Source organism: Nonomuraea sediminis (assembly GCF_018531495.1).
Lineage (GTDB): Bacteria > Actinomycetota > Actinomycetes > Streptosporangiales > Streptosporangiaceae > Nonomuraea > Nonomuraea sediminis.
In genome coordinates, this window is the sequence record NZ_JAHDTI010000001.1 from 225918 (window position 1) to 283588 (window position 57671).

General features: G+C 70.9%; 46 protein-coding genes and 1 pseudogene (2 of these 47 cut by a window edge). 18 read left to right on the plus strand and 29 right to left on the minus strand.

The window, feature by feature from the left end; translation table 11 throughout:
* Positions 1-178 carry the 3' end of a DUF4396 domain-containing protein gene (locus tag KIK09_RS01030; protein WP_250572477.1) on the plus strand. 242 nt of this gene lie to the left of the window's left edge, so 178 of the gene's 420 nt are visible here — the last part of the coding sequence; the start codon falls outside the window, past its left edge; its stop codon occupies positions 176-178.
* Between the two features lie 3 nt (positions 179-181).
* On the opposite strand, the gene KIK09_RS01035 is transcribed toward KIK09_RS01030, so the two are convergent.
* The 6 genes from KIK09_RS01035 to KIK09_RS01060 all read right to left on the minus strand — a co-directional run bounded on the left by KIK09_RS01035 (position 182) and on the right by KIK09_RS01060 (position 12197).
* Positions 182-1237: an NAD(P)-binding domain-containing protein gene (locus tag KIK09_RS01035; RefSeq protein ID WP_214316697.1), complete on the minus strand. Its 1056-nt coding sequence runs from the start codon at positions 1235-1237 to the stop codon at positions 182-184.
* A 75-nt stretch (positions 1238-1312) separates the two neighbouring features.
* Positions 1313-3400, minus strand: a complete 2088-nt coding sequence (locus tag KIK09_RS01040; protein WP_214316698.1) for a carbohydrate-binding protein — start codon at positions 3398-3400, stop codon at positions 1313-1315.
* Between the two features lie 8 nt (positions 3401-3408).
* Positions 3409-5919, minus strand: a complete 2511-nt coding sequence (locus tag KIK09_RS01045) for a carbohydrate-binding protein (RefSeq protein WP_214316699.1) — start codon at positions 5917-5919, stop codon at positions 3409-3411.
* On the minus strand, positions 5916-7073 hold the full coding sequence (locus KIK09_RS57255; protein ID WP_250572478.1) for a carbohydrate-binding protein: 1158 nt from the start codon (positions 7071-7073) through the stop codon (positions 5916-5918). The genes KIK09_RS01045 and KIK09_RS57255 overlap by 4 nt, the downstream gene beginning before the upstream one ends.
* Before the next feature lie 6 nt (positions 7074-7079).
* The gene (locus KIK09_RS57260) at positions 7080-9701 is read right to left on the minus strand and encodes a glycosyl hydrolase family 95 catalytic domain-containing protein (protein ID WP_250572479.1); all 2622 of its coding nucleotides are present in this window, start codon (positions 9699-9701) and stop codon (positions 7080-7082) included.
* Positions 9702-9791: 90 nt separating this feature from the next.
* Positions 9792-12197 (minus strand): PQQ-dependent sugar dehydrogenase, encoded by a 2406-nt coding sequence (locus tag KIK09_RS01060; protein ID WP_214316700.1) that lies wholly within the window; start codon positions 12195-12197, stop codon positions 9792-9794.
* 259 nt (positions 12198-12456) lie between these two features.
* Between KIK09_RS01060 and KIK09_RS01065 the strand changes: the two genes are divergently transcribed.
* Positions 12457-14019: a glycoside hydrolase family 88 protein gene (locus tag KIK09_RS01065; RefSeq protein WP_214316701.1), complete on the plus strand. Its 1563-nt coding sequence runs from the start codon at positions 12457-12459 to the stop codon at positions 14017-14019.
* Positions 14020-14220: 201 nt separating this feature from the next.
* On the opposite strand, the gene KIK09_RS01070 is transcribed toward KIK09_RS01065, so the two are convergent.
* The gene (locus KIK09_RS01070; RefSeq protein ID WP_214316702.1) at positions 14221-14916 is read right to left on the minus strand and encodes a hypothetical protein; all 696 of its coding nucleotides are present in this window, start codon (positions 14914-14916) and stop codon (positions 14221-14223) included.
* A gap of 2 nt (positions 14917-14918) precedes the next feature.
* On the minus strand, positions 14919-15686 hold the full coding sequence (locus KIK09_RS01075) for a bestrophin-like domain (protein ID WP_214316703.1): 768 nt from the start codon (positions 15684-15686) through the stop codon (positions 14919-14921).
* 197 nt (positions 15687-15883) lie between these two features.
* Between KIK09_RS01075 and KIK09_RS01080 the strand changes: the two genes are divergently transcribed.
* On the plus strand, positions 15884-16222 hold the full coding sequence (locus tag KIK09_RS01080; RefSeq protein WP_308163872.1) for an avidin-fold protein: 339 nt from the start codon (positions 15884-15886) through the stop codon (positions 16220-16222).
* On the opposite strand, the gene KIK09_RS01085 is transcribed toward KIK09_RS01080, so the two are convergent.
* Positions 16219-16854, minus strand: a complete 636-nt coding sequence (locus KIK09_RS01085; RefSeq protein ID WP_308163873.1) for an Lrp/AsnC family transcriptional regulator — start codon at positions 16852-16854, stop codon at positions 16219-16221. The genes KIK09_RS01080 and KIK09_RS01085 overlap by 4 nt on opposite strands.
* A 105-nt stretch (positions 16855-16959) precedes the next feature.
* On the opposite strand from KIK09_RS01085, the gene KIK09_RS01090 reads away from it, so the two are divergent.
* From KIK09_RS01090 to KIK09_RS01120, 7 genes are all read left to right on the plus strand, one after another.
* Positions 16960-18540 carry an ABC transporter substrate-binding protein gene (locus KIK09_RS01090; protein WP_214316705.1) on the plus strand — a complete coding sequence of 527 codons (1581 nt, stop codon included), beginning with the start codon at positions 16960-16962 and terminating at the stop codon, positions 18538-18540.
* The gene (locus tag KIK09_RS01095) at positions 18540-19565 is read left to right on the plus strand and encodes an ABC transporter permease (protein WP_308163874.1); all 1026 of its coding nucleotides are present in this window, start codon (positions 18540-18542) and stop codon (positions 19563-19565) included. The genes KIK09_RS01090 and KIK09_RS01095 overlap by 1 nt, the downstream gene beginning before the upstream one ends.
* Positions 19562-20437, plus strand: a complete 876-nt coding sequence (locus tag KIK09_RS01100; RefSeq protein ID WP_214316706.1) for an ABC transporter permease — start codon at positions 19562-19564, stop codon at positions 20435-20437. The genes KIK09_RS01095 and KIK09_RS01100 overlap by 4 nt, the downstream gene beginning before the upstream one ends.
* A complete protein-coding gene (locus KIK09_RS01105) occupies positions 20437-21219 on the plus strand; it encodes an ABC transporter ATP-binding protein (RefSeq protein ID WP_214316707.1) in 783 nt (260 codons plus the stop codon). Before KIK09_RS01100 ends, KIK09_RS01105 begins: the two co-directional genes overlap by 1 nt.
* A 73-nt stretch (positions 21220-21292) precedes the next feature.
* On the plus strand, positions 21293-22198 hold the full coding sequence (locus tag KIK09_RS01110; protein ID WP_214316708.1) for an ABC transporter ATP-binding protein: 906 nt from the start codon (positions 21293-21295) through the stop codon (positions 22196-22198).
* The gene (locus tag KIK09_RS01115; protein WP_214317982.1) at positions 22198-23175 is read left to right on the plus strand and encodes a M24 family metallopeptidase; all 978 of its coding nucleotides are present in this window, start codon (positions 22198-22200) and stop codon (positions 23173-23175) included. Before KIK09_RS01110 ends, KIK09_RS01115 begins: the two co-directional genes overlap by 1 nt.
* Before the next feature lie 86 nt (positions 23176-23261).
* Positions 23262-24848, plus strand: a complete 1587-nt coding sequence (locus KIK09_RS01120; protein WP_308163875.1) for a Na+/H+ antiporter — start codon at positions 23262-23264, stop codon at positions 24846-24848.
* Here the strand turns inward: KIK09_RS01120 and KIK09_RS01125 are convergent.
* Complete coding sequence (locus KIK09_RS01125) at positions 24845-26260, minus strand: MFS transporter (protein ID WP_214316709.1); 1416 nt, start codon at positions 26258-26260, stop codon at positions 24845-24847. The genes KIK09_RS01120 and KIK09_RS01125 overlap by 4 nt on opposite strands.
* 171 nt (positions 26261-26431) lie before the next feature.
* On the opposite strand from KIK09_RS01125, the gene KIK09_RS01130 reads away from it, so the two are divergent.
* Together KIK09_RS01130 and menC are read left to right on the plus strand one after the other, a co-directional pair.
* Positions 26432-27139 carry a GNAT family N-acetyltransferase gene (locus tag KIK09_RS01130; protein WP_308163876.1) on the plus strand — a complete coding sequence of 236 codons (708 nt, stop codon included), beginning with the start codon at positions 26432-26434 and terminating at the stop codon, positions 27137-27139.
* Positions 27136-28239 (plus strand): o-succinylbenzoate synthase, encoded by a 1104-nt coding sequence (menC, locus tag KIK09_RS01135; protein WP_214316711.1) that lies wholly within the window; start codon positions 27136-27138, stop codon positions 28237-28239. Before KIK09_RS01130 ends, menC begins: the two co-directional genes overlap by 4 nt.
* A gap of 6 nt (positions 28240-28245) precedes the next feature.
* Here menC and KIK09_RS01140 read toward each other — a convergent pair whose 3' ends face one another.
* From KIK09_RS01140 to KIK09_RS01185, 10 genes are all read right to left on the minus strand, one after another.
* A complete protein-coding gene (locus KIK09_RS01140) occupies positions 28246-29688 on the minus strand; it encodes an alpha-amylase family protein (protein ID WP_214316712.1) in 1443 nt (480 codons plus the stop codon).
* 150 nt (positions 29689-29838) lie between these two features.
* Positions 29839-30534 carry an ABC transporter ATP-binding protein gene (locus KIK09_RS01145; protein ID WP_214316713.1) on the minus strand — a complete coding sequence of 232 codons (696 nt, stop codon included), beginning with the start codon at positions 30532-30534 and terminating at the stop codon, positions 29839-29841.
* Positions 30535-32406: a dipeptide/oligopeptide/nickel ABC transporter permease/ATP-binding protein gene (locus tag KIK09_RS01150; protein WP_214316714.1), complete on the minus strand. Its 1872-nt coding sequence runs from the start codon at positions 32404-32406 to the stop codon at positions 30535-30537.
* Positions 32406-33329, minus strand: a complete 924-nt coding sequence (locus KIK09_RS01155) for an ABC transporter permease (RefSeq protein ID WP_308163877.1) — start codon at positions 33327-33329, stop codon at positions 32406-32408. Before KIK09_RS01155 ends, KIK09_RS01150 begins: the two co-directional genes overlap by 1 nt.
* Entirely contained in the window at positions 33330-34901 is a 1572-nt protein-coding gene (locus tag KIK09_RS01160; RefSeq protein WP_214316715.1) for an ABC transporter substrate-binding protein, read from the minus strand.
* A gap of 100 nt (positions 34902-35001) precedes the next feature.
* On the minus strand, positions 35002-36585 hold the full coding sequence (locus KIK09_RS01165) for a PucR family transcriptional regulator (RefSeq protein ID WP_250572481.1): 1584 nt from the start codon (positions 36583-36585) through the stop codon (positions 35002-35004).
* 29 nt (positions 36586-36614) lie between these two features.
* Positions 36615-37502: a serine hydrolase gene (locus tag KIK09_RS01170; protein ID WP_214316717.1), complete on the minus strand. Its 888-nt coding sequence runs from the start codon at positions 37500-37502 to the stop codon at positions 36615-36617.
* Complete coding sequence (locus KIK09_RS01175; protein ID WP_214316718.1) at positions 37495-38811, minus strand: serine hydrolase domain-containing protein; 1317 nt, start codon at positions 38809-38811, stop codon at positions 37495-37497. The genes KIK09_RS01170 and KIK09_RS01175 overlap by 8 nt, the downstream gene beginning before the upstream one ends.
* A 1-nt stretch (position 38812) precedes the next feature.
* A complete protein-coding gene (locus tag KIK09_RS01180) occupies positions 38813-40126 on the minus strand; it encodes a serine hydrolase domain-containing protein (protein WP_308163878.1) in 1314 nt (437 codons plus the stop codon).
* Positions 40090-41940 carry a S9 family peptidase gene (locus KIK09_RS01185; RefSeq protein WP_214316719.1) on the minus strand — a complete coding sequence of 617 codons (1851 nt, stop codon included), beginning with the start codon at positions 41938-41940 and terminating at the stop codon, positions 40090-40092. The genes KIK09_RS01180 and KIK09_RS01185 overlap by 37 nt, the downstream gene beginning before the upstream one ends.
* A gap of 308 nt (positions 41941-42248) precedes the next feature.
* On the opposite strand from KIK09_RS01185, the gene tuf reads away from it, so the two are divergent.
* Positions 42249-43409, plus strand: coding sequence for an elongation factor Tu (gene tuf / locus KIK09_RS01190; RefSeq protein ID WP_214316720.1), 1161 nt, complete (start codon positions 42249-42251; stop codon positions 43407-43409).
* A 16-nt stretch (positions 43410-43425) separates the two neighbouring features.
* Here tuf and KIK09_RS01195 read toward each other — a convergent pair whose 3' ends face one another.
* The 3 genes from KIK09_RS01195 to KIK09_RS01205 are packed head-to-tail and all read right to left on the minus strand — an operon-like array spanning position 43426 to position 45853.
* Positions 43426-44352 (minus strand): nitroreductase family protein, encoded by a 927-nt coding sequence (locus KIK09_RS01195; protein ID WP_214316721.1) that lies wholly within the window; start codon positions 44350-44352, stop codon positions 43426-43428.
* Complete coding sequence (locus KIK09_RS01200) at positions 44349-45410, minus strand: hypothetical protein (protein ID WP_214316722.1); 1062 nt, start codon at positions 45408-45410, stop codon at positions 44349-44351. Before KIK09_RS01200 ends, KIK09_RS01195 begins: the two co-directional genes overlap by 4 nt.
* Positions 45407-45853 carry a DUF4188 domain-containing protein gene (locus tag KIK09_RS01205; protein ID WP_214316723.1) on the minus strand — a complete coding sequence of 149 codons (447 nt, stop codon included), beginning with the start codon at positions 45851-45853 and terminating at the stop codon, positions 45407-45409. Before KIK09_RS01205 ends, KIK09_RS01200 begins: the two co-directional genes overlap by 4 nt.
* 533 nt (positions 45854-46386) lie before the next feature.
* Between KIK09_RS01205 and KIK09_RS01210 the strand changes: the two genes are divergently transcribed.
* Entirely contained in the window at positions 46387-46779 is a 393-nt protein-coding gene (locus KIK09_RS01210; RefSeq protein WP_308163879.1) for a BP74-related protein, read from the plus strand.
* Positions 46780-46987: 208 nt separating this feature from the next.
* On the opposite strand, the gene KIK09_RS01215 is transcribed toward KIK09_RS01210, so the two are convergent.
* Positions 46988-47437: a carboxymuconolactone decarboxylase family protein gene (locus KIK09_RS01215; RefSeq protein WP_214316724.1), complete on the minus strand. Its 450-nt coding sequence runs from the start codon at positions 47435-47437 to the stop codon at positions 46988-46990.
* 83 nt (positions 47438-47520) lie between these two features.
* On the opposite strand from KIK09_RS01215, the gene KIK09_RS01220 reads away from it, so the two are divergent.
* Complete coding sequence (locus KIK09_RS01220) at positions 47521-48405, plus strand: sigma-70 family RNA polymerase sigma factor (RefSeq protein WP_214316725.1); 885 nt, start codon at positions 47521-47523, stop codon at positions 48403-48405.
* A 710-nt stretch (positions 48406-49115) separates the two neighbouring features.
* Here the strand turns inward: KIK09_RS01220 and KIK09_RS01225 are convergent.
* Positions 49116-49411 (minus strand): annotated as a pseudogene (locus KIK09_RS01225) (MTH1187 family thiamine-binding protein).
* Positions 49402-49824, minus strand: coding sequence for a MarR family winged helix-turn-helix transcriptional regulator (locus KIK09_RS01230; RefSeq protein WP_214316726.1), 423 nt, complete (start codon positions 49822-49824; stop codon positions 49402-49404). Before KIK09_RS01230 ends, KIK09_RS01225 begins: the two are co-directional and overlap by 10 nt.
* A gap of 58 nt (positions 49825-49882) precedes the next feature.
* On the opposite strand from KIK09_RS01230, the gene KIK09_RS01235 reads away from it, so the two are divergent.
* Positions 49883-50659 (plus strand): NmrA/HSCARG family protein, encoded by a 777-nt coding sequence (locus tag KIK09_RS01235; protein WP_214316727.1) that lies wholly within the window; start codon positions 49883-49885, stop codon positions 50657-50659.
* A 251-nt stretch (positions 50660-50910) separates the two neighbouring features.
* On the opposite strand, the gene KIK09_RS01240 is transcribed toward KIK09_RS01235, so the two are convergent.
* Genes KIK09_RS01240 through KIK09_RS01250 form a run of 3 tightly spaced genes read right to left on the minus strand, consistent with a single transcriptional unit; the run spans position 50911 to position 54622 of the window.
* Positions 50911-52443, minus strand: a complete 1533-nt coding sequence (locus KIK09_RS01240; protein ID WP_214316728.1) for a phenylacetate--CoA ligase family protein — start codon at positions 52441-52443, stop codon at positions 50911-50913.
* 37 nt (positions 52444-52480) lie between these two features.
* Positions 52481-54022 (minus strand): amidohydrolase family protein, encoded by a 1542-nt coding sequence (locus KIK09_RS01245; protein WP_214316729.1) that lies wholly within the window; start codon positions 54020-54022, stop codon positions 52481-52483.
* Positions 54023-54034: 12 nt separating this feature from the next.
* On the minus strand, positions 54035-54622 hold the full coding sequence (locus tag KIK09_RS01250) for a TetR/AcrR family transcriptional regulator (protein WP_214316730.1): 588 nt from the start codon (positions 54620-54622) through the stop codon (positions 54035-54037).
* Between the two features lie 92 nt (positions 54623-54714).
* Between KIK09_RS01250 and KIK09_RS01255 the strand changes: the two genes are divergently transcribed.
* Both KIK09_RS01255 and KIK09_RS01260 read left to right on the plus strand, forming a co-directional pair.
* Entirely contained in the window at positions 54715-56421 is a 1707-nt protein-coding gene (locus KIK09_RS01255) for a hydroxysqualene dehydroxylase (protein ID WP_214316731.1), read from the plus strand.
* Positions 56418-57671, plus strand: partial view of an NAD(P)/FAD-dependent oxidoreductase gene (locus tag KIK09_RS01260; protein WP_214316732.1) — the 5' portion only. Its footprint extends 66 nt past the window's final position; only the first 1254 of its 1320 coding nucleotides appear in the window; it begins with the start codon at positions 56418-56420; its stop codon lies beyond the right edge, outside the window. The genes KIK09_RS01255 and KIK09_RS01260 overlap by 4 nt, the downstream gene beginning before the upstream one ends.

Below are 57671 nucleotides of genomic sequence, written 5' to 3' on the forward strand. Positions count from 1 at the left end.
CGTGGACAACGGCGTCATGGTGGTCGTCCCCGGCGCCATGGACGCGGGCCTCGGCCAGGCGCTCTTCTGGCTGGCGCTGGCCCTGTCCCTGGTGATCGCCTTCCTGGTGACCACCCCCATCAACAAGTGGATCATCGGCAAGGGCAAGGGCCACGCCGTCGTCCACGCCTACCACTAGGAGTCAGGCGGCGAGCAGGCGCCTGACGGACCGGGCGGCGGTACGGCCGGCGCGGTTGGCGCCGATGGTGCTGGCCGAAGGGCCGTAGCCGACCAGGTGGAGGCGGGGCTCGGCGACCACCCGGGTGCCGTCGACCTTGATGCCGCCGCCCGGCTCCCGCAGGTGGAGCGGGGCGAGGTGGTCCAGGGCCGAGCGGAACCCGGTGGCCCAGACGAGCGTGTCGGCCCCCAGGTGGCGGCCGTCGGGCCAGGTCACGCCGTCCGGGGTGACGCGGGAGAACATGGGCAGGCGTTCGAGCGCCCCCTTCTCCATGGCCTCGCGGACGACGGGCGTGTAGCCGAGGCCCGTGACGCTGACCACGCTCTGCGGCGGGAGCCCGGCCCTGACGCGCGCCTCGACGAGGGCCACGGCCTGCCTGCGGGCGTCCTCACCGAAGTCGTCGTCGCGCCAGACGGGCGGGCGGCGAGTCACCCAGGTGGTGCTCGCGGCCACGCCCGCCAGCTCGGACAGCACGTGCATGGCCGACGCGCCGCCGCCGACGATCACCACGTGGCGCCCGGCGAACTCCCCAGGGCCGCGGTAGCTCGCGTAGTGGAGCTGCCTGCCCTGGAAGTCCGCGGCGCCCGGGTAGTACGGCCAGTACGGCCGCGTCCAGGTGCCGGTGGCGTTGACCACGGCCCGCGCGGCCCACTCCCCCACGTCGGCCGTGACGATCAGGCGGTCGTCCTGGCCCCGGGTGACGGCGGTGACCTTGACGGGCCGTAGGACGGGCAGGGCGACGCGGCGCTCGTAGTCGCCGTAGTACTCGGGCACCACGCTGGCCGCCGGACGCCGCCCGTCGACCTCGGCCTCGCGGTGGACGCCCGGCAGGTCGAAGATGCCGTGCACCTTGTCCATGGTCAGCGACGGCGACCGGTGCCGCCACGCCCCGCCGGGACCCTCGGCGGCGTCGAGCACGCGCAGGTCGAAGCCGAAGCGCTGCAGGAAGTAGGCGCTGGACAGGCCCGCCTGCCCAGCGCCGATGACGACGACCTCGATCTCCTCCACGGATCGTGTCAACCACCGGGGAACCCGAACTCATCCCGGCGGGGGCCGCCTCCCCGCCCGAGTGGTGCCCAGGGCGGGGAGGCGGGGTCAGGAGAGGGTGACGCGGTCGAGGTTGGGCCCGCCGTTCGCCGTGGTGGCGGTGGCGCGGATCGTGTTGGCGCCCGCGTTCAGCGGTACGGTCACCGTCTGCGTGGCCCAGGTGTCCCAGTTGGCGGTGGGCGGGAAGGCCAGCGTGGACGACACCACGGTCCCGTTCACGGTCACGGACATCGGCCGGTCCACCGTGGTGCCGTTGGCGAAGCGCAGCGTCAGCGTCGCATCCCCGGCGGAGGCGGCGTTCACGGAGAACTCCACATAGGAGCCGAGCACGTTGTCGTAGTTCACGAACCCCGTGCCGGTGAACCCGGCGTGGTTGGACTCCACCACGCCCTGCGAGATCGTGGCGTTCTCCGCCTGGTAGTCCGTCCCGACCGGCGTGATCGCCCCCAGGTCCAGGTAGTCCACGTTCGGGCCGCCGTTGGCCGTGGTGGCCGTCAGCTTGATCGTGTTGGCCCCGGCGCTGACCGGCACGCTGAACGTGTCGCTCACCCAGGTGTCCCAGTTGGCCGTGCCGGGGTAGTCCCGGGTGGCGACCACCGAGCCGTTGACGACCACCGACATCGGCCGGTTCACCGTCGTCCCGTTGGCGTACCGCACGGTAACGGCGGCGTTGCCCGCGGAGGCGGCGTTCACGGCGAACTCCACGGACGAGCCGACCACGTTGTCGTAGTTCACGAACCCGGACCCGGAGTACCCGAGGTGGTTGGACTCCACCACACCCTGCGAGATCGTGGCGTTCTCCGCCTCGGAGTGGGGCGTGGCGGCGCTGGGGTGCGCCCTGATCAGCCGGGTCTCACCGGGCCTGAGCGTGGCGCTGTAGGAGGAGTCGACCGTGCCCTCCGAGGCTCCCGACCACAGGTTCGTCACCGCGGCGGAACCCGAGAACCCCACCTGGGACCAGGTGACACTGACCGCGGAGTTGCCCGACGTGCCGGTGTTGAACAGGGCCACCACGTAGTCGCCATTCGCCTCCCGTTTACGCCACACCTGGTTGACACCAGAGTTCACCACCCGCTGGGCGGCCACGCCGTCCTGGTCGACGGCGATGATCCGGTCGTTGGTGAGCATCGCCAGGTCGGTCGCGTTCAGGTTCGTCAGGTCGGTGCCGAGCAGCAGCGGCGCGGCCGCCATCGCCCACAGCGTCAGGTGCGAGCGCCGCTGGTCGGCGGTGAGCCCGGCCTGGTCGCCGTTGCCGATCTCGATCGAGTCCAGGTCGTTCCACCCGCCGGGCCCCGCGTACTGCTGCCAGTTGGCCGCGGAGGTGAACCGGGAGGAGACGTGCGACCAGTCGGTGAGCGGGAAGCCGCTGCCGTTGGGACCAGGGCCGCAGTAGCACTCGACGTCGCCCTGGGTGCGCCAGCTGTTGGCCAGCCGCTTCCAGGTGGTGGCCTGCGCGATGGGCAGGTTGTTCGACAGCGCGAAGTTGATCGGCCTGCCGGTCTGCCGCAGCGCCTTGTCCCAGGCCTCGACGTCGGCCACGGTGGTGGCGTCCACGCCGTCGATCTTGAGGTAGTCGACGCCGTAGGAGGCCATGAGGTTGGCCCAGGAGTTGATGAAGGCCTGCGCGCCCGGCGAGGAGTACTTCAGCCGGTACATGTTCTTGCAGTTGTAGTTCTTGTGCGTCTGCGTGGTGTCGGCGATGTCGGCCGCGTGGTACGACGTCCCCTCGACGGGCGTGTTCTTCAGCACGGCGTTCTTGGCGATGCCCGGCGTGACGTAGAAGCCGAACTTCAGCCCCTTGGCGTGCACGTAGTCGGCCAGCGCCTTGATCCCGCCGGGGAACTTGGCCGTGTCGACCGCCCACCGGCCGAAGGAGTCCACGACGAAGCCGTTGGAGTCGCACTTCTGGTAGAAGTCGTCCAGGTTGACGTAGACGTAGCCGTGGTCGACCAGGCCGCTGCTGACCAGCGCGTCGGCCTGCGCCTTCATCTTGGTCTCGTCGGGCCAGCGGCGCACGAAGCTCCAGCTGCTCCACCCCATGGCGGGCCTGATCGACTGCCCGTTGTCGGACGCGCGCGCCGGTGCGGGCAGCACCAGCAGCGCCACAGCGGCCAGGGCCGCGCATAACTTCCTCAATGTCGCTCCTAGCCGACCGTGATCTTGTCGAGGTTGGGGCCGCCATTGGCGGTGGTGCCGGTCGCCCTGATCGTGTTGGCGCCCGCGTTCAGCGGTACGGTCACCGTCTGCGTGGCCCACGTGTCCCAGTTGGCGGTCGGCCCGAAGGACAGCCCGGAGGAGACGGCGGTGCCGTTGACGGCGACGTCCATCGGCCGGTCCACCGTGGTGCCGTTGGAGTAGCGCAGGGTCAGCGCGGCGTTCCCGGCGGAGGCGGCGTTCACCGTGAACTCCACGTACGAGCCGGCCACGTTGTCGTAGTTCACGAACCCCGTGCCGGTGAACCCGGTGTGGTTGGACTCGACCACGCCCTGCGAGATCGTGGCGTCCTCGGCCTGGTAGTCGGTGCCCGCCGAGGTGGGCGGGTCCACCTCCACGTAGTCCAGGTTCGGGTTGCCGTTAGCGGTGGTGGCGCTGACGCGCAGCGTGTTGGCCCCGGCGGTGACGGGCACGGTGAACGTGTCGGTCGCCCACGTGTCCCACGTGCCCGTGGTGGTGTAACTGCGCGAGCCGTACACCGTGGTGCCGTTGACCGCGATGGCGGCGGGGCGGTCGGTGGTGGTGCCGTTGGAGTAGCGGAGCCTGACCGTGGAGGTGCCGGCCGCGGGCGAGGTGAACGACCACTGCGTGTACGAGCCGGCCACGTTGTCGCCGTTGACGTAGCCGGTGCCCGAGAAGCCGGTGTGGGTGTTCTCGAAGACGCCCTGCGAGATCGTGGCGTCCTCCGCCTCGTAGCGTCCCGGCGGCGGGGTCGTGCCGCCGCCGACGTAGGCGCCGGTCCAGGCCTCGTCGACGCGCCAGCGGGAGATGCCGTGGTGGCCGGTCTTGGTCAGGCGGACGTAGCGCGTGTTGGCGGTCGGGATGTCGATGAACTGGACGCCGCGGGCGTTCGGCACGGTGCCCGTCTTGACGGCGCTCCCCCAGTTCGTCCCGTCGTTGCTGACGAAGACCTGATAGGTCGAGATCCGGGCGGATCCGGACGAGGGGTAGACCGTCGAGTCCTCGCGCTGGTTGAACCCGACGTACTGCACCTTCTTCGAAGATCCCAGGTCGAAGGTCAGCGAGGCGGGCTCGGCGGCGTTGCTGTCCCAGTAGGTGAGGTAGTCGCCGTCACCGGCCGCCGCGGCGGCGTGCCCACTGGTGGAGGACGAGGCCGACATCGTGGCGGTGTAGATGCCCTGGCGGCCCGAGGAGGTCACCTTGAACACCGTGTCGTACTGGTCCCACGAGGAGATCCCGCTGAGCGTCAGCACGCCGTTGGCCTGGGTGAAGGTGACCGGCGCGCCGGTGCGCAGGTTGGTCACGGCGGTGACGGCGTAGCCGTTGTCGCGCAGCGAGAGCGTGCTGCCCGACGGCGGTGTGATCACGTGGACGTAGTGCCGGTTCGGGTCGGTCTTGCTGATGGTGGTCACGCCGTGGGCGCCGTTGTTCCAGAAGCCCGGCTTGAGCCCGCCGTACATGTAGCCGCCGCCCTCGGTGCCGCCGAGGGACTCCCAGATCGTGTCCAGGTAGCCGTTGGCGAAGTTGTTGAAGTTGACCTGCTGGGTGGGGAACTTGCCGTTGACCATGGCGGTCTCGGCCATCAGCGCTTTCACCGACGACCCGGCGTTGGTGATCAGCCGGCCGAGCGTGAGCTTGTAGTCCACGGTGGAGTCGCTGCCGCCGTACCACCAGGGGCCGGAGGAGGGCAGCTTGAAGTCGGCCTCGATGAGCCGCGGCGCGGCCGTGTAGACCGCCTGCGGGTAGTCGTAGGACGGCGTCATGCCGGTCTTCTGCTCGTTGCTGATCATGTCCATGATCGGCGTGTCTTCGTTGTTGTTCGACAGCGTCATGTCCGGCCGCTGCTGGTAGATCTGCGAGTAGAGGTTGTGGCTCTCCCAGTAGGCGTTGTCGTTGTCGATCCAGAAGCCGGCCAGCTTCGGGTAGCGCTGCATCTGCTCGAAGAACTGCAGGTAGCTGAACTCGCCGAACCCGTCGCGAGTGGTCAGGTCCACGCTGTGGCCCACGTAGCTGGAGAAGGCCGAGGAGTTGAGCCAGTCGCCGGAGCTGAGGCCCTCGTTGTGCCACTGCGGGTCGTCGGTCATGTAGTTGATGACCTTCAGCCCCTGCGCGTCCGCGGCGTCGATGAGCTCGCCGAGGAAGTCGCGCTTGGTGGCGCAGCTGCCGGGGATCTTCGACGGGTACGGCCGGGCGTAGCCGAGCCGTGAGTGGAACGTCGCCAGCACGATGTACTGGGTGTGCAGCTTCTTGGCCTCGTTCACCCAGTAGGAGGCGCTCCACCCGCCGTTGGTGACGTCGTTCTCCCACTGGGTGCAGCTGGTGTGCTGCGGCGAGGTGCGCTCGCCCCAGTGCAGGAACAGCCCGGCGATGGAGTTGCGCAGGAAGGCCTGGCGCGGATGCTGGAGGTCGGCCCTGGCGGGGATGGCGACCAGCAGCCCCGCGACCAACCCGACGAAGGCCAGTAAAGCCCGAAATCTCATTGCACGACCTCCATGTAGTCGAGGTTGGGGCACCCGTTGGAGGTGGTGCCGGTGACCCGGATCGTGTTGGTCCCCGCGACCAGGTTCGCCGTGATGCTCTTGGAGGCCCACGTGTCCCAGGTGCCGGTCGAGGGGAAGGAGAGCCCGGAGGCCACGACCGTCCCGTTGACCGAGACGTCCATGGGCCGGCTGGCCGTGGTGCCGTTGGCGTAACGGATCGTCAGCGTGGCGGGGCCTGCGGCGCCGGAGGCGGCGAACTGCACGTAGCACCCGGCCACGTTGTCGGTGTTGACGTAGCCGCTGCCCGAGAAGCCCGGGTGGGTGTTCTCGAAGACGCCCTTGGAGATGGTCGCCTGCTCCGCCTCGTACCTGGTCGCGGTGGCCTGGACCTGCTTGTAGGCGCGCATGTTCGTCAGCAGCAGGTAGCAGTCCTGCAGCGAGCCCGACGTGTCGCCCAGGGAGCGGTAGATGCCCCACTTCGGGCGGACGCGGTCGTCGATGAACGTGTCACCGGACTTGGTGCCGTCCACCAGCGTCGTGCCGCCGGAGCGCAGAATCCAGCGCACCGAACCCGAGTCGCCGATCTTGATCTGGTACTCGGCGTCGATCCACTTGTTCTGCAGCGGTTCCAGCGGGGTGCTGCCGACCAGGATGTCCTGTTGGAAGATCTTGTGCTCGATGGTCTGCACGCCGTTGACCCTGCGCAGCGAGGTGACGGTGATCGGCAGGGTGCCGGTGCCTGGCATCTTGGTCTGGCTGATGTGGGTGAAGGTCGTGGTGGCCTTCAGCGTGCTCGGGATGTACATCGAGTACGTCACCCGCCACGTCTCACCGTTCAGCCACTGCAGGTATCCGGACGGGGTGCGGTTGCCGGTCACCTCCTGGCGCTGCCGATCGGTCATCGTGTCGCGGTCGACCGTGTGCATGTTGAAGCGGAAGTTGTTCCCCTCGGGGAAGATGTGCGGCTGGCCGGCGGGGTGGGAGTTCGCCCTGTCGTCCTCCACGGTCTCGAAGGCGTTGAGCCCGTCGACGGAGGCCTCCGGCGCCCACATGAGCTTCCACGCGGTGGCCGCCGCGGCCGGGCGGGCAGGCAGGTAGGGGGCCAGCAGTGCGGCGCCGACCAGGGTTCCCAGCTGCCGTCGTGACAGTTCCATGACGTCCTATCCGATAGTGATCTTGTCGAGGTTGGGTCCCCCGCTCGCGGTCGTGCCCGTCGCCCTGATCGTGTTGGCCCCCGCGGCGAGCTGGGCGGTGATGGACAGCGTCTGCCAGGTGTCCCACGAACCGGTGCCGGTGAAGGTGCGGTTGACGGTCGTGCCGTTGACCGCGATGTCCATCGGCCGGTTGGTGGTGGTGCCGTTGGCGTAGCGGAAGGTGATCGTGTACGGCCCTGCCGCCGCGGCCGTCACGCTGAACTCGGCGTAGGACCCGGCGACATTGTCGAAGTTGACGAACCCGGTGCCGGTGTAGCCGAGGTGGTTGGACTCCACGGCGCCCTGCGAGATCCGCGCGTTCTCCGCCTGGTACTCGGTGCCGCCCGGCAGCCCCCAGCCCGGGCCCGGCTTGGTGATCGGCACCGGCGCGATCACCAGCGGCGGCTGCGCGCCGGTGTGCACGAGCACCTCGCGGTCCTTGGCCAGCGCGATCTGGACGACGCCGTCGCCCAGGTCGGTGACGGCCGCCGGGGTGCCGTCGTCGAGCACCGCTGTGACCGTGCCCGTCATCCCGTGCTTGAGCTTGAGCGGAGCCCCGGCCAGCGAGCGGACGCGGACGAAGCGGGTCACGCCGGCCTGCCGTACGGCCGAGACGAGGAAGGCGCCCTGGGTGCGGAAGTCGTGCAGCGCGGCGTCGGGCCAGCTCGTGGGGACGGCGGGGAAGATCCGGACGATGCCGCCCCACGACTGGCAGAGCAGGTCGTGGATGGACTGCGAGGCCGACAGCGGCGTCTCGATGACCGGGCCGGCCTCGGTGTAGTGGGTGTTGGCCCGGCACGGGAACGACGTGGCCGGGTCGAAGAACTTCATCAGGTACGACAGCGCCGTGTCGCCGCGGCCCATCATGGCGTACATCGACGCGGCGCCGGTGTAGCTGTAGCCGCGGTGGGCGCCGGTGAGCGCGTGCCAGCGCACGATCGACTTCTCGATCAGGGGGCGGTTGCCCGGCTGGTCCCAGTTCACGAGATACAGCGGATAGATCATCAGGAGGTGGGAGTAGTGCCGGTGCGACTGCGCGTACGGCGTGCTCGCGCCGATCATGTAGCCGTTGGTGTCGGTCGGGTACGGCGTGAGCGTGCTCAGCACCCGCTGCCAGGTCGGCCTGAGTGGGTCGTCGATCCCCGAGTCGAGCAGCGCCTGGCAGCCCCAGCGGATGAGCGCCAGGTCGTAGTTGGTGTCCTGCGGCGGCACCACCGGGTACTCCGGCGACAGCGTGGAGGGCAGGTGCAGCTTGCCGTCCGAGCCCGTGGCCAGGAAGTGCAGGTAGTAGTTGATCGCCCGTTTCAGCAGCGGGAACAGGACGTCGCGCATGAGCGCCTCGTCCATCGTGTGCCGGTAGGACAGCCAGACGTTGTGCAGCGCCCAGGTCAGGTCGCCGACCTCGGCCCCGCTGCCCGGCGTGCCCACGCTCCTGTTGGCGAACATGTCGGAGCTGCGCCCCACGCCCGAGGAGTCGGCGCGGTAGGCGCTGCCCACGTTCGCGGTCAGCTGCGCCCGGTTGGCGTCCAGCGTGCTGGTGACCGAGTCGAGCTCCAGGTGGTTGGAGCCGTGGATCAGCCAGTACTCCAGCTGCACGTTGAGGTTCCACCACACGCCCGGCCACGGCGTCGGCTCCAGCCACGGCCCGGTGGTGGCCATCACCGGCGCGCCCGCCCGGGTCGCGCAGGCCACCTTGTACAGCTGGATCCAGTGGAAGGACTGCAGCCGCTGGTCGGGGATGGACACGAAGCTCTTGCGGTAGAAGGCGTGCCACCACGTCTGATGGTCGGCCCGCAGGGCGTCGTACGGCTTGGCGTTCTGCACCTTGGCCAGCGAGGTCGCCGCGGCGGCCGTGGTGGAGGGGAAGCTGTGGGCGACGCTCAGCGTGATCACGTCGCCGCTCTGGCGGTAGGCGGTCGCCGTCTGGCCGCCGCCCACCAGGGCCTGCAGGACCTGCTTGACGTCGCCGGTCGTCTTGGTGGTCCAGGCCGGGTTGTGCGTGTAGCCCGACGGCGGGGCCTCGGAGGCCTCGCGCGGGCTGTTGGCCGCCTCCGGGTGGAACGTCCAGCGGACCTGCTCCGAACCGGAGGCGGTCGCCTTGGCCACGAACAGCTCGTCGTGGATGAACGCCGTGAACGTGATCTTCCCGGACGTGGTGGTGATGGTCCCGGCCAGCTCGGCGTCCCACAGGCTCAGCCGCCAGTCGACGCCGACGATGCTGCCCACCGGGTCGAGCGTGAGATGGCCGACGGGCAGGCGGCACGTGCCGAACCCGCTGCCGTACTGCGGCCGGTGGTCCTGGACCCGGCCGTGCTGCGTGGTGAAGCGGACCTGGTTGGCCCCCGGCTCCTGGTAGACCATGCTGCCGAGCAGGCCGTCGCCGAGGAACGGGCCCTCGTGCCAGACCCCGGGCAACACAGTCCACCCTAGATCCTGATTTTTCAGGAACTCGGCCCATTGGTCGTCGGTGGACATCCGGTTGTCCAGCGTCCACCCTGCCTCGGCCCCCGCCCGCTGCGCGGAGCCGAGCGCGGCCACGGCCAGCCCGCCGAAGGCCGAACCCAGGACGACCCTGCGTGACACCGTCATCAGATCACCTTTCCTGCCGTGCATCGAGAAACGCGGATGTGCCCGGCGGCCGCGCTGGAGGAGACGCGGCCGCCGGGAGGGGGCAGGCGGTTACTGGATGTTGGAACGGCGGATCACGTCGGGGTTTCCGTTGCCGTTGTTGTCGGAGTTCGTGGAGCCGAACCAGATGGCGCTGGCTCCCGGCACCTTGGTCACCGCGCGGAGCCGGCCGTACGTGCTGTTGAAGTAGGAGTTGACGGACGAGACGTTCTCGCCGTTGAGCACGATCCGCCACAGGCGCTGGCCGCGCAGCGCGGCCATGAACAGGGCGCCGTTGACGTAGTCGATGCCGCTGGGCGAGGCGACCGAGACGTCCCACTGGTACTTCGGGTTCGTCATGCCGGAGGTCGAGCAGTTGCCCTCGCAGGTGGGCCAGCCGTAGTTCTTGCCCGGCTGGATCAGGTTGAGCTCGTCGAAGGCCGAGTTGCCCAGCTCCGACTCCCACATCCGGCCGGCGGAGTCCCAGGTGATGCCCTGCGGGTTGCGGTGGCCGTAGCTCCACACGCGGGTCCCGAACGGGTTGCCGGGGGCGGCCGCGCCGGTCTTGGTGATGCGCAGGATCTTGCCGTTGAGCGAGCTCAGGTTCGGTGCGTTGCTGCTCTGCTGCGCGTCACCGGTGGTGACGTACAGGTAGTGGTCGGGGCCGAAGCGGATGCGGCCGCCGTTGTGGTAGCGGTTCTTGTTGATCCCGGTCAGGATCGCCGAGTAGCCGCTGAGCGAGGTGCCGTTGTAGTTCATCGTGGCGACGCGGTTGCCCTCGGAGGCGGTGTGCATGAAGAACACCTGCTGGTCCGTGGTGCCGTTCCAGGTGGGCGAGAACTGCACGCCCATCAGGCCGCCCTCGCCGTCGGTGGTGACGACGTTGGGCACGGTGCCGACCTGCGTCTTCGTCCCGGTCGGCGAGACCTTGAAGACCTTGAACGTGTCGCGCTCGGTCACCAGCGCCTGCGAGGCGTCGGGTGCCCACGCGATGTCCCACGGCACGTCCCAGCTGCCGGCCACGGTGGTCGGCGACTGCGGCACGGTCCCGCACGACGGGGTGGTGAAGGAATTCGACGGGTCGCTCGGGGCCGAGTTCTGGCTGATGGTGTCCACCGCCACCACATCGAGGGTGTAGGTGGTGTTGCACTCGAGCGGCACCGACGCGGTCGTGCCGGGCACGCTGGCCAGCACGGTCCCGGTGGCGTGGTTGCGCACCTTGTAGGAGGCCACGCCGTGGTCGTCGGTGGAGGCGGTCCACGTCGCGGTCGCGCCGGTGGCGGTGACGTTGGAGATCGCCGGCGTGCCCGGCTTGGTGGGCGGCGTGTCACCCGTGGGCGCCTTGGTGTGGCAGACGACCTCAGGGCTGCTCAGCGAGACGTTGCCGGCCGCGTCGCGGGCGAACACCGAGATGGTGTACGTGCTGCTCGCGTTCAGCCCCGTGACCGTGTACGGCGGGGCGGGGGCGGTGGCGATCTGCTGGCCCAGGTTGTAGATGTCGTAGGCCACCACGCCCACGTTGTCGGTGGACGGCGGCCAGTCCAGCGGGATCGTGGTGTCGGTGTTGTTGTTGTCGTCGCACGTCGGCTGGCCGGGCGCGGTCGGCTTCTCGGTGTCGGAGCTGGTGCCGGTGGTCACGTCCAGCCGGTCCGCGTTCGGGCCGCCGTTGGCGGTGGTCGCCGTGGCGCGGACGATGTTGTTGCCCACGCTGAGGTTGGCGGTGAGCGAGACCGTGGCCCAGGTGTCCCAGTTCGTGGTGACCGGGAAGGACTTGTTGGTCGTGGCGCCGTTGACCGTGATGTCCATCGGCCTGTCGGCCGTGGTGCCGTTGGCGTAGCGGAAGGCCAGCGTGGCGCTGCCCGCCACGGGGGCGGAGACGTTCCACTCGATGTAGCTGCCGACCGTGTTCACGTAGTCCACGAAGCCCGTGCCGGTGTAGCCGGTGTGGTTGGTGGCCACGACGCCCTGCGAGATCGTGGCGTTCTCGGCCTGGTACTGCGTGGTGACCGTGGAGGAGACCTCGACGTCGACGAAGTCCAGGTTCGGGTTGCCGTTCGCGGTCGTCGCGGTGATGCGGATCTTGTTGCTGCCGGCGTTGACCGGGGCGGTCAGGGTGGAGGTGACCCAGGTGTCCCAGTTCGTGGTGGACGGGAAGCTCCGGGCGGCGGACACCACATTGCCGTTGACCGCGACGTCGCCGGGCCGGTCGACGGTGGTGCCGTTGGAGTAGCGGATGGCGATGGTGGCGGTGCCCGCGGTGGCGGCGTTGACCGTCCACTCCGTGTAGGACCCGGCCACGTTGTCGCCGTTGACGAAGCCGGTGCCGCTGAAGCCCGTGTGGTTGGACTCCACGACACCCTGGGAGATCGTCGCGTTCTCGGCCTCGTAGCGCGTGGGCGCGGCCGACGCGGGGCCGGTCAGGACGGTTAACATCCCGGCCGCTAGCGCGAGAACGCCGATGAGGGCGCGTAACTTCATGGGTGCTCCTGGCTGGGGGGTATCACTCGGCGAGAGATTGGAGCTTTCCACCGTGTTCCCACAAATTGACACATCCGTCAACGCTTGGAACGCTCCAATTCTTAGGAAGGTTTCCTAACCTCACTTTCTAAATACATCCGATGTAAGTGGGATCTGGACTCCCGACGGCGAAGGATGCAACCCTAGGCGAGGCGAAAGGTTGGATCTGTCCTCCTGTCCGGAGGCATCACTTACGGTCAAGTCCTAAGAGGAGAAGCCCGTGTCCCCCAGATTCCGACATGTCGCCGCCTTGGCGGTGGGAGTGCTGCTCGTCCAGCCGGTGCCCGCCTCGGCCGCCACCACCCTGTACGAGGCGGAGAACGCCACGATCGCCCAGGGTGTCGTGGAGTCCAACCACGCGGGCTTCACCGGCACCGGCTTCGTCAACTACGACAACGTGACCGGCTCGTCGGTGACGTGGAGCATTCCGTCGTCGCAGGCCCAGTCCGTCACGCTGGTGCTGCGCTACGCCAACGGGACCACGACCGACCGGCCGATGGACATCACGGTCAACGGCACGACCGTCAACCGGTCCTTCCCCGGCACCGGGAACTGGGACACCTGGCGCACCCTGAGCCTGCCGGTCCCGCTGGTGTCCGGATCGAACACCGTCACCGCCACCGCGACCACCGCCAACGGCGGCCCCAACGTCGACTCGCTGACCGTCGACACGGGCGGCAGCGGGGGCACCGACTGGTCCAAGGCCCTGGTCGAGTCGACCATGGCCCGCTACACGCCCGCCACGCTGGGCAGCTGGGGATACCAGCGCGGGCTGTACCTGTGGGGGCAGTACCTGGTCTGGCAACGCACCGGTGACCCGCGCTACCTGCAGTACATCAAGGACTGGGCCGACCGCTTCGTCGACTCCTCGGGCAACATCTCGCAGAGCTTCAACAACCTCGACAGCATGCAGTCGGGCAACGTGCTGCTGGCCCTGTACAAGGAGACGGGACAGGCCAAGTACCGCACGGCCGCCGCGAAGATCCGCACCCGGCTCAACACCTACCCGCGCACCTCCGACGGCGGCTGGTGGCACTCCACCTCCGACTCGCGCCAGGGCCAGCTGTGGGCCGACGGCACCTACATGGCCGACCCGTTCGTGGCCAGGTACGGGGCCTGGGTCCAGGCCGACACCTTCACCAGGACCGAGCCCGCCAAGCAGCTCAAGGTGTACTACAGCCACCTGCACAGGACCTCGGGCACGGCGGCCGGGCTGCTCTACCACGCCTACGACGAGCCGGGCGGGCTGACGGCCTCCTGGGTGAAGCCGTCGCTCGGCAACACCAACGGGATCTCCTGGTGCCGGGCGATCGGCTGGTTCGGCATGGCCACGCTCGACATCCTCGACCTCATCCCGGCCGACCACCCCGACCGGCAGGCGCTGATCGACATGCTGCGCGAGCTCGTCCCCGCCTACGCCCGCTGGCAGGACCCGGCCACGGGCCGCTGGTTCCAGGTGGTGACCGAGCCGACCAACTCCGCCAACTGGACCGAGACCTCGTGCTCGGCGATGTACACCTACACGATCTCCCGCTCGGTGGAGCGCGGCTACGTCGACCCGTCCTACCGCGTCTACGCCGACCGCGGCTACCAGGGGGTGCTCGCCCGGATCTCGCTCGGCTCCGACGGCCGCACCAACATCACCGACATCAGCGAGGGCACCAACGTCGACGACACGCTGAGCTACTACTTCAACCGCGCCCGCAACACCAACGACTTCCACGGCCTGGGCGCGTTCCTCATCATGAACGAGCAGATGATGCGGGTAGGCCCCGGCAACTGACCTCTCCCGTACGGCAGGCCACCCCACCCGCCGCCCGCCGCACTCCGGCTGAGGACCCGCGACCGGCGCTCACGGCGAGTCGCTGACACTGACCCCGCCGCCACGGCGCCCGGAACCCTGGCATCAGGACTCCGGGCGCCGTGGCACGTTCACGACCCCGAACCCTGGCCTCAGGCTCCGGGCGCCGCGTTCGCGGGTCCGTTACTTGGCGCCGAAGGCGATGGCGCCGGTCGTGGCCACCAGCGTGCTGACGACCACCATGATCAGCACGGTCGCCAGCGGCGTGCTCCTCCTGTGCGGCGGCGGGGCCGCGTGCTGGAGCCACACGTGCGAGGGCCGCGGCGTCGGCGACTTCACCGTGGGCGTGGGTGCGGAAGCGATGACCGCCCGCTTGCCCGGCGTCGGCGTCGGCGCGGGGGTCGGCGTGGGTGTCGGCGTAGGCCTGGGCGTCCGGCTGACCGTGGGGGTCGGGGTCGGCGTCGGCGTGGGCGTGGGCTCCGGTTCGGGGGTCGCCACCGCGGGCGGCTCGCCGCAGGCGCCGATCGCGACCACGACCACACCCGACACGTCCACGCAGACCCCCACCCCGGACCCTGCCACGACCATGTCACCCCCCACCTCGGCGCTCACGCCCTCGGGCCCCACCGAGGCGCTCGGCCCACCATGTCCCAGCCCCGCGGAAACGCCCGGATTCCCCTGAACCGCAGCGTCCGGCTTCGCGTGAACCGCTTCCACCGAAGCGCCCGGACTCGGGTGAGGCGCCGCGTCCACGGTGGCGATCTTGCCGGCCGTACCGGACGGCGGGGTGGGGGCCAGGGCGGAGGCCGTGGTGGGGACGGCGACGAGGAGGGTGAGGAACAGGAAGGCGAACAGGAGCGGCGTGCGTGGCCCGGCCACGGTCAGACGCCCCCGGAGATCCGGGCGAACTCCTGCAGCGCCGAGCGGAACGCGTCAGGCCCCACCGCCAGCGGCCCGCCGAAGACGTGCGAGATGTCCCACGTCAGGTAGACCCCGAAGCCCAGCATGGCCGCCATCGCCACCAGCGGCAGGATGGCCAGCCCCCGCGGCCTGGCACCGGCCAGGAACGGGAAGACGATGATGACCAGGCCGGTCAGGATCGTGAGCAGCAGCAGGCCGTCGGGCGGCGTGGTCGCCGCGTCCGCGCCGCGCTGCGCCCTGTCGGCCGACAGCTCGCGCAGGTGGTCGAGCACCTCGCCCTGCGTCTCGCGCTGATCGTCGCTGACGGTCTTGAGCTGGGCCACCTGGCTGCGCATCGCGTCGAGCCGCTCGTTGCCTGCCGGGTCGAGCCGCCCGCGCTCGAGGTAGGGCCACTCGTCGTCGACGACGAACCCGATGTAGTCACGCAGCCCCTGGCGCACCTGCTCCCCTGCCGTGCCGGGCAGGTCGCCGGCGGACCAGTAGGCGTCCACGGCCGCCTGGCTCTCGGCGTGCGTGTTCTGCCTGGCGGCGTCGGCGGTGGTCCACGGCACGATGATGGCGATGGCGAACACCAGCAGGAACAGCGCCGACAGCATCGCCCCCGCGTGGCCCGCCGTCGGGCCCCCGGGATCGCTGTCCTCGCTCCCCCGCTTCAACGTCCTGAACAGGATGGCGGTGACTGCCACCACGCCCACTGCCGCCGCCATCGCGAGGGCGTACGCAACCATGAAGCTCTCCCCAGGCTTGGTTGACTGTGAGTGATTTATGTATCACGCAGAGCAGTCATCTCGCCTGCCGAACAAACAGATGCGCCCGCTGCCCCTGTTGTCCCAGATGTGGACAGATCTTCCTCTCAGGAACGGCCTGCCGCGCGATCCGTCCAGCCGACGAGCCCGATGCCGGAAATATCAGCACCATGGCCGCCGTGAATCTCAATGGCCGCAAATTCGTGATGGTGAGCTCGACGGCGAGCGATGTGGATCCCGACGGTCCCACCGAGTTCCTCTACTGGGAGGAGGACGGTCTCATCTGGGGGAGCTACACCGGCGACACCGTCACCGTCGGCCGCTTCGTCGGCACCAGGGACGACGACCAGATCACGATCTCCTACGTGCACGCCCTCAAGGAAGGCGGGCGGGCAGGCGGCCAGAGCAGCAGCCGCATCGAGAGGGAGGCCGACGGCCGCCTGCGCCTGGTGGAGGAGTTCCAGTTCGACGGGGACGACACGCAGCATGTCAGTGTCTGCGTGGAGGCGCTCGCCTAGTCCTTCTGCAGGGCGCCGCGACCTTCGGCGGCGCCCACGAAACGCATCTTGCCGAGCGGCACCTCGCCCCCGCCGTCCTGGCCTGCCCGCCGTGCCGGGCGCGCGGGGCGCCTGTCGGAGGGCAGCACGTAGGGGCGGTGCAGCACCTCGTCCAGGATGAAGACCGTCTCGGTGGCCTTGACCGCGGGGATGTTGGCCAGGCGGTCGGTGACCATGGTGTGCACCTCGGCCACGTCCGCGACCCTGACCTGGATCATCGCGTCGTGCTGGCCGGTCGTGATCGCGCAGTACTCGACCTCGGGCATCCTGGCCAGTTCGGCCCTGAACTGCTTCCACATCTGCTGCCGCACGGTCACGAAGATCAGTGCGGTGATGCCGAGCCCGGTGCGCCCGTGGTCGATCTCGGCGGTGAAGCGTTTGATCACTCCGTCCGCGCGCAGCGCCTCGAAGCGGGTGTAGGCGTTGGCGCGGGAGATGCCCACCCTTTCGGCCAGCGCGGCGATCGAGATCCTGCCGTTCTCGCGCAGGACCTCGAGGATCTTCATATGGATGGCGTCCAGCTCGAGACCGATGCCGATCCGTCCAGTTTGACCGCCGCCGCCGTTACCATTCCTAGAAATTTCACTCATCATTACCTCCCGCCCCTTTATATCCGTCTTACCGAGTGCACAGGACCTGGACACTCTGCCGGACAATCCCGGACAACCTTTGGCCAATCGTCCATCTGGAGGACAATCATGGCGACCCGCTCGCAGACGGCGGCTGTGCTGCTCGCCGGTGCACTCGCCCTGGCCGCCTGCGGCAGCGGCGGCGGATCCAAGACCCCCGCCTCCGCGGGCGGTGGCGGCAAGACCCTGGTCATCGACACGTCCTTCGACCTGAAGACCGCCGACCCCGGCCGCACCTATGAGCCGACCGGCCTGTTCGTGGACAAGGCCGCCTACGAGACGCTCCTGACCTTCCAGGGCGCCGACGTGACCAAGCCCGTGCCGCAGCTGGCCGAGTCCTACGAACTGTCCGGCGACGGCAAGACGCTGACGCTCAAGCTGAAGAAGGGCGCGACGTTCTCCGACGGCTCGCCGATCACCGCGGACGACGTGGTGTTCTCGCTCACCCGGGTGCGCGACATGAAGGGCACCCCGTCGTTCCTGCTCGACGGCGTTGACGTGGCCAAGACCGACGACTCCACGGTCACCCTGACCTCGAAGACGGCCAACCCGGCCCTGCCGTACATCCTGCCGAACCCCGCGCTGGGGATCGTCAACAGCAAGGTCGTCAAGGAGCACGGCGGCACGACCGACGCGCAGGACAAGGCCGAGCAGTACCTCAACTCCGCCTCGGCGGGCTCGGGCCCGTACACGATCGACTCGTTCAACGTCAGCAGCCAGGTCGTGCTCAAGGCGAACCCCAAGTACTACGGCACCAAGCCGACCTACGAGAAGGTCGTCATCCGCAACGTCGAGGCCGCCACGCAGAAGCTGAACGTCCAGCGCGGCGACAGCCAGGTGGCGCTCAACCTGTCGGGCGACCAGATCAAGGGGATGCCGGCCAACCTGACGGTCAAGAAGACCGCCTCGGCCAACGTCATCTTCCTGCTGGCCAACCAGGACTCGGCCATCAGCAAGACCACGCCGAACGCCAAGTTCGTCGAGGCCGTCCGCAAGGGCGTCGACTACGCGGGCCTGCTCGAGCTGGCCGGTGAGGGCGCGACGCAGTCGCCCGGCGTGATCCCGTCGCAGCTGCTCGGCGCGCTGCCCGCCGACCAGGCGGCCAAGCGCGACGTCGAGGGCGCCAAGAAGGCCCTGGCGGAGAGCGGCGTGTCGAACCCGACGGTCAAGCTGGAGTACCCCAGCGAGCTGACCGTCAACGGCCTGTCGTTCCAGCCGCTGGCCGAGCGGATCCAGGCCAACCTCAAGGAGGTCGGCATCACGGTGGACCTGGCGCCCGCCCCGATCACCACGGCGCTGGACAACTACCGCAACGGCAAGGAGGAGCTGGGCCTGTGGTACTGGGGTCCTGACTACCCGGACCCGAGCGACTACCTGGCCTTCCTGCCCGGCAAGACCGTCGGCAAGCGGGCCGGCTGGAAGGAAGGCGCGGCCAAGGACATCGAGGCCGCCGGTGAGAAGGCCGCGACGGCGATCGGCGACGACGCCCGCAAGCAGGCCTACGCCGACGTGCAGACCAAGCTGAACGCCTCCGGCCCGTTCATCCCGCTGATCCAGCCGAGCCAGAACATCGTGACGGCCTCCTCGGTCACGGGCCTGGAGTACCACCCGGTCTGGACCGTCGACATCGCCTCTCTGGGCGCGCAGTAGTGAAGCACCCCCTGGCACGATTCCTGGTCAGGAGGATCCTCATCGCGATCCTCCTGGCCTGGGGCATCACGCTGGTGACGTTCGTGCTCACCAACCTGGTCCCCGGCGACCCGGTGGCCGCCAACCTGGGCCAGCGCGCCCTGGGCGACCCGGCGATCGTGGCCCAGTGGAGGAGCGAGCACGGCCTGGACAAGCCGCTGTGGCAGCAGTACCTGCTGCACCTGCAGGGGCTGACCCACGGCGACCTGGGCATGAGCCAGCAGAGCCACCGGCCGGTCAGCCAGGACCTGGCCGAGTTCGTCCCGGCCACGCTGGAGCTGGCGGGCGCGGCGATCGTCATCTCGCTGATCCTCGGCGTGGCCTTCGGCGTGATCGCCGCCCTGCGCAGGGACCGCCTGTCGGACCACGCGCTGCGGCTGCTGAGCCTGATCGGGATCTCGGTGCCGACGTTCTGGCTGGCGCTGGTGGCCTTCTACGTCTTCTTCTACCGGCTGCAGATCACGCCGGGCAGCGGCAGGGTGGACCCTGCGCTCGGCGCTCCCCCCACCGTGACCGGGCTGACCACGGTCGACGCGCTGCTTGCCGGGCAGTGGGACGTGTTCGCCTCCGCGGTCGGCCACCTGATCACCCCGGCGCTGGTGCTCGCGCTGTACACGATCGGCCTGCTCACCCGCTTCACCAGGAGCGCGGTGCTGGAGGTGCTGGGTCAGGACTACGTGCGGGCGGCCAGGGCCAAGGGCCTGCCGCCGCGGGTGATCCTGTTCCGTTACGTGCTGCGCTCGGCGCTGGTGCCCATCATCACGGTCGCGGGCCTGGCCTTCGGTTCGCTGCTGTCGGGCACCGTGCTGGTCGAGGCGATCTTCGCCTGGCCGGGCGTCGGCCAGTACGCCTACAAGAGCGCCACCACGCTGGACCTGCCCGCCGTGATGGGCGTCGGCCTGGTGGTCGGCGTGGTCTACCTGGTGATCAACCTGATCGTGGACGTGCTCTACGGCGTGATCGACCCGCGGGTGAGGTTGCAATGACGGACGACACTCTCGCCAGGAAGGGCCTGACGCGGTGGCTGCCCGAGGCCTGGCGCCAGCCGCTGGCCATCGCGGGCACGCTCATCGCGCTGGCCTGGCTGGTGATCGCGATCGCGGCGCCCGCCCTGGCCCCGCACGATCCGCTCGCCCAGGACCTGCCGCGCCTGGCCCCGCCCGGCCCTGGCCACTGGTTCGGCACGGACCAGCTCGGCCGCGACATCCTGTCCAGGATCATGTACGGCGCACGGGTCTCGATCCCGCTCACGCTGCTCCTGGTGGTCCTGTCGGTGCTGGTCGGCGGGCTGCTCGGAGCCGCCGCCGGATATTTCGGCAAATGGGTGGGCGAAACCATCATGCGCGTGGCGGACCTGGTGTTCGCCTTCCCCACGGTCATCCTGGCGATGGTGGTGGCCGCGGCGCTCGGCGCGAGCCTGACCAACGCGGTGCTCGCCGTACTCGTGGTGGCCTGGCCCGCCTACGCCCGCGTCACGCGCGGGCTGGTGCTGGGCGTGCGGGAGCGGGAGTTCGTGCTGAGCGGCCGCCTGCTCGGCTTCTCGGCCTGGCGATCGCTGCGCGTGGACGTGCTGCCCAACGTGACCGGCCCGATCCTGGTGCTGGCCACGCTCGACATCGGCACCGCGCTGCTGCTGCTGTCCGGCCTGTCGTTCCTCGGCCTGGGCGCCAAGCCGCCGTCCCCCGAGTGGGGCGCGATGGTGGCCTCCGGCGTCGAGGTGTTCGACAGCTGGTGGGTGGCCACGTTCCCGGGCCTGGCGATCCTGACCGTGGTGCTGGCGTTCAACTTCCTGGGTGACACGCTGCGCGACGCGCTCGACCCGCGGACGGCCCGGGCCATCAAGGAGCGTGCCCTCTGATGCTGAACATCACCGATCTGAAGGTCACGATCCGCGGCAGGGAGATCCTGCGCGGCATCGACCTGGCCGTCGAGCCCGGCACCGTGCACGGGCTGGCCGGGGAGAGCGGGTCGGGCAAGACCATGACCGGCCTGGCCGTCCTGGGACTGCTGCCGCACGGCGCACGGACGACGGGACGCATCGCGCTCGGCGAGCGCGACCTGCTCGCGCTGTCGCCCAAAGAGCTGAACAAGGTGCGCGGCGGCGAGGTGGCGATGGTCTTCCAGGACCCGGCCACCAGCCTGCACCCGATGCTGTCGATCGGGAAGCAGCTGACCGAGCACATGCGCCACCACCTGGGCCTGGGCAAGGCCGAGGCGAAAGCGCGGGCCGTCGAGCTGCTCGGCAAGGTGCGCATCCCTGGCGCCGAGGAGGCCTTCGCGCGCTATCCGCACCAGTTCTCCGGCGGCATGCGGCAGCGCATCGCGATCGCCATCGCGCTGGCCTGCTCGCCGAAGGTGCTCATCGCCGACGAGCCGACCACGGCGCTGGACGTGACCGTGCAGGCGGGCATCCTGCGGCTGCTGCGGAGCCTGTGCGACGAGCTGGGGCTGGCGATCGTGCTGGTCACGCACGACCTGGGCGTGATGTCGGCGGTCGCCGACCAGGTCAGCGTGATGAAGGACGGCCTGGTGGTGGAGACGGGCCCGCGCGCCCAGGTGCTCACGAGCCCGGCCCACGCCTACACCCGCGCCCTGCTCGACTCCCTGCCCGAGTCGCAGACGACCCAGGAGGGTTCCTGATGAGCGAGCGAAGCGAGCGACACATGAAACACAGCTCTCCTTGGAGGCTCATGAGAGCGGCGGAGCCGGTCTCATGAGTCTCCTCACGATCGACGAGTTGGCCGTCGAGCACCGCTCCCCCGGGCGGCCCGTCGTCCGGGCCGTGGCGGGCGCCAGCCTGACCGTGCGGGCGGGCGAGGTGGTCGGCCTGGTGGGCGAGTCGGGCTGCGGCAAGTCCACGCTCGCCCGCGCCGTCTGCGGGCTGAACCCGATCACCGAGGGCTCGATCACCTTTGAAGGGCAGCCGGTGACCCCGCTCGGCCTGCGCCGCAGGAGGCTGACGGGCATCCAGATGGTCTTCCAGGACCCGTACGCCTCGCTCAACCCACGCAGGAAGGTCGGCGACCAGATCGCCGACGGGCTGCGCGTGTCCGGCGACCGGGCCAGGCCCGCGGACCTGCTGGAGCGGGTGGGCCTGCCGCGCGAGTTCGCCGACCGGCATCCGCACGAGTTCTCCGGCGGCCAGCGCCAGCGCATCGCGATCGCCCGCGCGCTGGCGGCCAAGCCCCGGCTGCTGATCGGCGACGAGCCCATCTCCGCGCTGGACGCCTCGGCGCAGGCGCAGGTCGCCACGCTGATGCGGGACCTGGCGGTGGACTCGGGCGCGGGCCTGCTGTTCATCAGCCACGACCTGTCGGTGGTGCGGCTGATCGCCGACAGGATTGCCGTGATGTACCTGGGCAAGATCGTCGAGGTGGGCGACACGGCCGAGGTGTGGGACGACCCCAAGCACCCCTACACGCAGGCGTTGCTGGGGGCCATCCCGAAGCCCGACGGCGCGGGCACCCTGCCCGCCGAGCTGGCGGGCGACGTGCCCGATCCGGCGAATCCGCCGGGCGGGTGCAGGTTCCATCCGCGCTGCCCGCTCGTCATGGACAGGTGCAGGGACTCCGAGCCCGAGTTCGGGCCTGTCGCCTGCTGGCTGCACGAGCCGAAGTGATGCTGCCGGAGGATCTCACGCGGGTACGCGCCCGCATGCGGGAGGCCGGGATCGACGCCCTGGTGCTGCGTCCCTCCCCCGATTTCCGCTACCTGGGCGGCCGCGGCGAGGGCTTCCTGGTGCTGACGCTCGAGGCGGGCCCCGCCGAGACCGGCGATCCGGCCGCGCTCGTCCCGGCGGGCGCGCGCCGGGTGGGCGTCGATCCCGAGATGCGGGTGCGGGAGCTGTTCGGGTTGATGATCGACGCCGAGCTCGTGCCCGCGGCAGCCGTACTGGCGCCGATGCGGCTGCGCAAGCACCCGCACGAGCTGACGGCGATCGAGCGCGCGGCCGCGGCGGCGGAGGCGGTGCTCGAGCAGGCGCGTCAGCTGGACTGGTTCGGGGCGACCGAGCGGGCGATGGCGCTCAGGCTGCGGCGGCTGCTGCTGGAGAGCGGCTGCGAGGAGGTGCTGTCGCTGCGGGTCGCGGCGGGCGAGCACACCGCGCTGGCCGCGCACTCCCCGTCCGAACGGGTGATCAACCCGGGCGACGCGCTGCTGGTGTCGCTGTGCGGGCAGTGGGACGGCTACTGCGCCGAGGTCGGGCGGGTGTTCGCGGTGGCCGAGCCGCCCGAGGACTTCGAGGCCATGTACTCGGTGGTGCAGTCCGCGCACCACGCGGCCCTGGGCCGGATACGGCACGGCGTAGCGGCGGCAGAGGTGGCGGCCACCGTCCGCGAGGTGATCGACGGCAGCGGTTATGGGCGGTTCGCGGCCGAGCACGCCGGGCGCGGGGTCGGGCTCGGTCCGGACGAGGGGCCGCGCCTGGACCCCAGGGCCGAGGGGGACCTGGAGTCCGGGATGACGGTGTGCCTGGAGCCGGCGATCTACGTGCCCGACCTGTTCGGGGCGCGGATCGCCGACGTGGTGGCGTGCACGCCGTCGGGCCCGCTGCTGCTCACGTCCGGCCCGCCCGAGCTGCGGATCCTCGACCGCTAGGCAGGCCAGCGGGATTCCGGATATGGCGGGCCGTGCGGGGAACGATGGCTGACGCGGGGTGAGGAGCGCGGCCGTCGGGGGGTGTCGTGGGCCAGTTCGTGCTGCTGATGCTCGTGCTGCTCGGCGCGCTGATCACGGTGCCGCTCGGCGAGCGTTTCGGCGTGCCCTCCCCGGTGCTGATGACACTGCTCGGGATGGTGCTGGCGCTGCTGCCGTTCGTGCCGAACGTGCAGATCTCACCTGAGCTGGTGCTGCCCCTGCTGCTGCCGCCGCTGCTGTACGCGGCGGCGCAGCGCAGCTCGTGGCGGCAGTTCGCGGCCAACTGGCAGCCGATCTCGCTGCTGGCCGTGGCGCTGGTGTGCGTGACGACCGTGGCGGTGGCCGTGGTGGCGCACTCGATCGTGCCCGGCCTGACGCTGGCCGCCGCGACGGCGCTCGGCGCGCTGATCGCGCCGCCCGACCCGGTGGCGGCCACCTCCGTGGCGGGCTCGCTCGGCCTGCCGCGCCGCATGGTGTCGCTGCTGGAGGGCGAGGGCCTGTTCAACGACGTGACGGCGATCGTGCTGTACCACGTGGCGGTCGCGGCCGTCGTGTCCGGCACGTTCTCCTGGCCTGAGGCGATCGGCACGTTCGTGCTGTCGGCGGTCGTGGCCGTGGCCGTCGGGTTCGCCGTGGGGTGGGCGGCGGACAAGCTCATGGCGTTGCTCGGCGACGCCACGCTGCAGATCGGGCTGTCGCTGCTGGTGCCGTTCGTCAGCTACGTCGCCGCCGACCAGTTGCACGGCTCGGGCGTGCTCGCCGTCCTGACGACCGCGTTCTACCTGGGCGAGCGCACCTGGGACGCCGACGACGTGTACGGGCGCTTCGCCGGGCGCGCGTTCTGGGAGGTCGTCGACACCATGGTGACCGGGGTGGCGTTCGGGCTGATCGGGCTCGAGCTGCACACCGTCCTCGACACGCTGACCTCGCGGATCGGCCGGCTGCTGTGGTGGAGCGCCGCCGTGGTGGCCGTGGTGGTCGTCGTACGGCTGGCGTGGCTGCTGCCGTCGGCGTGGCTGACCAGGAAGGTGCGCGGCGCGCTGCACCCGGAGCAGGAGATCCCGCTGGGGTGGCGCGAGACCGTGGTCATGTGGTGGGCGGGGATGCGCGGCGTCGCCTCGGTGGCGCTGGCCCTGGCCATCCCGTTCCGCACCGCCGACGGCGCGCCCTTCCCCGGCAGGGACGCCATCATCGCGATCGCGTTCGCGGTGATCCTGGTGACGCTGGTGGTGCAGGGGCTGACGTTGCCGTGGCTGGTGCGCAGGCTCGGCGTGATGGCGGACACCGCCGCGGAGCGGGAGCTGGAGAGGGACCTGGCGATCCGCGCGGCCAGGGCTGCGCGCGCCCGGCTGCGCGAGATCAACGAGACGGAGGGGCTGCCCGACGAGGTGGTCGAGCTGCTCGGCCGCCGCCTGGTGGAGCTCGGGATCCGCCTCAGCCCGGAGATCGCCGACGAGGAGCGGCGCGAGGCCTTCGAGCAGCGTACCGAGCGGATCAGGACGATCAGGCGGGTTCAGGAGGAGATGATGTCGGCGGCCCGCCACGCGGTCCTCGAGGCCAGGCGCGACCCGCACGCCGATCCGGAGGTGGTCTCCCGGGTCCTGCGCGAGCTCGACGTCCGCAGCCTGCGCTAGTCAGGTGCCGCGTGTGGGCGGCGGCGGGGGACGATGAGGATGGCCAGCAGGCCGAGGACGGCGATGCCGAGCATCGCCAGGAAGACGTTGTGCACCGCCGCCGCGAGCGCGGCGCGGACGTGGTCGCCCGAGCCGCCGTTGAGCGCCCTGGCCGCCTCGTCGACGGAGGCGCCCCCGCCCAGCCGGGAGGCCAGCGTGCCGTTGGCCACCGCGCTGAGCACGGCGGCGCCGAACGCCCCGCCGGCGATGCGGAAGAACACCACGCTTCCCGTGACCACGCCCCGCCGCTCGTAGCCGACCTCCTCCTGCGCCCCCACCAGCATCGACACCGACACGAGCCCGAGCCCGCACCCGTTGACGAAGGAACACAGCCCGGCGTACACCAGCGGCGACGAGGCCGTCATCAGCGAGAACATGGCCGCCGACACCCCGACGAGCACGATGCCCGCCAGCGCTGTGTCGCGGAAGCCGTAGCGCATGTAGAGCCGGTTGGAGAACGCCGCCGTGATCGGCCAGCCGATGGACTGCACCGCCAGCGCGAACCCGGCGGCGATCGCGCCCGCCCCCAGCACGCCCTGCGCGAACGTCGGCAGGTAGACCGTCGGCCCCACCAGGACCATCCCGACGACCGCGCTGCCCAGGAAGGAGCCGAGCAGTGCCCGGTTGCGCCACATCCACGGCGGCAGCAGCGGCTCGGCGGCCCGCCGTTCCCACCAGCCGAAGCCGGCCAGCAGCAGCACGCCGAGCGCGACGGGCCACGGCGAGGAGGTCTGCAGGCCGAGCATCACCGCGACCACGCCGCCGCTGAGCAGCGCGATGCCCAGCAGGTCGAGCCGGCGCGGGCGGCGCTCGACGATCTCGCGCAGCCACACCACGATGATCAGGCAGGCGACGCCGCCGACGGGCAGGTTCAGCAGGAAGATCCACCGCCACAGCCCGAACTCGGACAGGATCCCGCCGAGCGCTGGCCCGACCAGCGCGGACACGCCCCACACCGACGACAGCAGGCCGCTGATCCTGCCGCGTTCCTCCAGCGGGTACAGGTCGGCCGCGAGTACCTGGGTGATCGACTGGATGGCGCCCGCGCCGACGCCCTGCACGGCCCTGGCCACGATCAGCACCGGCATCGACCAGGCCACGCCGCCGAGCAACGAGCCCACCAGGAAGATCGACATGCCGGTCAGCAGCATCGGCTTGCGGCCGAACAGGTCGGCCAGCCTGCCGTACACGGGCGTGCTGACGGCCTGCGTGAGCAGGTAGGCGGCGATCACCCAGGGGAACAGGGAGAACGACCCGAGGTCCCGCACGATCGACGGCACGGCCGTGGCGACGATCGTCTGGTCGATCGCGGCCAGCGCCATGCTCGCCATCAGGCCCGCCGCCACCGCGCCCCGCCGCGTCGTATCGCCCATGTCCGGCAGGGTATCCACCGGGTCCGGCGTTGTTCCACGCACCAAGCTCGGCCACAGTCTTGGTGTGGCCGCACGAATCCCGGAGACCTCACGGTGGAATACCGTCGCGGTGACAACCACTGGAATCGGAGGGCCGGCACGTTGCTCGCTATCAGGGAACTTCACGACATTGTGGAGTTCGAGCAGGTCTACGCGCTGTTCAGCGACATCTGGCACTTCGAGCCGGGCAGCCAGCCGGTCACGGTGGAGCTGATGCGGGCGCTGTCGCACGCCGGCAACTACGTGGCGGGCGCCTACGAGGACGGCCGGCTGGTCGGCGGCTCGGTGGGCTTCTTCGCCGCGGACCGCTGCCTGCACTCCCACGTCACGGGCGCCACCATCGGCCGTGGCATCGGCTTCGCGCTCAAGCAGCACCAGCGCGGCTGGGCCGCCGAGCGCGGCCTTGACCGCATCACCTGGACCTACGACCCGCTGGTGCGCCGCAACGCGCACTTCAACCTGGCCAAGCTGGGCGCCCGCCCGGTCGAGTACCTGCCCTCCTTCTACGGCGTGATGGACGACGCGATCAACCAGGGCGACGACTCCGACCGCCTGCTCGCCGAATGGTCGGTACGGCAGGAGCCGCAGTCCTGCCCGCCTTCCGTGGACGCCGTGGTCGCCCTGGCCGACGAGGGAGGCAGGCCGGTGGCGGGCTCCGTGGACGCCGCGACGGTGCTCGTGGCGGTCCCCGCCGACGTGGAGGGGTTGCGCCGCTCAGACCCGGGAACGGCAAAGGCATGGCGGCACGCCGTACGTGACGTGCTGGGCGGCCTGCTGGCCGAGGGCCGGGTGGTGACCGGCTTCTATGACAAGTCGTACTACGTAGTGGAGAAAGCGTGAAGATCACAGGAGTTGAGCTGCGGCGTATCGCGATGCCGCTGGTCGCACCGTTCCGCACCTCGTTCGGCACCGAGACGGCCCGCGACGTGCTGCTGGTCCGGGTCGTGACGCCGGACTCGGAGGGCTGGGGCGAGTGCGTGGCGATGTCCGAGCCGCTCTACTCCTCCGAGTACGTCGACGGCGCGGCGGAGGTGATCCGCCGCTTCCTGCTGCCCGCGCTGCCGCGCGAGGTCGACGCCTACGGTGTGGGCAGGGCGCTGGAGCCGATCAAGGGCCACCGGATGGCCAAGGCGGCCGTGGAGACGGCCGTGCTGGACGCCCAGCTTCGGGCGGCGGGCGAGTCGTTCGGCCGGTTCCTGGGCGCGGCGCGCGACCGGGTGCCGTGCGGGGTGTCGGTGGGCATCATGGACTCCATCCCGCAACTGCTCGACGCCGTCGAGGGCTATCTCGACGAGGGATACGTGCGGATCAAGCTGAAGATCGAGCCGGGCTGGGACGTGGAGCCTGTCCGCGCGGTGCGCGAGCGCTTCGGCGACCAGATGCTGCTCCAGGTGGACGCGAACGCCGCCTACACGCTGGTGGACGCCCCGCAGCTGGCCAAGCTCGACGACTTCGGCCTGTTGCTGATCGAGCAGCCGCTGGCCAACGACGACCTGGTCCAGCACGCCCAGCTGGCCAAGCTGGTGCGCACGCCGATCTGCCTGGACGAGTCGATCGAGTCGGCCGAGCACGCCGCGGCGGCCATCTCGCTGGGCGCCTGCTCGATCATCAACATCAAGCCTGGCCGGATCGGCGGCTACCTGGAGGCCCGCCGGATCCACGACCTGTGCCGGGCGCACGGGGTGGCGGTGTGGTGCGGCGGCATGCTGGAGACGGGTCTCGGCCGCGCGGCCAACGTGGCGCTGGCGGCGCTGCCCGGCTTCACGCTGCCGGGTGACACCTCCGGGTCGCGCCGCTACTACGAGACGGACATCACCGAGCCGTTCGAGCTGTCCGACGGCCACCTGGCGGTGCCGACCGGCCCTGGGCTCGGCGTCGAGCCGCTGCCGTCGGTGCTGGAGGAGGTCACCACCTCCACCGAGTGGATCCCGATCGACTGACCCCGCCTACACGGTCAGCGGCCAGGCGCCCCACGGCTGGGACCAGTCGTAGGTGAGCGTCTGGCCGCCGCACCGCCACCGCCTGGGCGCGGTGGTGGTCAGCCAGTCCAGCGGCTCGACCTCCTGGCCGCCGTCGAGCGCCAGCCGTACGGCCCGCGACAGGTCGGCGTCGGCGGCGTCGGTGCGCGCGGCGGGGTCGACGGAGACGAACAGCGCGGTGCCCGAGCGGGCGACCAGGTCGAGGAACTGCCTGTTCAGCGACCAGTCGGTGGCCGGCGTGCAGGGCACGCAGTCGGCGTCGACGGCGAACAGCCGGCCGTGCTGGGGCAGGCGGAAGGCGAGCGTGTTGACGCCCATGCGGCGAGTTCGCTCCCACTGCCTGCCCGAGGTGTCGTCGCCGGTGCGCTGCACCTGGACCAGCCCTGCCGCCAGGTGGCCGATCGTGTTGCACCCGATCACCAGGGCGTCCCCCGCGGCCTCGGCGATCGTGCGGTACAGCTCCACGACCTGCTCGGCGCTGGTCCTGGTCCTGTCGGGAAACACGGTCTCGCCGGTCGCCAGCGTGGCCGGGGTGTCGGCGGCGAAGCGGCCGAACAGGTCGTAGCTGCTGAAGTCATGCTTGATCAGCTCGTAGCCCCAGGAGCGGAAGCGGGCGATGTCCTCGGCCACCGTCGCCGGCTGCGACAGCGGGCGGAACCACAGCCCCGGGCGGGCGCCGGCCGCCTTGATCTCGCCGGCGGTCTCGGCCATGTCGAAGAATCCGGTGTCCCAGGGCCCGTGATGGTGGGTCCAGCCGTCGTCGACCACGCAGTACGGCAGCACCTCGTGCCCGTCGGCGTACTCGGCGATCGTGCGCGCGTCGCGCACCACCGCCTCCCTGCCGAACCCCTCGCCGTAGGCGTAGTACCAGTTGTTGCAGCCCACGACCGGCTCGCGCGGCAGCAGCGGGTCGGGGCTCATCGCCGCGCACAGCTCCGCCAGCATCGCGTACGGCCGGGCCGCCCCGTCCACGCCCACCAGGGTCGCCGCCGCCAGCTCCCTGTCGCCGAGGAGGACCGGCTGCCCGCCGCTGCGGACGTCGAGCCAGAGCGTGACGCCGTCGCCAGCCACGGTCCACGAGCACATGGCGCCGGGCCGGGTCCGCACGCCCATCCCCCACGTCCTGCCGCCCGAGGTGGCCAGCCAGTACCAGGGCAGGGTCCGCTCGGGCTGCGGGTGGCGCCACTGCAGCTCGCCGTACGACCGTTCCCACGCGTCGCCGAGCACGAGGGTGTCGTCGGGGATGGGGCGCCGCCAGCGCAGCGCGACGAACGACAGCCCGTCACCGCTGACGGTGACCTTGCCCGACTCCACCGAGACGACGCAGCCGGGCGCCTCCCACCCGCCGTCCCCTCGGCGGCACGCGGTGTGCGGGCGGTCGGTCACCACGTAGACGGAGTCGGGCGTCACCTGACGCACCCGACGTATCTGAGCCGGCAGAGCACGATCCGCGTCACCTGCTTCCTGGTTCGCTACCTCCAGCATCGCATCCGGCTCCCGGACCGCGTCGGAGGCGTGACCGGCGTGGTGGTGCCCGCCACAGCCTGCGGGCACCACCGGCTAGGGACGTGGCAGGCGTGGCACCGCCTCGAGCAGGGTGCGCGTGTAGTCGTGGGACGGCTCGCCCACGACCTGCTCGGTGGGGCCGAGCTCGACCACCCTGCCCTCGTGCATGACCGCCACCACGTCCGAGACGTAGCGCACGACGGCCAGGTTGTGCGAGATGAACAGCATCGACAGGCCCAGGTCGTCGCGCAGGCGACGGATCAGGTTGAGCACCGAGCCCTGTACCGACACGTCCAGCGCGCTGGTGATCTCGTCGGCCACCAGCAGGTCGGGGCGGGCGCCCAGGGCCCTGGCGATGGCCACGCGCTGCCGCTGGCCGCCGGACAGCTCCCTCGGGTACCGCTCGGCGACGTCGGCGGGCAGGGACACCAGGCCCAGGAGCCTGGCGACCTCCTCCTTCACCGCGGAGCGCCGCCCGCCGGCGAAGCGCACGCCCTCGGCCACGGAGTCGCCGACCGACATCCGGGGGTCGAGCGAGGCGTACGGGTCCTGGAAGACCATCTGGATGCGGTCGGCGCCGGTGACCGTGCCCTGGTGCGGGATCAGGCCGCTGACGGCGCGGGCCACCGACGACTTGCCGGAGCCGGATTCGCCGACCAGGCCCACGATGCCGCCTGGCGGGATCTCCAGCGTGACGTCGTCGACCGCAGTGAAGGCGCCGTAGCGGACGGTCAGGTGAGAAATGAGCATTCAGACCTCCCAGCAGGCGACCTGGTGCGCCGGGCCGTGGACGACGAGGGGCGGGCGCTCGGCCGAGCAGCGGGCGGCGGCCAGCTCGCACCGGTCGGCGAACGCGCACCCGGTGCCGACCTGCGAGGGGGCCGGCTGGCGGCCCGGGATGCTGGCCAGCGGCCTGCTCCTGTCGGTGTCCATGTCGGGCAGCGAGTCGATGAGCGCCCGCGTGTACGGGTGCGCGGCGCCGACGGCCAGCCTGGCCACGGGCAGCTCCTCCACGACGCGGCCCGCGTACATGACCACGACCCGGTCGCACAGCTCGCCGACGACCGCGATGTCGTGCGAGATGAACAGCGCGGCCGCGCCGCTCTCGTCGACGACCTCGCGCAGCAGGCGCAGGATCTGCCGCTGCACGGTCACGTCCAGCGCCGTGGTCGGCTCGTCGGCGATGATCAGCTTGGGCTCGCCCATCAGGCCCATCGCGATCACCGCGCGCTGCCGCATGCCGCCCGACAGCTCGTGCGGATGCCTCCTGGCCTGTTTGTCCGGCTCGGGCAGGTGCACGTGCCCGAGCCGATCGACGGCCCGCGCGTGCGCCTCCGTACGGCCGGCCCCCAGGTGGACGGTGGCCACCTCGGCCAGCTGACCGCCCACCTTGAGCGCCGGGTTGAGCGAGGCCATCGGGTCCTGGAACACCATGGCCAGCGTGGTCCCGAGCTCCTTGCCTGACATCCCGGCGACATCCTTGCCGTCCAGGCGGAGCCTGGCGTGGGTGACCGTACCCGGATGCGGCACGAGCCCACCGATGGCGGCCGCGGTGAGGCTCTTGCCGCTGCCCGACTCGCCCACGATCCCGACGATCTCGCCGGGAGCGACGCTCAGCGACAGCCCGCGCACCGGCGTCACCCCGCCGGGGAAGGACACGGTCAGCTCCCGCACCTCCAGCACCGCGCCGGGATCGGGTTCGCTCGCGGCCTCCTCCCCCACGGCCTCGGGCTTCTCCGCCCGTACGGCGGGCCGCCCCGCCGCCTTGGCCAGCGCGTCGCCGAGCAGGTTGAACCCGATCCCGGCCAGCGCCACGGCCAGCGCGGGCCCCAGCGCCACCTCCGGCGTGACGTAGATCCGGGAGAACCCGTCGAACAGCAGCCGCCCCCAGTCGAAGTCCGGCGGCTGCACCCCCAGCCCGAGGAACGACATCCCGGCCAGGCCGAGCAGCGCGAACCCGAGCGACTGGGTGAGGTTGAGTATCAGCGGCTCGGCGATGTTCGGGAGCACGTGCCTGGTCAGGACCCACCGCCGGGGCACGCCCAGCATGCGGGCGGCCGAGACGTAGTCGGCCCCGGCGACGGAGGCGGCCAGCGTCTGGGTGAGCCGGGCGAACGCGGGCGCCGAGGCCACCCCGATGCCGAGCACGGCGCCCTTGGCACCGAGCCCGGTCACCACGGCGGTGAACATGGCCAGCAGCAGCCCCGGGAAGGCCACCAGGGCGTTGACCAGCCCGGTCACGAACCTGGCGCCGCGGCGGGGCAGCACCGACGGCAGCGCGCCGAGCACGACTCCCACGCTCGCGCCGATGAGGGAGGAGATCAGCGCGAGCGTGAGCGAGAAGCGCCCGGCCACCAGCATCCGGGCCAGCAGGTCGCGGCCCAGGTTGTCGGTGCCGAGCGGATGGGCGGACGAGGCGCCCTGCAGGATGGCCGAGGCGTCGATCCGCTCGGCCGTCTCGCCCCAGATGGGCGGTCCGATGATCGCCAGCACGACCATGAGCGCCACGATCACGGCGCCCGCGACGCCGGAGGGGGTGCGCGGGAGCCGCAGGCGTGCCCGGCGCGGCCGGACGAGCGGCTGTGCCGTACCCGTCAGGTCCGCCGTCTGAGCGCTGGACATCAGGACTCCTTGATCTTGGAGGTCGGGTCGAGCACGCCCAGCATCAGGTCGACGGCGAAGTTCACGACCAGCACGATGCCGCCGTAGACCAGGATCACGGCCTGGGCCACCGGGTAGTCCTTCTGCGTGATCGCCTCGGTGATCTTCAGGCCGAGCCCGGGCCAGGCGAAGACGTACTCCACCAGCACGCTGCCCGCGATCAGCGCCGTGAGCAGCAGTCCGCCCATGGTGAGCGTGGCGGTGAGGGTGTTGGGCAGCACGTGCCTGAAGTAGAGCCTGGCCGCGGGCAGGCGCTTGGCGCGGGCCAGGCGGATGTAGTCCGAGCCCAGCTCCTTCAGCGTCTCCACCCTGGCGATGCGGGCGATCATCGCGATCGGCCCGAGGGCCAGCGCCACCACGGGTAGCACGAAGGAGTCCGGGCCCGTCTTGCCCGCGGGCGGGAGCAGGTGCAGCCCGATGGCGAACACGGTGACCAGCGCGATCGAGTACAGGAACTCGGGCACGGCCACGGCGGTGCCGGTGACCGAGTTGAAAGTGATCTCGGTGCCGCGGTTGCGGCCGTTCTCGGTGCGGATGGCGGCCCACATGCCCAGCGGCACGGCCACCAGCAGCGACACGACGGTGGCCAGGACGGCCAGCATCAGCGTGTTGGGCAGCCGGGCCATGATCACGTCACCCACCGGCTCGCCGCTGATGAACGACGTGCCGAGATTGCCGGTGAAGACGTGGCCGACGTAGGTGAAGAACTGCTCGATCAGCGGCCGGTCCAGGCCGAGGGCGGCCATGCGGGCCTGGACCAGCTCCACCGGGGCGGCGGGCCCCAGTGAGGCCCGCACGGGGTCGCCGGGAATCAGGTGGATCATCGCGAACGAGGCCACGAGCAGCACGGCCATCGACACGACGAACCTGATCAGATGCCTCACTCAGCCTCCCTGGGTGAGCCGGATCGAGGCCGGGTAGAACAGCCCGGCCATCGTGTCGAACGTGGCGCCCTTGGAGGCGGTGAGAACCGTGTTCTCCACCACGGGGACCAGGTCGACGTTGTCGAACAGGGCCGACTCCGACTCCAGCCAGAGCTTGCACCCGGCCTCCCCCGGCATCCCGGTGGCCTTGGCCACGAGCTCCTCGTAGCGGGTGTTGGCCAGGTGGGCGAAGTTGCCGCCCTTGGGGGCGGACGGGCCGGACAGGAAGCCGACGAGCTGGGTGGGCAGGGTCACGCCGATGGGCAGCCAGATGACGTCCCAGTCCTGGGTGGCGTTGAGCTCCTCGGCCAGCTTGGTGTCGATGACGCCGTTCAGCTTGGTCTCCACGCCGATCTTCTTCCAGGCGTTGGCGACGTACTCGGCGGCGGCCTGGATGCCGGGGCCGCGGGTCGTCACGTACACGTAGCGCATCGAGAGCCGCTTGCCGTTCTTGACGCGGACGCCGTCGGGGCCGGCCTTCCAGCCCGCGGCGTCCAGCGCGGCGGTCGCCGCGGCGACGTCGTAGCCGGGCACGTGACCCGTGACGGTGTCACCCGGGCAGGGGCGCGGGTAGAGCACCAGCCCGGAGGCGGGCTTGCCGGTGCCGCTGGTGGAGACGTTGCCCAGCTCGGTCAGGTTGATGGCCTGGGTGAGCGCCTTGCGCACGGCCGGGTCGTGGGTGGGCCTGTCCTCGCCCTGGTGGTAGAAGAACTGGCCGTTGCCGTTCGGGACGATCTTCTTGCCGATGCCGGGAGTGGCCTCCAGCCGCGCCCGGTCGGGGCCGTTGACGTCCATGCCGTTGATGGTCCCGGCGATCAGCAGGTTGGCGGCCGTCTGCTCGTTGGGGACGACCTTCAGCACCACCCTGTCGGGCAGCTCCTTGGCCGTGGCGCCGCCGGGGCCCCAGGCGTACTCGCGGCGGACCTTGAAGGTGTAGTGGTCGCCGGGCACCGACTCGCTCAGCACCCACGGTCCGCTGCCTGAGGTGGCGTGCGCGATCAGCGAACGGTCCTTGACCGCCTTGCCGCAGACGATGTACAGCAGGCGGGCGCTCTCCAGGATGAAGCTGAACGGCTTGGACGTCGACAGCGTCACGGTCCCCGCGGCGTCGTCCGCCTTGGCCTTCATGTCGGCCGGCACGAGCACGCCGTTGACGGGGGACTTGGTGGCGGGGTCGGTCATGTGGTTGACGTTCTCGGCCACGTCAGCCGCCATGAGCGGCGAGCCGTCGGAGCACGTGACGTCCTTGCGCATGGTGAAGGTCACCTGGTCGGGCTTGACGTCCCACTTCTCCGCCAGCGCCGGGATGATCTTGCCGTCCTGGGAGCTGCTGACCAGCGTGTCGTAGGAGAAGGACAGTACCTCGTTGGTGACGGAGAGCACGCCCATGGCGGGATCGAGTACCCCGGGGTCGGCGGTGATGGCGTAGGTGAACGTGCCGCCCGCGACCGGTTTGCCCGGTCCGCTCGCCGTGCCGCCGCCGCAGGCCGCGGCGAACAGGGCCAGTGCGGCGAGCGCTGCTGTTTTTCTCATTCGGGGACTCCAGACGCGCGTGGGGGGAGATGCCCCACCTTCGCCCCTAGCAGGAGCCGGTTCTTCGTGCCGCTTCACGAAATGCGCGGGCGGCCTCGTTCTAGCGGCCGAAGATCCGCATCTGGAGCATCACGGTGAGCCGGGCGTCGGGATCCGACAGGTCGAGCCCGCTGATCTCCACCAGCCGCTTGAGCCGGTACCGGAAGGTGTTGGCGTGCACGTGCACCTTGGCGGAGGCCACGTTGACGTCGCCGAAGGCGTCCAGGTAGGCCCGCAGCGTGGCGACCAGCTCGCTGCCGTGCTCGGCGTCGTGGGCAAGCAGCCGCTCGTAGGGACCGGTGGGCGACTGTTCCTCGGCCGCGGCCACGTCGGAGACCTGCAGCAGCAGCGACTCGAAGTGGACCGTGGTGTAGCCGGCGACCTGCCCGCTGCTCTCACGGGCGCGCAGCACGCGCAGCGCCCTGTCGGCGTCGGCGCGCGAGCGCGCCACCTGCGACAGGTTGGCGGCCAGGCGGCCGACCCCGATGTTGGCGGCGTGCCGCGGCCCGACGCGCGCCAGGAAGCTCTCGGCGACGCGTACGGCACGCGCCTCCTCCTCGCCGCCGGCGTGCAGCGGCAGCACGGCGTAGGCCACCGAGCCGACGAGCGCGGCGGCGGCCTTGGGGTGGATGGCGCCCACGTGCAGGGACAGCGCGTCGCAGAAGCGCTGTCTGTCGCTCTCGCCGCGGGCGGGGTCGGCGGCGGAGACGTCGGTGAGCTGGGCGGCCAGCACGCACAGGCGTTCGGTGGCGATGCCCAGCCTGCCCGCCGCCTCGTGCGCGTCGGCGCCGCCCGCCAGCACGGTCGACAGCAGGTCGGCGCGCAGCCGCCGCTGGGTGTCCGCGCCGGCGCGCTCGCGCAGCAGCTGCAGGGCGACGATCTTGGCGGCGTCGGTCAGGGCCCGCTGCCGCTGCTCGCTGAGGGGCTCGCGCACGGCGGCCCAGATGGAGCCGAGGATCTCGTCGCCGGTGCGCACGGCCACCGCGACGCGGTCGAGGCTGCCGTCGGTCATCTCGATGTAGATGGGCTCGCGGCTCTGGTAGAGCTGCTTGAAGGAGCCCCTCTCGTCCAGCATGCGCTGGTAGCGCTCGGGCACCTGGCGGCCGAGCACGGTCTCGACGCGGCCGGGGTCGGCCTCGTCCTGCCTGCCGGAGAAGGCCAGCACCCGGGAGGAGCGGTCCTCGATGGTGACGGGCGCGTCGAGCAGCGCGCAGACCGCGTTGGCCAGCGCGAACAGGTCGCCCTGCGGGCCGTCCCCGGGTTCGGCCAGGTCACCCTCGGCCAGCAGCGACCGGATCAGCGCCGCCACCTGGGACCAGGAGGCGGCGCGGGTGAGCCCGAGCACGGCCACGCCGGTCTCCAGGACCTTGGCGCGGACCTGCTCGTCGACGTCCACGGGCAGCTTGACGACGATCCCGGCCGCCTCGGGCGCCAGGTCGATCAGCGAGCAGATCTCGGGAGCGCCGTGGACCCCCACGGCGAGCAGGATCCCGCCAGGCGGGACCAGCAGCTCGTCGAGGGGGTCGAAGATGTGCACCCCGGTGACCTCGATGTCGAGGTCACCGGGCGAGGCAGCCACGTCGAGCACCGTGTTGCCGAGGTCGAGCAGGATCCGTCCGAGACTGGCGCGTGGACGGTCGTGCATGCGCTCACGATAGTCGACGTAGAGGGACATCAGCCGCGCAGGTGGTCGACGGCGAGCCGGGCGGCCTTGCCGATCGCCGCGTCGGCCGCCGGGTTGCGGAAGCTCAGGTCGTCGCCGTGGAGGAACACCGCCACCGCATACCTCGACTTATCCGGATATTCCACGACACCGACCTCGTTGCGGACGCCCCAGAGCGTGCCCGTCTTGCCGGAGACCTTGACCTCGTCGGGGAAGCCGGAGGACAGCCGGTGCGGCCAGACCTGGTTGCCCATGATCTTCCGTACCTCGGCGCAGGCCTCCGCGGGACCGGCCTCGTCGCGCCAGATGAGCCCGAGCAGCGTGGTCAGCTCGCGCGGCGTGCCGGCGGTGGTGCGGGCGGGGTCCCGCACCGCCAGGGCGCGGATCCGCTCGGGCGTGGCCGTCGCCAGCGCCGCCGTGAGCGCCTCCTCCAGCTCGATCCCGCCCTTCTCGGCCGCCTCGGAGCCGACCAGTTCCTCGGCCACCGTCTTGAACAGCTCGGCGCAGCCGCCGATGAGGTGGGTCCGCCAGAGTCCCAGCTCCTTCAGCGTGCCGTTGACCCGGTCCAGGCCGACCCTGCGCAGCAGCACGTCGGTGGCGGCGTTGTCGGACATCGTCATCATGAAGTGGGCCAGGTCGCGCAGCGTGAGCGAGACGTCGTCGAGGCAGCCGGAGGTGCCGATCCCGCCGTCCTTGTCGGCGGCGGTCACGGTCAGCCGTTCGGTGCGCTCGAGCTGACCGGCGGCGGCCTGCCTGGCGTACTCCAGCACGATCGGGATCTTGAACACCGAGGCGAGCACGACGGGCTCGTCAGGGTCGAGTCCCGTCTCCGCCCCGCCGTCGAGGTCGACGGCGTGCACGAAGCCGCGCACGCCCGCCTCGTCGAACACCTCACGCACGCGGCACCGCCCTGCCGTTGTGCAGGTAGGCGGCGCGGCCGTCGCGCACGATGAACGTGGCCGTCTCGTACAGGCCGTCCTCAGCCTCGGCGGCGATGAAGGAGTCGCCGCTGAGATGCACGAACCTGGTCGTCTTGTGCTCGGCGCCCATGCTCGCCATGAACTCGCCGGGGATGAGCGTGATGTCCAGCCCGCCGTCGGCGGCGGCCACCTCGTAGCCCAGCTGCGGCCCCTGGTAGCGACCCTCGTACGGCGCGGCGTCGACGGCCCGCGGCTGCGCGGGCGGCTTCGGCAGCTCGGGCACGGCGGCGCCGGTGAGCTCCCTGATGACGGGATGCGCCAGCTCGACGAGGAGGCCGAGGGCGGAGCCGCCGTTGACGTTCATCGCCAGCACGAAGTCGGCGCCGGGCACGATGACCCAGAACGTGCTCTGCCCCGGGGTGCCGCCGTCGTGGCCGTAGGCGCCCCATTCGAGCAGTTCGACGCCGAGCCCCCACTGCGCGGCCAGCAGCCCGTTCACGCCGGGCACGTCGACCTGCGGGGTGAGCATGGCGGCCACGCTCTCCTGCGACAGGACCCTGGTGCCGTCCTCGGCGGCGCCGCCCGCGGCCAGCATCCGCCCGAACCTGACCAGCTCGCGCGGCGCCAGGCACATCGTGGAGCCGGCGGGCGCGTTGGAGCGCGGCATCTGCCACTTCGGGTAGACGACGTTGTCCGGCCCGATGTGCCCGGCCGAGGCGCGCAGGAGCACCGCCTCCTCGCCGAACAGCGCGGCCTGGGTGACGCCGAGCGGCTCCATCAGCCGCTCGCGCATGGCCTGCTCCCAGGTGGTGCCGCGCAGCGTGGCCACCAGCGCGCCGAGCACCACGTAGCCGGCGTTGCAGTAGGAGAACAGGGCACCGGGCTCGTGCACGATCCCGGCGTCCTTCAGGTAGGCGACGAACTTGTCCAGGCAGTCGTCGCCGCGCCCGGTGTCCTCGAACAGGTCGCCGTCGAAGCCGCCGGTGTGCGTCAGCAGGTGCCGCACCGTGATCGCCCCGCGGACGGGGAAGCCGGGCAGGTAGTCGGTGACGAGCTTGTCCAACTCGACCAGGCCCTCGTCGACCAGCTGCATGACCAGCGCGGCCGTCCACACCTTGGTGGTCGAGCCGACCTGGAAGACGCTGTCGGGCGTGGCCTCCACGCCGGTGTTCCTGTTGAGCACGCCGGTTGCGGCCTCGTGCAGCTCGCCGCGTGACCACACCGCGATGGCCGCGCCGGGCACGTTGTGCGCGCGCGCCGCTTCGTCGAGACGCTTCTGCAGGTCCATCTCAGCTCACCTTCGGGGTTGCGCGCGCGCCCATGTGCACGTAAGGCGTGCCGTCCGCGAGTTCGTAGAAAACGGCCGAGACCCACTGCGGGTCGCCGTCCTCGCGGCCGACGAAGGTGTTCTCGTCGACCGGGATGGTCTTCAGCTCGATCGGGGGTGTCATCTCCGCCAGCGCTCCCATGGCCTCCATGCGGCACCACAGCGCGCCCTCGCGCACGGACATCGTCATCCTCGCCCCGACGCGCTCGTACACGCCGGCGTGGCGCTCCAGGTCGACCTCGACCGGGGTCTCGGGCGGGCCGAGCACGGGCGGCACCTCGATCCCGTCGAGCTCGGCGAACAGTTCGGTGGCCACCGCGTGGGTGAACGCGCCGCTGTGGCCGCCGTTGGCCGACACCGCCACGACGGTGCCGGTGTCGGGCACCACCCAGAGCATGGCGTGCTGGCCGATGGTGTTGCCGCCGTGGGAGATGATCCGGTGGCCGCTCCACTCGTCCAGGATCCAGCCGACGCCCCAGTGGCTGCCCAGCGTGTAGGGGTTGGGGACGGCGACCTGCGGCTCCCACATGGCCTGGGGGTCCTTCAGCAGGCCGCCCTCCAGGTGGGCGCGGCCGAAGGCGACCACGTCGGCGGGCCGGGCGCAGATGAGGCCGGCCGGTCCTGCCGAACGCATGAGCCCCCAGACGGGCGCGGTCTTGCCGCCCTCCACGTGGCCCATCGCGGCCCGGTAGCGCAGCACGTCCTCCGGCAACGTCACCGTGTGGGTCAGGCCGAGCGGCTCGACGATCTGCTCGCGGAGCACGTCGTCCCAGCTCTTGCCGTACACCTTCTCCAGGATGCGGCCGGCGACGATGAAGCCGGAGTTGCAGTAGGACTGGGTGGCGCCGATGGGGTGGTTCTGCTTGAGGTCGGCACAGGCGGCGACGTACTTCTCCACGCAGTCGTCGCCGCGGCCGGTGTCGAGGAACAGGTCGCCGTCGATGCCGCTGGTGTGCGACAGCAGGTGCCTGACGGTGACGGTCTTGGTGACCTCGGGATCGGCGACCTTGAACTCGGGCAGCAGCTCGACGACGGGGGTGTCGAGCGTCAGCGTGCCCCGCTCGGCCAGCTGGACCAGCATGGTCGCGGTCCAGACCTTGCTGACCGACCCGATCTGGAACAGCGAGTCGGTGGTCGCCTCGACCCCGGTGTCGGCGTTCAGGGTTCCGGCGGCGAACTCGTGCAGCTCGCCCTGGTGCAGGTAGGCCAGCGCGGCCCCCGGTACCTCGTACTGCGCGATCAGCTCGGCGAGCCGCTGACCCATTGTTCCAGCCACGCGAGGATCCTCTCGTTGTAGTGATGACGGTGTGAGGGGCGGCCGTTCAGGATGAACAGGTGCGAGCCGCCCGGGTAGCGCACGAGCCTGACCGGCACCTGCCGTTCGCGCAGGGCCTCGAACCACTGCTCGGCCTGCCCGACCGGGCACCGGTCGTCGTTCTCTCCGTGCAGGATCAGGGTCGGGGTGGTGACCTGATCCACGAAGGTGATCGGCGACTGCGCCTGCAGGTCGCCCGCGCACTCGTGCTTCTTCATGAAGTAGCCCAGGTCGGACGTGCCGACCATGCTGTGCAGGTCGCTGACGATGCCGCCGGGGATGGCCGCCTTGAAGCGCCCGGTGTGCGAGGTCAGCCAGCAGGTCATGTAGCCGCCGTAGCTGTAGCCGGTGATGGCCAGCCGGTCGGGGTCGGCGATGCCCTCGGCCACGAGCCGGTCGAGGGGCGCCAGGAAGTCGTCCTGGTCGGAGATGCCCCAGGCGCCCTTGGTGGCGGTGTAGAAGGCCTCGCCGTAGCCGTCGCTGGCGCGCGGGTTGATCATCAGAACGGTCCAGCCGCGCGCGGCGAGCACCTGGTGGTACAGGTGCACGCCGTCGAAGACGGGCGCCCAGGCGTTGTGCGGGCCGCCGTGCACGTCCAGCAGCAGCGGACCCGGCTCGGTGAGGTTCTCGTCGCGCAGGATGAACCCCTCGACCTGGGTGCCGTCAGGCGCGGTGAAGGTACGGCGGCGCGGCACGAACAGCTCCACGTCCGGAAGCGCGTAGGAGGTGAGCGCCAGCCCGTCGAGGTACACCTCGCCCGCGCTCTCCGGCGTGGCCGCGACGTAGGCGATGCGGCCCGCAGCCACGCTGGCGCCGGCCACGACGCGCTCGCCGCCGACGATCTTCTCGGCCTGGCCGGAGGCGACGCCGGGCAGCCGGTACAGGTGCGAGCAGCCGCCGTCTCGGGCGGCGAAGACCAGGTCGCCGCCGAGCAGCTGGGGCGTGGCGCCCGGGTAGCCGGGGGCGCCCATCATGACGTTGCGGTCGAGCCCGGTCTCCAGCTCGGCCAGCCGGTCCCCCTCCAGCGTGAACAGCCGCGTGTGGCCCTCGGGGCCGCCCTTCAGCCCCGCGATCACCAGGCGGTCGCCGAGCCACCAGGCGCCGATGCAGATCACTTCGGGACCGGTCAGCCGCTTCGGCTCGCTGCCCGTCGCCTCGACCGCGTACACCTCGCCGCCGATGACCAGGTCGCGGTCGGAATCCAGAGAGGCGGTGAAGGCAAGCTGGCGGCCGTCGGGCGACCAGGTGGGCTGGCCGGCGTGGAAGTCGCCCTCGGTCAGCTGGAGCGTCTCGCCCCCGCCGACGGGGACCACGAAGAGGTGCGTGGTGATCTCGCGCAGCAGTCCGGCGCCGTCGGCCTTGTACTCCAGGGTGTCGACGACCACGGGCGCGTTCGGGTCCACGGTGCCGTGCGGCCCGCCGTAGGCGATCCTCGTGCCGTCCGGCGACCAGACGGGGATGCCCGCGCCCAGCTTGGCCTGCGTGAGCTGTACCGGCTCGCCCCCGTCCATGGGCAGCAGGTGGATCTGCGGCGCGCCGTCGACGGGACGCAGGAAGGCGAGCGTGCCGCCGTCGGGCGACCAGCGCGGAGCGATGCCCTTGGCCAGGCGGCGGGGCTCGGCGCCTGGGGCGGCGAGCCAGATCTCGGTCACAGGCTCGTCGGAGTCCCGGTCGGCGGTGGTGAGCGTGTAGGCGACGGCGCCGCCGTCCGGCCGCAGCTGGGGATCCCCCGGTACGGCGAGGCGGTACAGGTCGTCGAGGGCTAGGGGTGGCATGTCCGAACCGTAGGCCAGCCGCGCGGGGCGTTCTTCGGCCGGTTCGACGAACAACCCCCCAGCCTTCGTGCGGGGCCACTAACCGCCGGGAATAATCCGTTGCTCCCCGGTGCTCAGATGCATCACTATGACGCTCATGTTCCTGCACGCATGCCACGCAACGCCCGCAGCCGCGGGCGCGCCGGCGCGTGCCTTCGACGGCCTGGAGCTCTGACCTCCGCCTGTAAGTCCTGATGAGTGACCCGGCGGGCGGAGGTAGTCGACCCGGACGGGTCACCGCCAAGAAGGACTCTTCGGAGGAAGGAACCATGGCCAAGCAGGCCTACATCCGTAACAAGCCGCATCTCAACATCGGCACGATGGGCCACGTCGACCACGGCAAGACCACGCTGACCGCCGCGATCACCAAGGTGCTGGGGGAGCGCGGCCAGGCCACGTACACGCCGTTCGAGCGGATCGACCGGACCCCGGAGGAGCACTCCAGGGGCATCACGATCAACATCTCGCACGTCGAGTATGAGACCGCCACCAGGCACTACGCCCACGTCGACATGCCGGGCCACGCCGACTACGTGAAGAACATGATCACGGGGGCGGCGCAGCTCGACGGCGCCATCCTGGTCGTGTCCGCGCAGGACGGGATCATGCCGCAGACCCGCGAGCACGTGCTGCTCGCCAAGCGGGTCGGGGTCGAGCACCTGGTCGTCGCGGTCAACAAGGCCGACGGCGCCGACCCGGAGCTGACGGACCTGGTCGAGCTGGAGCTGCAGGAGATGCTGTCGGAGCACGGCTTCGACGACGTGCCGATGGTCCGGGTGTCCGGGCTGCGGGCGCTGGAGGGCGACCCGCGGTGGGTGGCCTCGATCGACGCGCTGCTGCAGGCCGTCGACGACCACATCCCGGTGCCGGTCAGGTACGTGGACGCGCCGTTCCTGATGCCGGTGGAGAACGTGCTCACGGTCACCGGCCGCGGCACGGTCGTCACCGGCGCCATCGAGCGCGGCACGGTCCGCCTCGGCGACACGGTCGAGGTCGTCGGGTTCGGCGAGCCGTACACCGCGGTCGTGACCGGCGTCGAGACGTTCGGCAAGACCATGGAGCGCGGCGAGGCCGGCGACAACGCGGCCGTGCTGCTGCGCGGCGTCCGCCGCGAGCAGGTGCGGCGTGGCATGGTGCTGGCCAGGCCGGGCAGCCAGGCGGCCCGCACGTCGTTCACGGCGCGGCTCTACCTGCTCACGCCCGAGGAGGGCGGCCGCAGGAAGCCGATCGGTGACGGCTACCGGCCGCAGTTCTACCTGCGCACGACCGACGTGCCGGGCACGATCGCGCTGGACGGCGCGGCCGTGCCGGGTGACACGGTCGACGTGTCGGTCGAGCTGGGCAAGGCCGTCGCGGTCGAGCCCGGGCTGGGCTTCGCGATCCGCGAGGGCGGCCTGACGGTCGGCGCCGGCACGGTGCTGTCCGTCTGAAGCGGGGCGCCCGCCGTTACGTCCGCACTCGCGCGGAGCGTACGGCGGGCGCCTTCGGCTTTCCCGCCCTGGCGAGGTGCAGGAGGCTGTCCGGGTCCTTGGCGTCCAGGCGGTCGGCGAGCGCCCGCCTGGTCCCGGCGCAGTCGATGATCTGGCTGAGCGGGTGCGTGGTGTACCCGAGTCCCGACAGGGTGAGCCACGTCCGCATCAGCGCCCTGCCCTGCTCCAGCTGATCGCCGGGGTCTCCGACGAGCACGAGCACGTCGCCGTCGTAGTCGAGCAGCCCGCGCCCGGCACCGGCCAGCAGCTTGGGCAGCCCGAGCCGCCGGAGCGCCGGGTACAGGGCCAGCGAGGCCCGCAACCCCAGCGCTTCGCCGGCGCCCAGGGAGAGGGCCTGGTCAGTGAGCCCGTCCAGCAGGTAGCGGGGATGGCGCGGGGTCAGGCGCAGCCACTCGCGCAGCTCCCGCGTGACCTCCGGGTCGCCGAACTGGTGCAGGTCGGCCGCGAACAGCAGACCCGCCAGCTCGCGGCACGGCACTCTGACCAGGTTCGCGTGCTCGGCCAGTCGGTCCATGACCTCGGCGGGCAGCCGCCCCGCCTCGTAGGCGCCGCGGTTGGCGCCGCGTGCCCGCACGTCGGTGGTGGTGAACGGGGTCCGGTACGGCTCGGCCGTACCGTGCAGGAAGCCTGCCCTGAGCGGGCCGGGGTCGGAGCGGAAGCCGACGCGCAGGCCCGCCGAGGCGCAGACGATCAGGCAGGTCTCGACGAAGGCGCCCAGGCCGAGGCGCAGGTCGCGGCCCGTGGGGTCGCTGACGGGAAGCGCGCGGGCGGGATCCCAGCCGATCTCGACCTCGTGCTTGTGGTAGCGCAGGAGCCAGGGCTGGGTGTTGTGCGCGCTGGGCGCGCGCCAGAAGTCGGGCTCCAGGTCCCGCAGCTCCTTCACGCCAGGTCCTTCTCGTAGAAGGTGTAGCCGTGCAGCGCGCGGCCGCCCATCGTCCGGTACTGGGCGGCGGAGCCGGGGTTGGTGTGCTCGACGTAGGTGCTGCGCAGCGCCTGGTAGCCGCCCTTCCTGAGGCCTTCGTGGAGCTCCCTCGACAGCAGGTTCATGTAGCCCTTGCCCTGCTCGGCGGGGATGGTGCCCTTGATGATGAGCACCGCTTCGCGGCGGTGGCGGGAGCGGGAGGCCAGCAGCCGGAGCTGGTTGCCGACGTGCAGGTTTCCACGAATTTTCGCCACGAACTCGGAAATGTCGGGCAGGCACAGGACGAAGGCGATCGGGCGCCCGGCCTTGGTGAGGTAGAGCAACAGGTCCTCGTCGAGCAGGTAGGCCAGGCCGTCGGTCTGCTGGGCCAGCTGCTCGGCGGAGATCTCGGTGTAGTAGCCGAGCCCGGCGAAGCTGGCGTTGAGCATCTCCCGCAGGATCGGCAGCTGCTTGCCGATCCTGCGCTTGTCGCCGCGGTGGATCTCGAGGTCCTCGGCGGCGATGCGGGCGTCGTCGAAGCGGAAGACGGGCTCGGCGGGGACCGGGCAGATCCACGTGTCGGACTCGAAGCGGCGGCGGAAGCCGTACTTGTCGTACTCCTGCGGGTAGTAGGGGTGGTTCCACGCGCTGTCGATGAAGCCGCGCTCGCCGAAGCCGGAGGTGATCACGCCGCCCGCCTGGTTGGGCAGCAGCGAGACGGGGCCGAAGACGGCGTCCTTGCCGGCGGCCTCGGCGCAGATCGCGTCGAACAGGGCCTCGCCCGCGCCCTCGGCGAACTCGGTCAGGCCGAACAGCTGCAGGCGCCTGCCGAGCTTGGTGTCGAAGGCGTCCGAGGTGTGCAGCGTGGTCCTGCCGACGACCCGGTCGCCGTCCCTGAGCAGGCACAGCCGTACGCCCTGGCGCTGCCAGGCACGGATCGTGGCGTGCAGCGGGGGGACGAAGCGGGCGTCGTAGAGCTCGTCGGTGAAGCGGAGGAAGGCGCGCAGGTCGGCGCGGCCCTCGACTGGGGTGAGCCTCATCCGCGCTTCACCCGCGGCCCCTCGCCCTCTTCGGTGGTCAGCGGGGTGAACGTCTCGATGTGCGCCATCGGGCCGCCCTCGGCCCTCCAGATCCCGTTGGAGTAACCCTCGGCCTCCGCCACATAGAGCCTGATATATCCCCCGGTGGCGTTTTTATCGCCATCCGTCACCCATTGCATGAGCTTCCGGTGGTGCCGGGATCGCGCGAAGCGCAGCAGCGAGTCGCGGTCCTCGAAGAAGGCCAGCGTGCCGAGGGTGAAAGGGAACTCCCAGTACACCTTGTGCCAGCAGTAGCCCTTCATCCGCTTCATGTCCCTGACCATGCGGAACCAGGTCATCGTCAGCGTGACGATCGACAGCACCCCCCGGTATCGGGTGGCCCCGACGAACATGGCCGTGGCCCGCCCCTGCGGCGGCGCCTTGCTGAAGTCCGTGGTCCTCATGAGTCCTTCACACGGGAACAATAACGACCAAAGCGGCACCACCGCTCCCCGCCTTTCTCGAAACACTCGCCGTCCGGGCGCAGGACACCGCCCCACATCCCCGCGCACCCAGACGTGGGTGAGCGCGCCGTGGCGCCGTTGGTGCAGGGTGTACGGCCCGCCCGCCAACTCGGTCGTGGCGGTCGACGGTGCCGTGGCTGATGCCGAACAGCGACGACCAGCGCAGGTTGCGCACCGCCGGCTTCCCAGGGACGAGCCGGTCGACGACCGCCTGGATCCGTGCCGTGGCAGCGTAGTTCGGCCGCCATCGTCAACCCGACCGGTCCCGCGCCGACGGCCAAGGCCGTGCCCAGCAGTCCCGTCGCGTCCATCTCGCTCCCGCGAGCAGCTCATTCCATCGAACGCCCTGCCGTCGGCCGGGCTGACGGGGCCACCAGGGGTTGTTTCCACGCCCATTACCAACGCACCCCCGTACAAGCACGGCGTGCAGGGAATCGCCTATCTGGCACAGAGTGCTGCGAGCGATACCGAGAGTGAGGGACCTGATGGCCGAGGCCTACTTTGCGTTCAAGGACGTCAGCGGCGAGGAGTTCATCTTCAAGCTGACCGACCCCGACAGAATCGAGGAGGCCCGCAAGATCCTGCGCGGCGAAGAGACTGAGAAGATCCACGTGATGGGCAGGATCATCAAACGGCCCGCTCCCTACAACCCCAGGTGGAGCTACCACCTGGACCCCGGCACCATCCAGTTCTTCGCGATGGCCATCGAGGTCTGCGACGCCACCATCCCCTACACCGAGGAGCACCTGGACGAGGCGTGCGGCGCGTTCCTCCCCGGTTGCCACTGGTGTCCGTGGAGCTCGGAGCTCGTCCGCGAGGTCACGGCCACGGATGAACTGCCGACCAAGAAGCTGGCCGGGGGCTGACCGGGACTCAAGGTTCGCCTCCGGAATCGACGCCGCCCGCGGTGCCCCGGGCACCGCGGGCGACCTGTACCTGTTCAAGGGCGACGAGTATGTGCCCTACGCGACCTCGGGAGCCTTCGGGCGCAAGGCGATCACAGCGACCTGGGCGGTCGGCGGGGACTGCTTCCGCACCGGAGTCGAGACGCCTGTCGCGTCCCCGATACCCGGCTTACCAGGTCTTGCCAGCCTGCTCCCGAATAGTGCGGTTGATCCGGTTGAAGAAGTTGGTCAGCGCGATCTCCAGGATGATCGAGGACAGCTGCGTCTCGTCGAAGTGAGCCGCGGCGACGTCCCAGATCTCGTCGGTCACGCCCGGCGCGCCGTCCTGGATCCGGGTGGCGGCCTCGGTCAGCGCGAGCGCCGCCCGCTCCGCCTCGGTGAAGAACGGCGTCTCCCGCCACGTGACCACGTTGTGCAGCCGCTCATCGGTCTCTCCGTGCCTCTTGGCCGACGCGACCCCGGCGAAAACGCACGGGCTGCAGCCGTTGATCTGGCTGGCCCTCAGGTGGACCAGCTCGAGCAGGCGCGGGTCGGCGCCGCCGGCGTGAATCGCCGTGTAGAGGTGCTGGATCGCGGTGGTCACGTCGGGGTTCGCCTTGCTCTTCATACGTGCTTCCATGGTTCTTGCCCCTTCATCGGTTACCTGCGCCCATCCGGGCTCGTCATCACCCATGACGAGGCAGTTCCGAGGAAGGTAACAACATGTACGACAGCAGCCCGGCGGACCCGGTGGCCGAGGCGTTCGAGGCGCAGCGCGACCGGCTGCGCGCGGTCGCCTACCGCATGCTCGGATCGCACGCCGACGCCGAGGACGCGGTCCAGGAGGCGTGGCTGCGGCTCTCCCGCCAGGACACGGCCACCATCCACAACCTCGCCGGTTGGCTGACCACGGTGGTCGGCCGGATCAGCCTCGACGTCCTGCGATCGCGCCAGGCCCGCCCTGAGGCGTCCTACGACGACCGGCTGCCCGAGCTCGTCGTGACGGTCGACGACGGCCCCGCGCCGGAGGACGACGTGGCGCTCGCCGACTCGGTCGGGCTCGCGCTCCTCGTCGTCCTGGAATCGCTCAGGCCGAGCGAGCGGCTGGCGTTCGTGCTGCACGACCTGTTCGCGGTGCCGTTCGACGAGATCGCACAGATCCTCGGCAAGTCCACCGACGCCACCAAGATGCTCGCCAGCCGCGCCCGCAGGAAGGTGCAGGCGACCGAGCGGCCGGCGACCGTCGGACGGGAGCAGCGCCAGGTCGTCCAGGCCTACCTGGCGGCGGCACGTCACGGCGACTTCGAGGGGTTGCTGCGCGTGCTCGACCCCGAGGTGAAGCTGACCGTCGACACCCCCGGCGGTGTGGTCGTCGTCCTCGGCGCCACCGAGGTCGCCGCCGGCGCGCGCCGCCGTTTGGGCGCCGGCGCGGCCGTGCGAGGCCTGGAGGTGCTCGTCAACGGCCTTCCCGGGATCGTCTCGTGGCGCGAGGACGGCACCCCGCTCTCGGTCATCGCGTTCACTGTCGTCGACGGCCGGATCGCCGGCATCGCGGCCGTGATCGACCCGGCCAGGCTCGCATCGATGGACCTGCCGCATCCGGCGTGATTCACTGCCGAGGCGGTCTCACCCGCCGCACCGTCTCGGGTGTGACCCCGCATACAGCAAGGTCACAAGGCTGCATCACCCGGGTGGAGGATCACTACTCCCGGAACGGGATCACCGGATGTTTCGGCCTGGGCCGGCGTTACCTTTCGAGTCACGCGGTCTACACGGACCTGCGCGACAGGGGACCGTGTACGCCCGCCGGCCGCACAGTACGCGACGGCACTCCGGAACTTGCCCCAGAGCTCCGTCCGGCCTCAGACCGGATCGCACCGCGCCTCCAGAGCGTGGCCGAACCGGCGAGGGCGTGGCCGGGTTGCGAGGGCGTGACCGTGCTGCTGATGCGACCCTCCTCGCTACCGCCGCGTCGGCTGCCGCCATGCTCACGCATGTGCTGGTCATGCCGCGCGCGTGGCGGGTGATGCGAGCGTGTGTGGCGGGTGGTGCCAGCGCGTGCGGCGTCGTGCCCGCGCGGATGCCGCTCGCGTGAGCGGTGGCCAGGCCGCGCGCGCGGGTCGTGCTGTGCACGCGCGGGTCGTGCTGCGCACGTGGCGGTGGTGATGGTGCGGGTGCTGCTTGTGTGAGCGGTGGCCAGGGCGCGCGTGCGGGTCGTGCTGCGGACGCGGTGGTGCTGCGCACGCGGGTCGTGCTGCGCACGTCGCGGCGGTGCGAGCGCGCGTGGTGGTGCCTGTGTGGTGGTTCGGGAGGTGGGTCTACTCGGACAGGTGGCGTTCGATCGCGTCCACCTTGGAGTGGAGCCCGTCGGTAACCCCGGGCGGACGTCGGCCTTGAGGACGAGGCTGACGCGAGGGGCTACCTCCGCCACCGCGGCGACCGCGCGCCGTACCACGTCCATCACCTCGTCCCATTCACCCTTGACCGTGGTGAACATAGCGTCGGTCCGGTTAGGAAGCCCGCTGTCACGCACGACCTTGACGGCGCGAGCGACCGGCTCGGAGACCCCTTCCCCAACGCCGAGCGGCGTGATGGAGAACGCGACTAGCGCGATTCTCCCTCCAAGAAGGCCACAAGGAGCCGCTCAAGCTCCGACTGATCCGCGGAGGAGAGCCCGGCGAAGATGTCCGAGCTCACCTGCTCCTGCAGATCTCCGATCGTAGCCAGCGCCTCCCGCCCGGCAGCGGTCAACTCCAGGCGTAGCGCCCGCCGGTCGGACGGGTCGGGACGGCGGCGCGCCAAGCCTTCCGATTCCAGTGCGTCGACCAGCGCGGTCACGGCGCGCTGGCTGACGCCCAGAGCCTGAGCCGCTTCGACCATGCGCATTCCGGGCGTCTCGCTCACCAGCGTGAGCAGCCGGACCCGGGAAGGCGAGAGCCCGTGGGCGGCGAAGCGAGCGAGGCCCTGCTGAGCGAAGCGGCGGGAGGCGGCTTGGATGAGTTCGCCGAGCCGTTTCGGATTGGCCATGTACACCCCGCCAGAAATAGTGAACTATGTAAGTATGAACCATGTAAGGACTATCCTAGTGGCAGGGGCCACGGGGAACCAGGGCGGAGCGGTGGTCGATGCCCTGATCGACGGTGGCGGCTGGCACGTCAGGGGCCTGACCAGGAACGCGAGTTCGGAAGCCGCGAAGGCCCTGGCCAGGCGAGGCGTCGAGGTGGTCGAGGGGGAACTCACCGACCGTGCCGCGGTGAAGCGCGCGCTCCACGGCGCGTACGGCGTCTTCTCGGTGCAGCAACGCGGCAAGCAGGAGATACAGCAGGGCGTCACGCTGGCCGAGGCCGCCGAGGAAGCGGGCGTATCCCACTTCGTCTACACCAGCGCCGGGGGAGTGGAGCGCGTTCGCGGCATCCCGCACTTCGACACCAAATGGGAGATCGAGCGGCACGTCAGGCGCATGCCGTACACGATCTTGAGACCCACCACGTTCATGGAGGCGTTCACGAGCACGGGGGCCAGCATCGGCATCGGGATGATGGCCGCAGTGCTGAAGCGCGAGAAGAAGCTGCAGATGATCGCGGTGGCCGACATCGGGAGCTTCGCGCGGCTGGCGTTCGAGAACCCGGACACCTACCTGGGGCAGGAGCTGGAACTGGCCGGTGACGAGCTGACGATCCCCGAGGTGGCGGCCACGGTGGGCAAACGCTACTGGAGGCTGCCGCCGCCGGTGCTGCACGTGTTCGGCAAGGAGAGCCGGATGATCTTCTGGTTCGGGGAGTCCGGCTTCCGCGCCGACATCCCCGCGCTACGCAAGCTGCATCCGGGACTGCTCACGCTGCGGCGGTGGAGCCGCGGATGACCGCGGCTCCACCGAGATCTGCGCTGGTAGTGGCAATGTCGGGCTGTTGCTTGATGGCGGTGGCGCCACTCTGACCAGCGCGTCAGGGTCTGCGCTGTCGCGCGCGGCCACTGCGCGATCTTCGGTTGTCTTCACGAACTCCGCATGATCATGCAGTGGCCGTTCCCATGCGACCTCGACACCGAAGATCGCGAAGCGTCGGTGGAGTACTAGGCACCCATGGGCCCTTAGCCTCGTATCGACTGAGGATCTCAAACAAGATAGGTGTTCTTCATCTTGGTGAGCGCGGCGAACGGGCCCTGGCCCGGGTCGAAGATCTTGACGCGCAGGTCGGCGGTCGTCGGGTCCTCCTTCAGCGACTCGGCGAAGTCGCGTGAGACCCGCGCCAGGTGGGCGACCACCCCCTTGCGGCAGATCTCGGCCAGCGCCTCGCGGTCGGGCTCGGCGCCCTCGCGCAGCTCGATGTTGATGACCGGCCGGTACTCCAGGCCGGGCAGCTCCTCCAGCGACAGGCAGAACCTGGCGATGGACGCGGCGTACGGGTTGCCCTCATACAGGCCGTACTCGACGTCCTGCGGGTAGAGGTTGGCGCCCATGTAGGAGATCGTCGAGTCCTTGCGCCCGAACAGGAACAGCAGCGGCAGGTTCATCCGCTCGTCGGTCCACCCCGACGCGTAGTCGTCGCCGAGCACCTGCCTGACCTCGGCCAGCGGGTGCAGTTGAGCCTCGTCGCCGACGTTGTAGCGCAGCTTGGGCTGCAGGCAGCTCTTGGTGTTGATGGTGCACAGCAGCTCGCCGGCGGCGTTGATCTCCAGGAACGTCTCCAGCGGGTTGTAGTGGAAGATCATCGGCAGCCGCTGCTCCCCCGGCCCGAGCAGCCGCTCGCGCAGGTCCTGGTCGGTGGCCAGCCGCTTGCGCAGCCACACCGTGAAGCCGCTCTCGGCGCCCATCCCGATCGTCAGGTCGCTGGCGCCGTAGCCCGACCTGACCTCCTCGAAGCGCTCCTCCAGGTAGTCGCGCAGCGCCTCGGTCATGCCCTCGCCGCCCACCTGGCCGCTGATGCGGTACTCGGCCCAGGGGAATCCGCTCTGGTCGAGCCGGTCACGCAGGTGCTTGAGGAAGGGCGGGTAGGCGCAGACGACGTAGTTGTAGCCGGGCCCGAAGTGCTCGAGCGTGTCGGCGATCTTGTCCAGGTCCGGGCCGGTGTTCTTGACCATGGCGATCATGGCCATCGCCGCGCCCGTGGTGGTGCCCGTCGCCCAGGCGCCCATCGAGTAGGCGTTGATCACGAACAGCCGCTTGCCGGGGAAGACCAGCTCGATGTACCCGGCCGCGTTGCGGTAGATCCCCTTCAGCTCGCGCGGCCCGCGCACCCAGTTGTACGGCTTGCCGCTCGACCCCGACGACTCGTCCACCATCACGCCGGGACGGTGCAGCCGGCCCTCCTGGCAGCGGCTCTCCTCGTCGTAGACGGCGGCGTAGTTCTGCTTGGTCGTCTCGGGGAAGTCGGCCAGCCGCCGCGCGCCCGCGGCCCCGTTCCCCCGCAGGAAGTCACGGTAGGCGGGCACGTCCACGGCCGCGAACTTGCAGGCCACCAGCGCGTGCCTGGCCGCGACCCGGTCCAGGACCGGATGGTAGGTCCTGGCCACGAACCGCCAGATCACCGGGTGCAGCGCGCCCAGCCGGTAGGCGCCGGTCAGCAGCCACGAGTAGGCCTGCAGCCGGATCCGGCGCCAGTGTTCCCTGGCGGTGAGCGGTCCGAGTCGGGGGCTCAAGCGGGTCATAGACGCGAAACATATCGAACACTGATAAATACGCGCTCTACGTACGCTTGCCCGCCACCCAGGTCTGCTCGCAGCGGGTGCCGTCGTCGAACGGGTGGCCGTCGCAGATCGCCAGGTCGGCCACCTCGCCGGGCGCGATGCCGCCCGCCCCCGGCGCCCCGATGGACGCGGCGGCGCGGGTGGTGGCCGCCGCGACGGCCTGGCCGTACCCGATCGACTGCTCGGGCTGGAACGTCCGGCGGGCCGCGACGCGCAGGTTGACCAGCGGGTCGAGGGCCCCGCAGGGGTGGTCTGAGCTGATCACCGGCGGGATCCCCGCGTCGGTCAGCAGGCGGGCCCCGGCGACGGCCAGGTGCCGGTCGAGCCCGGTGGTGGCGAACTGCCCGCCGAACCTGGTCACGAACCCGGGCTGGACGGCGGCGTACGCGCCGGAGGCGGCGATCAGGTCGGCGGTCCTGCGGTCGAGGCCGGTGAGGTGGTCGAGGGTGGCCCTGGCGCCGGTCTTCGTGACCGCCCTGGCGGCCTGCTCGGCGGCCAGGTTGCCCAGGGCGTGGATCCGCAGCGCGATCCCTTCCTCCGCGTAGGCGGCGAGCACCCTGACCAGGGCGTCGTCGGTGAAGCGCAGGTAGGGCAGCTCGACGCCGCCCCTGGTGAAGGCCATCTTCCTGCGCATGCCCTCGCGGATCGGGCCGAACGCCCTGCGGCGCAGCGCCTCGGCCACGGTGCCGCCGACCATGCCGGGAAGCGCGGCCGCTGGAACCCGGAGCGCGCACCGGTCCGCGCCGTCGAGGAAGATCTTGACCTCCCTGACGGCCTCGCCGTACGGGCCCTCCGGGGCCTCACGAGAGGGGGCGTCGAAGATGCCGGTCTCGGGGCCGGTCGCCCAGGACAGGCGCAGGGGGGTGGCGGCGGCCAGGCGGCGCATGCGGTCGTGCGCGGACGGCGGGACGTAGGGGTCGTGGGCGTGCGTGATGCCCAGCGCGAGGTGCCTGCGCGCCTCGGCGAGCAGCGCCTCCTCCGGGTCGGCGGCCTCCGCCAGGTCGGCCAGAGCCTGCCGGAGCACGCGGCCGTAGGCGGCCTCCCACACCTCGCCCGTCTTGGTGAGGTCGCCGGGCTCGCCCACGGCCAGGTGCAGGGCGGGGCTTGAGACGGCGCCCCTGTGCAGGTCGACGCCGCTGACGAGGACCTTCCTGCCGGGTGCGGCCTCGTCCAGTTCGGCCGCCGTGGGCAGGCGGCCCTCGGGCCAGGCGTGCAGGGAGGCGTTCCAGAACAGCAGCCACGGGGCGTGCGGCGCGGCCTCGGCGGCGGTCCGAACGGCGTGCAGCGCGTCGCGGAGGCCGGTCCACGCGGCGGCGTCTCCTCCGCTCGGCTGCCAGGCGGCCACGGTCAGGTGGGTGTGCGTGTCGACGAACCCCGGCAGCACGTGCCGCCCCGGCAGCTCGACCACTACGTCGGCGGCCGGGGGCTCGTCCTGCCCGGTGGCGGCGATCCGCTCACCGTCGAGCAGCACCCATCCGGGCTCGGGCTCGCATCCGGCCCCGCCCCAGACGGTCACCCCGGTGATCAGCGTTCGCCCCATGGTCCGCACACCCTAGTCCAGGACGTGCGGGATGATCTCCTCCAGCAGCTTGACCAGCGTCTCCTCCAGGAAGACGTGGGCCTGGTGCCGGGTGAGCCTGCCGCGCCTGAGCCACTCGGCCGACGTGGCCTCGGCCATGCCGGAGAAGCCGCGCAGCATCCCGCGCACCTCAGGGTGGGTGCGCGAGACCGGGCCGAGGCCGACCACCTCGATGATGTGGTCGACCACCCGCTCGCGGGCCGCGTCCACGATCGCCTCGAGCTCCGGGTCGCCCTGCGTCGACAGGGCGGTCAGCCATGTCTCCTGGTTGCGTTCCAGCAGTTCCAGCCAGCCGTTGACGCTCTCGCACACCCGGTCGCGGACGCTGGCGCCCTCGACGTACTCGGGCACGGGCACCGGGGGGACGCTCAGCAGGTCCGCCACCGCGGCCAGGTAGAGCTCGCGCTTGGTGCCGAAGTAGTGGTTGAGCAGCCCCCGGCTGACCCCCGCCGCGGCGGCGATCTCGGTGTTGGACACCGACTCGTACGGGCGCTCGCGGAACAGCGTCTGCGCGCGGTCGAGGATCTGCTGGCGGCGGTCGTCGGGGTCCATGCGTCCCATGGATGGATTATCACACCGTCAGCGTCTATTGGCGGAGCGCCAATAACGTGTTACGAATCTCTGCAACAGCCACCTCACGCCTTGGAGGCACGATGAGTGAGGGCACGCGCAGGGACTTCCTGAAGATCACAGCGGCGGCCGCGACGGTCGGCGTGCTGGGCGCCGCGAGCTCCGCACCGGGGAAGAGGGTGGCCGTCCTGGGCGGCGGTGTGGCTGGGCTCTCGGCCGCGCACGAGCTGGTCGAGCGGGGCTTCGACGTCACCGTCTACGAGCGCAAGGCGCTGGGCGGGAAGGCGCGCAGCATCACCGCGCCGGGGAACTTACCCGGCGAGCACGGGTTCCGTTTCTTCCCCGGCTTCTACTTCGACCTCACCGACACGATGCGGCGCACGCCGTACCCGGGCAACGCCGACGGCTGCTGGGGCAATCTGACGCGCGCCACCTCCTACCTGATGGCGCGGCAGGGGCGGCCGGACCTGACCGCGCCGTTCCCGTTCCCGCTGCCGCCCAACCCGCGCATCTACGACCTGGCCAGCCTCGTCTCGACGGTCATCTCGGGGCTGCAGACGCTGTTCAAGCTGTCCTTCAGCGAGGCGGAGTTCTTCGCGCAGAAGATCGGCGTCTACGCCACCAGCTGCGACGAGCGCCGATTAGGGCAGTGGGACCGGCTCACCTGGGCCGACTTCGTCAGGTCCGGCTGGTTCTCCGACGAGTACAACAAGTTCGTGGCCGACGGCACGATCCGCAACCTGGCGGCCACCAAGTCCAAGGACGCCAGCACCCACTCGATCGGCCTGGTCGGCGAGGCCACCCTGTGGAGCGCGCTGGGCCTGGGCAACGAGCCGGGCGGCTCGGTCGACCGGGTGCTCGACGGGGCGACCAGCGAGATGTGGATCGACCCGTGGGTCTCCCACCTGGGCTCCAGGGGCGTGAAGTTCAACGTGGGCTGGGCGGTCGACGGGCTGAACCTGGTCAACGGGAAGATCGCCTCGGCCGCGTCGGCGGGCAGGACGATCGACGCCGACTGGTTCGTCGTCTCGATGCCGTCGGAGCGGGCCGCCAAGCTGATGAGCCCGGCCCTGGTGGCCGCCGACGCCCGGCTGGGCAACATCGCCAGGCTCCGCCAGGACTGGATGAACGGGCTCATGTTCTACCTCAAGCAGGAGTTCCCGCTCACCCCGGGCCACGTCAACTACGTCGACTCGGCCTGGGCGGTCACCTCGATCAGCCAGGCCCAGTTCTGGAAGCGAGACTTCTCCACCTACGGCGACGGCACCGTCAAGGACTGCCTGTCCACGATCATCTCCGACTGGTTCACCCCCGGCACCTTCAACGGCAGGAAGGCCGTCGACTGCACCCCGCAGGAGATCGCCGCCGAGGCCTGGGCGGAGATCAAGGCCCACCTCAACGACACCGGCACCCGGCTGACCGACGACATGCTGCACTCCTGGTTCCTCGACCCGGCCATCCAGAGCGGCACCAACGACGAGCCGCTGTTCATCCAGCACCCCGGCTCGTGGGCGCTGCGGCCGGACTCCAGGACGGGGATCCAGAACCTGTTCCTGGCCGGCGACTGGGTCCGCACGCCCATCAACGTGACCACGATGGAGGGCGCCAACCAGGGCGCCCGCCTGGCGGTCAACGCGCTGCTCGACGCGGCGGGCTCGAGCGCGCCGCGCTGCTCGGTGCACCAGCTCTACCGCTCGCCGCTGTTCGACCTGGACAAGGCCGAGGACAGGGTGCGCTACCGGCTCGGCCTGCCCAACAAGTGGGACGTCCGCGACACCCGATGGCCATGACGGACACCGACGTCGTGATCGTCGGGGCCCGCTGCGCGGGGTCGGCCGCCGCCATCGCCCTGGCCAAGGCGGGGCTGCGGGTGACGGCGGTCGACTCCGCGCGCTTCCCCTCCACGACGATCTCCACGCACCTGCTGTGGCCGGGCGGGCTGGCCGAGCTCGCCCGGCTGGGCGCCCTGTCCCGCGTCGAGGCGCTGGGCGCGCCCCGCCTGCCCACGGCCTCGGTCGAGATCCCCGGCATCCGCGCGCTCGGCGGCTACAGCGCCGTCGACGGTATCGGCTACGCGATGTGCGTACGGCGCGCGGGCCTGGACCTGGCGCTGGTCGAGACCGCCAGGGAGGCGGGCGCCGAGATCCGCGAAGGGCACCGGGTGACCGGGCTGCTGCGCGAGGGCGGGCGCGTCACCGGCGTCGAGGTCGCCGCCCGCGGCGGGCGGGCCTACCGGTTGCGCGCCCCGGTCGTCATCGGGGCCGACGGGCGCAGGTCCACGGTCGCCAGGCTGGCAGGGGCGGCCGAGCCGTACCTGAGCAGGCGGGACGGCAGGGCCTGCTACTACGCCTACTACGACGACCCGCACGAGGAGCTGCGGCCGATCGCGGCGCAGTGGCGGCAGGAAGCCGAGCTGGGCACGGCCTTCCCGTGCGACGGCGGGCTCACGCTGGTGCTGCTCATGCCGCCGGACGCCCGCCGCGCCGACTTCGCGGCCGATCCCGAGCGCGAGTACGAGCGGACGATCGCCGAAGGGCTGCCCGACCTGGCCAAGCGCCTGGCCGGGTGCACCCGGGCGTCCAGGGTGTTCGGCGCATCCGGGCTGGAGTCGTACTTCCGGCCGTCCACCGGTCCCGGCTGGGCGCTGGCGGGCGACGCGGGCCACTTCAAGGACCCCGTCACCGCGCAGGGCATCCGCGACGCCCTGCGGTTCGGCCGCCTGCTCGGCGAGGCCGTCGCCGCCGGGACTCCGCTGCGCGACTGGGAGCGGCGGCGCGACAGGGAGTGCCTGGAGACGTTCTACTGGACCGACCGGATGGGCCGCGCCGACCCTGTCGGCCCGCTCGACGTCGAGATGCACCGGGCGCTGCGGGACGATCCCGCGCTGATGACCCGCTTCCTGGACGTCTACTCGCGGATCGTACGGCCGGCCGAGGCGCTGACCACGGCCAGGCTGGCCGCGTGGACGTGGCGCGCGCTGCGCGGGCGCGGCACCGACAGGGCCGGGCTGCTGCGGTTCGTCGCCAGGTCGGCGTGGGAG

Bases quoted from the DNA above. Each gene is read 5' to 3' on its own strand.
- KIK09_RS01045 (WP_214316699.1), bottom strand. From the start codon at position 5,919: ATGAGATTTCGGGCTTTACTGGCCTTCGTCGGGTTGGTCGCGGGGCTG.
- KIK09_RS57255 (WP_250572478.1), bottom strand. From the start codon at position 7,073: ATGGAACTGTCACGACGGCAGCTGGGAACCCTGGTCGGCGCCGCACTG.
- KIK09_RS57260 (WP_250572479.1), bottom strand. From the start codon at position 9,701: ATGACGGTGTCACGCAGGGTCGTCCTGGGTTCGGCCTTCGGCGGGCTG.
- KIK09_RS01060 (WP_214316700.1), bottom strand. From the start codon at position 12,197: ATGAAGTTACGCGCCCTCATCGGCGTTCTCGCGCTAGCGGCCGGGATG.
- KIK09_RS01075 (WP_214316703.1), bottom strand. From the start codon at position 15,686: ATGGTTGCGTACGCCCTCGCGATGGCGGCGGCAGTGGGCGTGGTGGCA.
- KIK09_RS01085 (WP_308163873.1), bottom strand. From the start codon at position 16,854: ATGATGAGTGAAATTTCTAGGAATGGTAACGGCGGCGGCGGTCAAACT.
- KIK09_RS01090 (WP_214316705.1), top strand. From the start codon at position 16,960: ATGGCGACCCGCTCGCAGACGGCGGCTGTGCTGCTCGCCGGTGCACTC.
- KIK09_RS01100 (WP_214316706.1), top strand. From the start codon at position 19,562: ATGACGGACGACACTCTCGCCAGGAAGGGCCTGACGCGGTGGCTGCCC.
- KIK09_RS01105 (WP_214316707.1), top strand. From the start codon at position 20,437: ATGCTGAACATCACCGATCTGAAGGTCACGATCCGCGGCAGGGAGATC.
- KIK09_RS01110 (WP_214316708.1), top strand. From the start codon at position 21,293: ATGAGTCTCCTCACGATCGACGAGTTGGCCGTCGAGCACCGCTCCCCC.
- KIK09_RS01115 (WP_214317982.1), top strand. From the start codon at position 22,198: ATGCTGCCGGAGGATCTCACGCGGGTACGCGCCCGCATGCGGGAGGCC.
- KIK09_RS01125 (WP_214316709.1), bottom strand. From the start codon at position 26,260: ATGGGCGATACGACGCGGCGGGGCGCGGTGGCGGCGGGCCTGATGGCG.
- KIK09_RS01145 (WP_214316713.1), bottom strand. From the start codon at position 30,534: ATGCTCATTTCTCACCTGACCGTCCGCTACGGCGCCTTCACTGCGGTC.
- KIK09_RS01150 (WP_214316714.1), bottom strand. From the start codon at position 32,406: ATGTCCAGCGCTCAGACGGCGGACCTGACGGGTACGGCACAGCCGCTC.
- KIK09_RS01160 (WP_214316715.1), bottom strand. From the start codon at position 34,901: ATGAGAAAAACAGCAGCGCTCGCCGCACTGGCCCTGTTCGCCGCGGCC.
- KIK09_RS01165 (WP_250572481.1), bottom strand. From the start codon at position 36,585: ATGCACGACCGTCCACGCGCCAGTCTCGGACGGATCCTGCTCGACCTC.
- KIK09_RS01175 (WP_214316718.1), bottom strand. From the start codon at position 38,811: ATGGACCTGCAGAAGCGTCTCGACGAAGCGGCGCGCGCGCACAACGTG.
- KIK09_RS01185 (WP_214316719.1), bottom strand. From the start codon at position 41,940: ATGCCACCCCTAGCCCTCGACGACCTGTACCGCCTCGCCGTACCGGGG.
- tuf (WP_214316720.1), top strand. From the start codon at position 42,249: ATGGCCAAGCAGGCCTACATCCGTAACAAGCCGCATCTCAACATCGGC.
- KIK09_RS01200 (WP_214316722.1), bottom strand. From the start codon at position 45,410: ATGAGGCTCACCCCAGTCGAGGGCCGCGCCGACCTGCGCGCCTTCCTC.
- KIK09_RS01205 (WP_214316723.1), bottom strand. From the start codon at position 45,853: ATGAGGACCACGGACTTCAGCAAGGCGCCGCCGCAGGGGCGGGCCACG.
- KIK09_RS01215 (WP_214316724.1), bottom strand. From the start codon at position 47,437: ATGGAAGCACGTATGAAGAGCAAGGCGAACCCCGACGTGACCACCGCG.
- KIK09_RS01220 (WP_214316725.1), top strand. From the start codon at position 47,521: ATGTACGACAGCAGCCCGGCGGACCCGGTGGCCGAGGCGTTCGAGGCG.
- KIK09_RS01230 (WP_214316726.1), bottom strand. From the start codon at position 49,824: ATGGCCAATCCGAAACGGCTCGGCGAACTCATCCAAGCCGCCTCCCGC.
- KIK09_RS01240 (WP_214316728.1), bottom strand. From the start codon at position 52,443: ATGACCCGCTTGAGCCCCCGACTCGGACCGCTCACCGCCAGGGAACAC.
- KIK09_RS01245 (WP_214316729.1), bottom strand. From the start codon at position 54,022: ATGGGGCGAACGCTGATCACCGGGGTGACCGTCTGGGGCGGGGCCGGA.
- KIK09_RS01250 (WP_214316730.1), bottom strand. From the start codon at position 54,622: ATGGGACGCATGGACCCCGACGACCGCCGCCAGCAGATCCTCGACCGC.
- KIK09_RS01255 (WP_214316731.1), top strand. From the start codon at position 54,715: ATGAGTGAGGGCACGCGCAGGGACTTCCTGAAGATCACAGCGGCGGCC.